The 54781-nt window shown below is 71.0% G+C and carries 58 protein-coding genes (1 of these 58 cut by a window edge); 31 read left to right on the top strand and 27 right to left on the bottom strand.

Going from position 1 to position 54781, the window contains the following annotated elements; genetic code table 11:
• Together VA596_RS49090 and VA596_RS49085 are read right to left on the bottom strand one after the other, a co-directional pair.
• Nucleotides 1–256 carry the beginning of a YhjD/YihY/BrkB family envelope integrity protein gene (locus VA596_RS49090; RefSeq protein ID WP_323337660.1) on the bottom strand. Its footprint begins 764 nt before the window's first position, so the window shows 256 of its 1020 coding nt (coding positions 1–256); the start codon lies at nt 254–256; its stop codon lies beyond the left edge, outside the window.
• A gap of 79 nt (nt 257–335) precedes the next feature.
• Complete coding sequence (locus VA596_RS49085; RefSeq protein WP_323337658.1) at nt 336–1127, bottom strand: transglutaminase-like domain-containing protein; 792 nt, start codon at nt 1125–1127, stop codon at nt 336–338.
• A 41-nt stretch (nt 1128–1168) separates the two neighbouring features.
• Between VA596_RS49085 and VA596_RS49080 the strand changes: the two genes are divergently transcribed.
• Entirely contained in the window at nt 1169–1732 is a 564-nt protein-coding gene (locus tag VA596_RS49080) for a dienelactone hydrolase family protein (protein WP_323337657.1), read from the top strand.
• Nucleotides 1733–1744: 12 nt separating this feature from the next.
• Nucleotides 1745–2245, top strand: a complete 501-nt coding sequence (locus VA596_RS49075) for a hypothetical protein (RefSeq protein WP_323337655.1) — start codon at nt 1745–1747, stop codon at nt 2243–2245.
• 17 nt (nt 2246–2262) lie between these two features.
• Here the strand turns inward: VA596_RS49075 and VA596_RS49070 are convergent, their stop codons facing one another.
• On the bottom strand, nt 2263–3489 hold the full coding sequence (locus VA596_RS49070) for a cytochrome P450 (protein ID WP_323337653.1): 1227 nt from the start codon (nt 3487–3489) through the stop codon (nt 2263–2265).
• A gap of 230 nt (nt 3490–3719) precedes the next feature.
• Between VA596_RS49070 and VA596_RS49065 the strand changes: the two genes are divergently transcribed.
• On the top strand, nt 3720–4877 hold the full coding sequence (locus tag VA596_RS49065; protein WP_323337651.1) for a steroid 3-ketoacyl-CoA thiolase: 1158 nt from the start codon (nt 3720–3722) through the stop codon (nt 4875–4877).
• 276 nt (nt 4878–5153) lie between these two features.
• On the opposite strand, the gene VA596_RS49060 is transcribed toward VA596_RS49065, so the two are convergent.
• Complete coding sequence (locus tag VA596_RS49060; protein WP_323337649.1) at nt 5154–5630, bottom strand: pyridoxamine 5'-phosphate oxidase family protein; 477 nt, start codon at nt 5628–5630, stop codon at nt 5154–5156.
• 44 nt (nt 5631–5674) lie between these two features.
• Nucleotides 5675–6058, bottom strand: coding sequence for a RidA family protein (locus VA596_RS49055; RefSeq protein ID WP_323337647.1), 384 nt, complete (start codon nt 6056–6058; stop codon nt 5675–5677).
• 690 nt (nt 6059–6748) lie between these two features.
• On the opposite strand from VA596_RS49055, the gene VA596_RS49050 reads away from it, so the two are divergent.
• Nucleotides 6749–6919 carry a hypothetical protein gene (locus tag VA596_RS49050; protein ID WP_323337645.1) on the top strand — a complete coding sequence of 57 codons (171 nt, stop codon included), beginning with the start codon at nt 6749–6751 and terminating at the stop codon, nt 6917–6919.
• A 2-nt stretch (nt 6920–6921) separates the two neighbouring features.
• The gene (locus VA596_RS49045) at nt 6922–7656 is read left to right on the top strand and encodes a Crp/Fnr family transcriptional regulator (protein WP_323337643.1); all 735 of its coding nucleotides are present in this window, start codon (nt 6922–6924) and stop codon (nt 7654–7656) included.
• Between the two features lie 165 nt (nt 7657–7821).
• Here the strand turns inward: VA596_RS49045 and VA596_RS49040 are convergent, their stop codons facing one another.
• Entirely contained in the window at nt 7822–8721 is a 900-nt protein-coding gene (locus tag VA596_RS49040) for an SDR family oxidoreductase (protein ID WP_323337641.1), read from the bottom strand.
• On the bottom strand, nt 8718–9461 hold the full coding sequence (locus tag VA596_RS49035; RefSeq protein WP_323337640.1) for an SDR family oxidoreductase: 744 nt from the start codon (nt 9459–9461) through the stop codon (nt 8718–8720). Before VA596_RS49035 ends, VA596_RS49040 begins: the two co-directional genes overlap by 4 nt.
• Before the next feature lie 76 nt (nt 9462–9537).
• On the opposite strand from VA596_RS49035, the gene VA596_RS49030 reads away from it, so the two are divergent.
• The 5 genes from VA596_RS49030 to VA596_RS49010 are packed head-to-tail and all read left to right on the top strand — an operon-like array spanning nt 9538 to nt 13716.
• On the top strand, nt 9538–10287 hold the full coding sequence (locus tag VA596_RS49030; protein ID WP_323337638.1) for an enoyl-CoA hydratase family protein: 750 nt from the start codon (nt 9538–9540) through the stop codon (nt 10285–10287).
• Nucleotides 10284–11147 carry a CoA transferase subunit A gene (locus VA596_RS49025; RefSeq protein ID WP_323337636.1) on the top strand — a complete coding sequence of 288 codons (864 nt, stop codon included), beginning with the start codon at nt 10284–10286 and terminating at the stop codon, nt 11145–11147. Before VA596_RS49030 ends, VA596_RS49025 begins: the two co-directional genes overlap by 4 nt.
• Nucleotides 11144–11866, top strand: coding sequence for a CoA-transferase subunit beta (locus VA596_RS49020; protein ID WP_323337634.1), 723 nt, complete (start codon nt 11144–11146; stop codon nt 11864–11866). The genes VA596_RS49025 and VA596_RS49020 overlap by 4 nt, the downstream gene beginning before the upstream one ends.
• On the top strand, nt 11863–12906 hold the full coding sequence (locus VA596_RS49015; RefSeq protein ID WP_323337632.1) for an NAD(P)H-dependent flavin oxidoreductase: 1044 nt from the start codon (nt 11863–11865) through the stop codon (nt 12904–12906). The genes VA596_RS49020 and VA596_RS49015 overlap by 4 nt, the downstream gene beginning before the upstream one ends.
• 9 nt (nt 12907–12915) lie before the next feature.
• A complete protein-coding gene (locus VA596_RS49010; RefSeq protein WP_323337630.1) occupies nt 12916–13716 on the top strand; it encodes an alpha/beta fold hydrolase in 801 nt (266 codons plus the stop codon).
• Between the two features lie 263 nt (nt 13717–13979).
• Here VA596_RS49010 and VA596_RS49005 read toward each other — a convergent pair whose 3' ends face one another.
• Genes VA596_RS49005 through VA596_RS48990 form a run of 4 tightly spaced genes read right to left on the bottom strand, consistent with a single transcriptional unit; the run spans nt 13980 to nt 17989 of the window.
• Nucleotides 13980–15182: a metal-dependent hydrolase family protein gene (locus VA596_RS49005; protein ID WP_323337628.1), complete on the bottom strand. Its 1203-nt coding sequence runs from the start codon at nt 15180–15182 to the stop codon at nt 13980–13982.
• A complete protein-coding gene (locus VA596_RS49000; protein ID WP_323337626.1) occupies nt 15179–16591 on the bottom strand; it encodes a sodium:solute symporter family protein in 1413 nt (470 codons plus the stop codon). The genes VA596_RS49005 and VA596_RS49000 overlap by 4 nt, the downstream gene beginning before the upstream one ends.
• A complete protein-coding gene (locus VA596_RS48995) occupies nt 16588–16791 on the bottom strand; it encodes a hypothetical protein (RefSeq protein ID WP_323337624.1) in 204 nt (67 codons plus the stop codon). Before VA596_RS48995 ends, VA596_RS49000 begins: the two co-directional genes overlap by 4 nt.
• Before the next feature lie 4 nt (nt 16792–16795).
• A complete protein-coding gene (locus tag VA596_RS48990; RefSeq protein WP_323337622.1) occupies nt 16796–17989 on the bottom strand; it encodes a M20 metallopeptidase family protein in 1194 nt (397 codons plus the stop codon).
• An 86-nt stretch (nt 17990–18075) separates the two neighbouring features.
• On the opposite strand from VA596_RS48990, the gene VA596_RS48985 reads away from it, so the two are divergent.
• On the top strand, nt 18076–19104 hold the full coding sequence (locus tag VA596_RS48985) for an Lrp/AsnC family transcriptional regulator (protein ID WP_323337620.1): 1029 nt from the start codon (nt 18076–18078) through the stop codon (nt 19102–19104).
• Nucleotides 19105–19782: 678 nt separating this feature from the next.
• Here the strand turns inward: VA596_RS48985 and VA596_RS48980 are convergent.
• The 4 genes from VA596_RS48980 to VA596_RS48965 all read right to left on the bottom strand — a co-directional run bounded on the left by VA596_RS48980 (nt 19783) and on the right by VA596_RS48965 (nt 24002).
• Nucleotides 19783–20751: an SCO0930 family lipoprotein gene (locus VA596_RS48980; RefSeq protein ID WP_323337618.1), complete on the bottom strand. Its 969-nt coding sequence runs from the start codon at nt 20749–20751 to the stop codon at nt 19783–19785.
• A gap of 49 nt (nt 20752–20800) precedes the next feature.
• Nucleotides 20801–22315, bottom strand: coding sequence for a DUF1996 domain-containing protein (locus VA596_RS48975; RefSeq protein ID WP_323337616.1), 1515 nt, complete (start codon nt 22313–22315; stop codon nt 20801–20803).
• Between the two features lie 342 nt (nt 22316–22657).
• A complete protein-coding gene (locus tag VA596_RS48970; protein WP_323337614.1) occupies nt 22658–23455 on the bottom strand; it encodes a zf-HC2 domain-containing protein in 798 nt (265 codons plus the stop codon).
• On the bottom strand, nt 23442–24002 hold the full coding sequence (locus VA596_RS48965) for a sigma-70 family RNA polymerase sigma factor (protein ID WP_323337612.1): 561 nt from the start codon (nt 24000–24002) through the stop codon (nt 23442–23444). The genes VA596_RS48970 and VA596_RS48965 overlap by 14 nt, the downstream gene beginning before the upstream one ends.
• Nucleotides 24003–24242: 240 nt before the next feature.
• On the opposite strand from VA596_RS48965, the gene VA596_RS48960 reads away from it, so the two are divergent.
• Genes VA596_RS48960 through VA596_RS48940 form a run of 5 tightly spaced genes read left to right on the top strand, consistent with a single transcriptional unit; the run spans nt 24243 to nt 27903 of the window.
• A complete protein-coding gene (locus tag VA596_RS48960) occupies nt 24243–24839 on the top strand; it encodes a COG4315 family predicted lipoprotein (protein WP_323337610.1) in 597 nt (198 codons plus the stop codon).
• Nucleotides 24823–25620: a DUF4142 domain-containing protein gene (locus VA596_RS48955; protein ID WP_323337608.1), complete on the top strand. Its 798-nt coding sequence runs from the start codon at nt 24823–24825 to the stop codon at nt 25618–25620. Before VA596_RS48960 ends, VA596_RS48955 begins: the two co-directional genes overlap by 17 nt.
• Nucleotides 25613–26230 (top strand): ferric reductase-like transmembrane domain-containing protein, encoded by a 618-nt coding sequence (locus tag VA596_RS48950; protein WP_323337606.1) that lies wholly within the window; start codon nt 25613–25615, stop codon nt 26228–26230. The genes VA596_RS48955 and VA596_RS48950 overlap by 8 nt, the downstream gene beginning before the upstream one ends.
• A 1-nt stretch (nt 26231) precedes the next feature.
• Entirely contained in the window at nt 26232–26462 is a 231-nt protein-coding gene (locus VA596_RS48945) for a ferredoxin (RefSeq protein WP_093953060.1), read from the top strand.
• Nucleotides 26455–27903, top strand: a complete 1449-nt coding sequence (locus tag VA596_RS48940) for an NAD(P)/FAD-dependent oxidoreductase (protein WP_323337603.1) — start codon at nt 26455–26457, stop codon at nt 27901–27903. The genes VA596_RS48945 and VA596_RS48940 overlap by 8 nt, the downstream gene beginning before the upstream one ends.
• 395 nt (nt 27904–28298) lie before the next feature.
• Here VA596_RS48940 and VA596_RS48935 read toward each other — a convergent pair whose 3' ends face one another.
• The 4 genes from VA596_RS48935 to VA596_RS48920 are packed head-to-tail and all read right to left on the bottom strand — an operon-like array spanning nt 28299 to nt 31973.
• On the bottom strand, nt 28299–29453 hold the full coding sequence (locus tag VA596_RS48935) for an acetyl-CoA C-acetyltransferase (RefSeq protein WP_323337601.1): 1155 nt from the start codon (nt 29451–29453) through the stop codon (nt 28299–28301).
• The gene (locus VA596_RS48930) at nt 29446–30048 is read right to left on the bottom strand and encodes a TetR/AcrR family transcriptional regulator (RefSeq protein ID WP_323337599.1); all 603 of its coding nucleotides are present in this window, start codon (nt 30046–30048) and stop codon (nt 29446–29448) included. Before VA596_RS48930 ends, VA596_RS48935 begins: the two co-directional genes overlap by 8 nt.
• 9 nt (nt 30049–30057) lie before the next feature.
• Entirely contained in the window at nt 30058–30834 is a 777-nt protein-coding gene (locus VA596_RS48925; RefSeq protein WP_323337597.1) for an SDR family oxidoreductase, read from the bottom strand.
• Entirely contained in the window at nt 30831–31973 is a 1143-nt protein-coding gene (locus VA596_RS48920; RefSeq protein WP_323337595.1) for an acyl-CoA dehydrogenase family protein, read from the bottom strand. The genes VA596_RS48925 and VA596_RS48920 overlap by 4 nt, the downstream gene beginning before the upstream one ends.
• Before the next feature lie 72 nt (nt 31974–32045).
• Here VA596_RS48920 and VA596_RS48915 point away from each other — a divergent pair, with 72 nt between their 5' ends.
• From VA596_RS48915 to VA596_RS48880, 8 genes are all read left to right on the top strand, one after another.
• Nucleotides 32046–33542: a FadD3 family acyl-CoA ligase gene (locus tag VA596_RS48915; RefSeq protein WP_323337593.1), complete on the top strand. Its 1497-nt coding sequence runs from the start codon at nt 32046–32048 to the stop codon at nt 33540–33542.
• Nucleotides 33539–34378, top strand: coding sequence for an enoyl-CoA hydratase (locus VA596_RS48910; RefSeq protein ID WP_323337591.1), 840 nt, complete (start codon nt 33539–33541; stop codon nt 34376–34378). Before VA596_RS48915 ends, VA596_RS48910 begins: the two co-directional genes overlap by 4 nt.
• Nucleotides 34378–35511, top strand: coding sequence for an acyl-CoA dehydrogenase family protein (locus tag VA596_RS48905; RefSeq protein ID WP_323337589.1), 1134 nt, complete (start codon nt 34378–34380; stop codon nt 35509–35511). The genes VA596_RS48910 and VA596_RS48905 overlap by 1 nt, the downstream gene beginning before the upstream one ends.
• Nucleotides 35508–36392: an acyl-CoA dehydrogenase family protein gene (locus tag VA596_RS48900; protein WP_323337587.1), complete on the top strand. Its 885-nt coding sequence runs from the start codon at nt 35508–35510 to the stop codon at nt 36390–36392. The genes VA596_RS48905 and VA596_RS48900 overlap by 4 nt, the downstream gene beginning before the upstream one ends.
• Entirely contained in the window at nt 36389–37321 is a 933-nt protein-coding gene (locus VA596_RS48895) for an acyl-CoA dehydrogenase family protein (RefSeq protein WP_323337585.1), read from the top strand. Before VA596_RS48900 ends, VA596_RS48895 begins: the two co-directional genes overlap by 4 nt.
• A gap of 677 nt (nt 37322–37998) precedes the next feature.
• The gene (locus VA596_RS48890) at nt 37999–39018 is read left to right on the top strand and encodes a fatty acid desaturase family protein (protein WP_323337583.1); all 1020 of its coding nucleotides are present in this window, start codon (nt 37999–38001) and stop codon (nt 39016–39018) included.
• A gap of 9 nt (nt 39019–39027) precedes the next feature.
• Nucleotides 39028–40089, top strand: coding sequence for an MBL fold metallo-hydrolase (locus VA596_RS48885; RefSeq protein WP_323337581.1), 1062 nt, complete (start codon nt 39028–39030; stop codon nt 40087–40089).
• Nucleotides 40086–40340, top strand: coding sequence for a Smr/MutS family protein (locus VA596_RS48880; protein ID WP_247063355.1), 255 nt, complete (start codon nt 40086–40088; stop codon nt 40338–40340). The genes VA596_RS48885 and VA596_RS48880 overlap by 4 nt, the downstream gene beginning before the upstream one ends.
• Before the next feature lie 3 nt (nt 40341–40343).
• Here VA596_RS48880 and VA596_RS48875 read toward each other — a convergent pair whose 3' ends face one another.
• The 3 genes from VA596_RS48875 to VA596_RS48865 all read right to left on the bottom strand — a co-directional run bounded on the left by VA596_RS48875 (nt 40344) and on the right by VA596_RS48865 (nt 42942).
• Nucleotides 40344–40934 (bottom strand): Rv1733c family protein, encoded by a 591-nt coding sequence (locus VA596_RS48875; RefSeq protein WP_323337578.1) that lies wholly within the window; start codon nt 40932–40934, stop codon nt 40344–40346.
• 122 nt (nt 40935–41056) lie between these two features.
• Nucleotides 41057–42139: a hypothetical protein gene (locus VA596_RS48870; protein ID WP_323337576.1), complete on the bottom strand. Its 1083-nt coding sequence runs from the start codon at nt 42137–42139 to the stop codon at nt 41057–41059.
• 62 nt (nt 42140–42201) lie between these two features.
• Nucleotides 42202–42942, bottom strand: a complete 741-nt coding sequence (locus VA596_RS48865; RefSeq protein ID WP_323337574.1) for an SDR family oxidoreductase — start codon at nt 42940–42942, stop codon at nt 42202–42204.
• Between the two features lie 92 nt (nt 42943–43034).
• Here VA596_RS48865 and VA596_RS48860 point away from each other — a divergent pair, with 92 nt between their 5' ends.
• The gene (locus VA596_RS48860) at nt 43035–43595 is read left to right on the top strand and encodes a TetR/AcrR family transcriptional regulator (protein WP_323337572.1); all 561 of its coding nucleotides are present in this window, start codon (nt 43035–43037) and stop codon (nt 43593–43595) included.
• 3 nt (nt 43596–43598) lie between these two features.
• On the opposite strand, the gene hsaB is transcribed toward VA596_RS48860, so the two are convergent.
• From hsaB to VA596_RS48835, 5 genes are read right to left on the bottom strand one after another with little or no spacing between them, the layout of a single operon-like run.
• The gene (gene hsaB / locus VA596_RS48855; RefSeq protein WP_323337571.1) at nt 43599–44129 is read right to left on the bottom strand and encodes a 3-hydroxy-9,10-secoandrosta-1,3,5(10)-triene-9,17-dione monooxygenase reductase subunit; all 531 of its coding nucleotides are present in this window, start codon (nt 44127–44129) and stop codon (nt 43599–43601) included.
• A gap of 5 nt (nt 44130–44134) precedes the next feature.
• A complete protein-coding gene (gene hsaC, locus VA596_RS48850; RefSeq protein ID WP_323337569.1) occupies nt 44135–45049 on the bottom strand; it encodes an iron-dependent extradiol dioxygenase HsaC in 915 nt (304 codons plus the stop codon).
• Nucleotides 45049–45894, bottom strand: coding sequence for a 4,5:9,10-diseco-3-hydroxy-5,9,17-trioxoandrosta-1(10),2-diene-4-oate hydrolase (hsaD, locus tag VA596_RS48845; RefSeq protein WP_323337567.1), 846 nt, complete (start codon nt 45892–45894; stop codon nt 45049–45051). The genes hsaC and hsaD overlap by 1 nt, the downstream gene beginning before the upstream one ends.
• Nucleotides 45894–47057 carry a 3-hydroxy-9,10-secoandrosta-1,3,5(10)-triene-9,17-dione monooxygenase oxygenase subunit gene (gene hsaA / locus VA596_RS48840; protein ID WP_323337565.1) on the bottom strand — a complete coding sequence of 388 codons (1164 nt, stop codon included), beginning with the start codon at nt 47055–47057 and terminating at the stop codon, nt 45894–45896. Before hsaA ends, hsaD begins: the two co-directional genes overlap by 1 nt.
• A gap of 33 nt (nt 47058–47090) precedes the next feature.
• Nucleotides 47091–48689 carry an FAD-binding protein gene (locus VA596_RS48835; RefSeq protein WP_323337563.1) on the bottom strand — a complete coding sequence of 533 codons (1599 nt, stop codon included), beginning with the start codon at nt 48687–48689 and terminating at the stop codon, nt 47091–47093.
• A 101-nt stretch (nt 48690–48790) separates the two neighbouring features.
• Here VA596_RS48835 and kstD point away from each other — a divergent pair, with 101 nt between their 5' ends.
• The 6 genes from kstD to VA596_RS48805 all read left to right on the top strand — a co-directional run bounded on the left by kstD (nt 48791) and on the right by VA596_RS48805 (nt 54780).
• Nucleotides 48791–50455, top strand: a complete 1665-nt coding sequence (kstD, locus tag VA596_RS48830) for a 3-oxosteroid 1-dehydrogenase (protein ID WP_323337561.1) — start codon at nt 48791–48793, stop codon at nt 50453–50455.
• Complete coding sequence (locus VA596_RS48825) at nt 50452–51594, top strand: Rieske 2Fe-2S domain-containing protein (RefSeq protein WP_323337560.1); 1143 nt, start codon at nt 50452–50454, stop codon at nt 51592–51594. The genes kstD and VA596_RS48825 overlap by 4 nt, the downstream gene beginning before the upstream one ends.
• A complete protein-coding gene (locus VA596_RS48820; protein ID WP_323337559.1) occupies nt 51591–51848 on the top strand; it encodes a hypothetical protein in 258 nt (85 codons plus the stop codon). Before VA596_RS48825 ends, VA596_RS48820 begins: the two co-directional genes overlap by 4 nt.
• On the top strand, nt 51841–52872 hold the full coding sequence (locus tag VA596_RS48815; RefSeq protein ID WP_323337557.1) for a ferredoxin--NADP reductase: 1032 nt from the start codon (nt 51841–51843) through the stop codon (nt 52870–52872). The genes VA596_RS48820 and VA596_RS48815 overlap by 8 nt, the downstream gene beginning before the upstream one ends.
• Before the next feature lie 9 nt (nt 52873–52881).
• On the top strand, nt 52882–53727 hold the full coding sequence (locus VA596_RS48810; protein WP_323337555.1) for a MaoC/PaaZ C-terminal domain-containing protein: 846 nt from the start codon (nt 52882–52884) through the stop codon (nt 53725–53727).
• A 600-nt stretch (nt 53728–54327) separates the two neighbouring features.
• The gene (locus tag VA596_RS48805; RefSeq protein WP_323337553.1) at nt 54328–54780 is read left to right on the top strand and encodes a riboflavin kinase; all 453 of its coding nucleotides are present in this window, start codon (nt 54328–54330) and stop codon (nt 54778–54780) included.
• The last annotated feature ends 1 nt before the right edge of the window (nt 54781 follow it).

The raw sequence follows: 54781 nt of genomic DNA, 5'->3' as shown, positions 1-54781 counted from the left end.
CGGGCAGCGTGCTGACGACCGCCTCGACCATCGTCTGGCGCAGGCCCGGCTGGCTGGCCAGCACGAACCCGGCCGCCGACGACACCACCATCAGCAGCGGCACCAGCGACAGCAGGCTGAAGTAGGTGATCGACGCGACGTAGTGGTAGCCGCCGCGGTCGATGTAGCGGTTGGTCGCGCGGGCGATGTGGTCCAGCCACCGGTACCGGGCACGGGCCCGCGCCCAGGGGCTCGGGGCCTTGGGGGAACTCTTCACGGACACTGTCTACCCAGCCGAGGGCCTCTTCGCGCACCCAACACGCACTCCGGCCGGCCGATCACCCGCTCGCCGGGCCTCAGCTGAGCACGACCAGCTCGGACCAGTCGTCCTGGGGCAGCTCGGTGTCGGTCGTCGCGAACACCGAGCTGCCCAGGAAGTCCAGCTTGGCGCCGAGGGTGGCCAGGAACGACGTGTCCGCGGCGTCGCGGCCGGTGGAGATCCGGAGCATGCTCTGGCGCGGCGCGAGGTGCGTGGCGTCGAAGACGTACCAGTGGCCGTCGACCGCGGCCTCGAACACGGCGTGGAAGTCCATCGGCGACAGCCCGGGCGCGTAGACGCCGACGTAGCGGGCCGGGATGTCGAAGAACCGGCAGAGCGTGACGCACACGTGCGCGAAGTCGCGGCAGACGCCTTCGCCGGCCAGGAGGGTGTCGATCGCGTCGTCGGTGGGGCGGGTGGCGCCGACGGTGTAGAGGAGGCGGCCGTTGACGTGCCGGACGATGGCGTCCACAGTGGACCGGACGTCGGGCAGGCCGTAGAGCTCCGGCGCCACCAGGCCGCCGATCCGGTCGGACGGGCAGTACCGGCTCGGCCGGGTGAACACGGCGACGTCGGAGAGCGTGACCGGCTCGGGTTCGGCGTCGGTCAGGTCGCGCTCGGCGTGGTAGGTGACGCGGTGTTCGCCCTCGGGCAGGTCGAAGACGTCGGCGCGGGTGCCGTGCTCGAACAGGACGGCTTCGCTGCCGCCTTGCCACGAGACGTCCAGGTCCTCGGTGTCGGCGTTGGCCGCGGCGACCGAGATCGCCGCGCGGCCGGGATCGGTGACGCGGATGGTGAACTCGACGTCGACGGTCGCTCGCTGGGCCATCGCGTCATCATGGCAGCCGGCCGCTCTGGGACCATCACGTCATGGTGAACATCGTGGTCTTCCACTCGGTGCTGGGGCTCCGGCCGGTCGAGCTCGGCGCGGCCGGACGGCTGCGGGCGGCCGGGCACGACGTCGTCACGCCGGACCTCTACGCCGGTTCGACCGCGCCGACGCTCGAGGAGGGCTTCGCGCTGATGGACCACGTCGGCTGGACGACCATCAGCGCCCGCGCGTCCGAGGCGGTGCGCAGCGTGCCGCCGTCCTCGGTGCTGATGGGGGTGTCGATGGGGTGCGGCGTGGTGCAGAGCGTCCTCCCGGAGCGTCCCGACGCGGCGGGAGTCGTGCTGCTGCACGCGCTGGGGGCCATTCCGTCGTCGGCGCGTCCCGGCTTACCGGTGCAGGTGCACGTCGCCGACCCGGACCCGATCGCCCCACCGGCCGAGGTCGCCGCCTGGCGCGTGGTCAACCCCGCGGCCGAGGTGTTCACCTACCCCGGCGCCGGCCACTTCTACACCGACGCCGAGGGTCCCGACCACAACGAGACCGCGTCCGCCCGCACTTGGCAGCGGGTACTCGACTTCCTCCGGACGCTGCCTCAGGCGTAATAAGGTTCCGCGGTGGCGATCTACTTCCTGCTCGACATCGACTTCGGGACCAACGTGGCCGAGGCCGAAGCCGCGCGCCGACTGATCCGGGCCTGCCCGCCGCTGCGCGCCGGCGCGCGGCAGGCGAGCCTGCATGACAGCCTGGTCGGCGAGGGATCGCGCGTCACCGTCGTGCCACGAGGAGTCGGCTACGCGCTGCCGGTGGAACTGGCCGAGCGCACCCGGCGCCTGGACCTCACGGCCGAGGAGCTGAGCGCGCTCGGGTGGAGCCTCTACGACCTGCTCCGGCAGTGCACCGGTTACCGGCTCGCGGCGGTCGGCTGGGAGCTCGGCGAAATCTGGTTCGAGAACGGCGAACTGAGCCCCGAATACGCGGACGACCTCGCGGCGGGCGGCCTCCCCGGGCTGGTGGTGTCCGACGACGTCCACCGGGCGCTGCCCCGGTCGACGGGGTTCGAACCGTTCGAGCCCGGCTACCAGTGGATGCCTTACCGCGGCGAGACTTCCACGTAGCAGCCGGTGCTCCCGGCTCAGGCGTAGCGGACGGGGTAGTGCTTGATGCCGTTGAGCCAGCTGGACCGCAGGCGCACCGGGGGTTCCGCTTCGGCGATGTTCGGCATCACGTCGGCGATCGCGTTGAAGATCAGGTCGATCTCCAGGCGGGCGAGGTTGGCGCCGATGCAGTAGTGCGAACCGGTGCCGCCGAACCCGACGTGCGGGTTGTCCTCGCGCAGGATGTCGAACTTCTCCGCGTCGTCGAACACCTCGGGGTCGAAGTTCGCGGAGCTGTAGAACATCCCGACGCGGTCGCCCCGCTTGATCTGCGCGCCGCCCAGCTCGGTGTCGCGGGTGGCGGTGCGCTGGAAGGCGACCACCGGGGTGGCCCAGCGGACGATCTCGTCGGGCGCGGTCTTCGGGCGCTGCTCCTTGAACAGGTCCCACTGGGCCGGGTGATCCAGGAACGCCTTCATGCCGTGGGTGATCGCGTTGCGCGTGGTCTCGTTGCCGGCCACCGCGAGCAGGATGACGAAGAAGCCGAACTCGTCGGAGCCCAGTGCCTCGCCGTCGACGTCGGCCTGGATCAGCTTCGTGACGATGTCGTCCATCGGGCACTTCCGGCGGTCCTCGGCCATGTTCCAGGCGTAGCCGATGAGCTGGGCCGACGCCTCGAGGGGCTCGAGCTGGTACTCGGGATCGTCGTAGGCGACCATCTGGTTGGACCAGTCGAAGATCTTGAGCCGGTCCTCCTGCGGGACGCCGATCAGCTCGGCGATCGCCTGCAACGGCAGCTCGCAGGCGACGTCGGTGACGAAGTCGCCCGTGCCCTTCTTCTTGGCCTCGTAGACGATCTTCGCGGCGCGGTCCCGCAGCGTGTCCTCGAGCTTGGCGATCGACCGCGGGGTGAAGCCCTTCGACACGATGCGCCGCAGCTTGGTGTGCTGCGGGGCGTCCATGTTGAGCAGGACCAGGCGGTTCGCGTTGAGGCGATCCTCGGTCATGCTCTCGTCGAAGCGGATGATCGCGGTCTTCTCGCTCGAGGAGTAGAGCGTGCTGTCGCGGGAGACTTCCTTGACGTCGGCGTGCCGCGAGACGACCCAATAGCCGTCGTCGCCGAAGCCGGCGGTGTTGGTCTTCTGGGGGTTCCACCACACGGGAGCGGTCCGCCGGAGCTCGGCGAACTCGGCCAAGGGAAGCCGATGGGCATAGAGGTCCGGGTCCGTGAAGTCGAAACCTGCTGGGATGAGCGGAGCGGCCACGTTGCCTCCCACGGTTCGGCTTGAAACACGTTCTAACCGGATTGAAGCATACGGTGTTAACTAACGGAAGGGCGTTCAGTGAAACCCGTTAACTTTACCGATGAGGCCAGGTGAACGAGCGCTCACTCGGTCAAGATCGAGATCACGCCAGCGCTGCACCGCCTTGCATCGAACGATAACTTGTTCTAGTTTTTGGGTTACTGAACAGTCTTTCCGACGAAGGGGACCAGATGGGCGTGCCGGTTGTCGTCGAAGCCGTGCGGACCCCGATCGGCAAGCGGGGCGGGCTGCTGGCCGGCCTGCACGCGGCCGAGCTGCTGGGGGCCGCGCAGCTGGCCCTGCTCGACCGCGCCGGGATCGACCCGGCGCTGGTCGAGCAGCTGATCGGCGGCTGCGTCACGCAGGCCGGCGAGCAGTCGAACAACGTCACGCGCACCGCGTGGCTGCACGCGGGCCTGCCGGAGACGGCGGGCGCGACCACGATCGACGCCCAGTGCGGCTCGGCGCAGCAGGCCACGCACCTGATCGCCGGCCTGATCGCGGCGGACGCCATCGACGTCGGCGTCGCCTGCGGGGTCGAGGCGATGAGCCGCGTCCCCCTGGGCACCAATCGAGCGGACGGCTCACCGCGGCCCGCGTCGTGGTCGATCGACCTCCCGAACCAGTACGGCGCGGCCGAGCGCATCGCCGTGCGCCGAGGCTTGACGCGTCTCGACGTCGACGCTTTCGGCGCCGCGTCCCAGCAGAAGGCGGCGGCCGCGTGGGAGGCCGGGCACTTCGACCGCGAGGTGGCGCCGGTGAAGGCCCCGGTGCTCGACGCGTCGGGCGCCCCGACCGGCGAAACCCGGCTGGTCGGCCGCGACCAGGGCCTGCGCGAGACGACAGCCGAAGGCCTCGCCCGCCTGAAGCCGGTGGTCGAGGACGGCATCCACACGGCAGGAACGTCCTCCCAGATCTCCGACGGCGCGGCAGCCCTGCTGCTGATGGACTCGTCGCGGGCTTCCGCCCTGGGACTACGTCCCCGAGCCCGGATCATCGCGCAGGCATTGGTCGGAGCGGAGCCGTACTACCACCTGGACGGCCCGATCCGCGCAACCGAGCGAGTGCTGTCGAGGGCAGGCATGACGATCGCCGACCCGGACCTGTTCGAGGTCAACGAAGCGTTCGCCTCGGTGGCCCTGTCTTGGCAGCGGACGCTTTCGCCGGACGAATCGCGAGTCAACGTCAACGGCGGCGCGATCGCACTGGGTCACCCGGTGGGCAGCACGGGAGCCCGCTTGCTGACAACGGCGCTGCACGAGCTGGAGCGCCGGGACGCGTCGACGGCTTTGGTGACGATGTGCGCCGGCGGGGCTTTGTCTACCGCGACAATCATCGAACGCCTCTGACGCATCGGGTCCGGTTGGACGCAGAGCCGATCAGTTCCGCCCAGGCCGACTCCACCTCGCCGGCCGGTCGATGCCGCGCAGGTGGATTAAGCCCCGCCAGGCCGTTCAGCGCATGCGGATTCCACCCCGCAGGCCCGCGTTTGGTGCACGCGGGTTGTGCGTGGCCGGGTCAGAGCCGGCAACGTTCCTCTCCGCGTGGCCGACAGATGCGGAGCGGGCAATTCGGCACCGAGCGCGCAGCTGTGTGATCGTCGGCTTGAACCCTGGGTCGTCTGGCTACTCCACCACCTCCGCGGGGCCGTTGCCCGGCCTGGCGAACTTCACCGTTCCCTTCCCCTCCCGCCAGCTTTCCGCGAAGAGCGTGTCGTCGGCTACCCAGGTCAGCACGACCTCCCTGAGGCCCAGGCGGAACAGGTGGCAGGGCTCGTCATTCCCCTGCAGCGCCGCGATTTCCGCCTTGTCCGTCAGCTCCGCCACCACTCCCGCCAGTTTTGCGTCGCCACCCTCTTCTATGCCTGGGTAGGCGTGGATGGCGAAGCGGTTGTCGCGCTGGAGGTCTTGGGCTTTCCGGGCGTCGAGCATCGAGCCGATGTAGGCCTCCTCGCCGTGGAAGTCCACCTCGGACCCGCTCACCCGCGGCGAACCGTCGCGCCGGAGGGTGGCCAGCACGTGGGACTTCTCAGCTGTGAACCGGGCGTGCACCCGTGAGGCCAGCGAAGGTGACTGCTCGCGGAACTCCTGCCAACTCGTCATGCCGGGAGCATCCCACCCACCACCGACAGTTTTGGAAGGCACAGTCAGGCGGGCAGGTGCGCGTCCACCTCGATCTCGATCTTCATGCGTGGGTCGGCCAAGCCGCACTCCAGCATCGTCGCGGCTGGGCGGACGTCCGCGAAGGCCTTGCGCAGCACCGGCCAGCACGGCTCGAAGTCCGCCCTCGACGGCAGCAGGTACCGCACCCGGACGACGTCGGCGAGGGTGCAGCCCGCCTCGGTCAGCGCCGCCTCGATGTTGCGGAGGCACTGCGCCGCCTGCTCGACGACGTCGTCGGAGATCGTCATCGTCGAGTAGTCGAAGCCGGTGGTGCCGGAGACGTACACGCGCCCGCCGTCGACCACCGCGCGGGCGTAGCCGATCTGCTCCTCGAAGGTGGAGCCGCTGAGAATGGTTCGTCGCGCCATGCCCGCACGCTAGCGGCCCGGCGCCGACGAGCACCCACGAACATCGGTTCACGATCCGAACATCCGTGAAAATTCAACCGCGAGATCACCCTGTGATGTAGGTCACACGGCAAACCCAAACCTACGGTTCCGTAGCTTTGCCGACCGAAATTTTCGCTTTGCGCTTGCGGAACGCAAGAAGCAAAACAGCGCACGGTCACGTTCCGCAACAAACGTGAGCCGAGCCGGGGAACCACCCCCGGACCACGGCTCACGTCTTTGCCGCAGCAAGCCGGACTCGACGAAGAGAACAGACCCTGCGCAGCACTTACGCTACCAACAGTCGGAGCCGAATGGTTCAGAATCAGGAATTTCGAGCCATTTGTTTGGCGAGACGGCATTCACTCGTTCGACTTTCGACGGGGCCGTCCCTATTGTCATCGGCTGTCACCCAGGGTAAACATTCGCCCGCGAGCGAGGGGACGTCAAGAGAGGTCAGCCTTACTTGACCACGGATGGGTTCACCTGCACGTAACGCCGTGTTACTTCTAGGCCGCCTGATGACCACCCTCTAAAGTCTGGTTAACCCCAACCGGTGACGGGCGCCCTGACCACGCGAGCTCCCCCGCCACCCCTGCACGGACTCGGCGAAGAAACAACCAGCAAAGAGGTACAACACCTATGGTACAGACCAGTCGTGATCATTTGTCCGTGATCACCTTTTCGCTCGTCGCGATCTTTTATCTGATGTTGATCGCGTATCTCGCGCGGCTGTTGCTGGCCCGCCCGACCCGGCACCCCGTCGTTTTCCTGGCGGCGGTGACGTCACTCGTCGCGACGCTTCCGGTGATCCTGTCCGCACTTTCGACGGCGGTGGCCTGACGATGCCCAGCACGCACAGCGGTGACGCCCAGTGGGACGTGATCCAGCAGCTTCCCGTGCAGGACTACAAGGCCCTGCGGGGTGCGGGACGGATGATCGAGTGCAGGTCCGGCACGAAGATCTGCAACCAGGGTGACCTGGCCGCGCCGGTGTACTTCCTCCGCTCCGGCATCGTGAAGGTCGGGCGCACGGCGCTGCCGGGGAGCCACGAGATGATCGTCGACGTGAGCGGCGCCGGCGACATCCTGGGCGCGGAAGCCTGCCTGCGGAACAAGCAGAGCCACGTGTCCCTCACGGTGACGAAGGCGGCCACCGCGCTCGAGGTTCCGCGGGTCGCGTTCCTCCGGTTCCTGGAGCGCCACCCCAAGGCGGCCCTGCTCCTGATGGCGGCGATCGCCGAACGCAGCCGCGTCCGCGACGCCACGCTCGCCTTCGCCGCGCACAAGGTCCACGACCGCCTCCTGGCCTTCCTCTACCGGCAGGCGCAGCGCCACGGCACCGAGGAGGACGCCTGCACGGTCACGATCGACATCGGGTTCAGGCTGGTGGACGTCGCGGCCGCGATCGGCGGCTCCGTCGCGTCCGTCAGTACGGAGTTGGAGAGGTTCAAGGACGGCCGCATCGAGAGGGGGTACCGGTCGCTGAAGGTGCACAAGCAGGTTTTCCGCGATCACCGCAAGCTGCTGAAGGCGGAACCGTACTTCGTCGACGACGCCGGCGAAGGGCAGCTGAGATGAACGCGCGCGACGGGCTACGCCACGATGTCCACCTCGATGCGGCATGCCACCCTCCGGCCGATGGAGTAACGCAGGGTACGTCGCGGGCCGTCCGTGAGCCGTTACAAGATCGCCGAGCCCGGACCGGGTAGCGGCACACCGTGGATCCGGAGCCGGTCGAGCGCCTCAGGCGCCGTAGACCGGCTCCGGGTCCACGGACTCCGCCAGCAGCTCCGCCACCACCGGGCCCAGCTCGGCCGGCGCCCACCGGGCCCCCTTGTCGCGCTGGGGGCCGTGGCGCCAGCCGTCCGCCAGGCCGACCCGGCCGCCGTCCACCTCGAAGACCCGGCCGGTCACCGAGGACGACGCCTCGCTGCCCAGCCAGACCACCAGCGGGGACACGTTTTCCGGGGCCATCGCGTCGAAGCCGTCGTCCGGGGCGGCCATGTCGAACGTCTTCTCCGTCATCCGGGTGCGCGCGGCCGGGGCGATCGCGTTGACCGTGACGCCGTAGCGGCCGAACTCCGCGGCCGCGACCGTGGTCAGGCCGAGGATGCCCGCCTTCGCCGCCGAGTAGTTGCCCTGGCCGACGCTGCCCAGCAGGCCCGCGCCGGAGCTCGTGTTGACCACCCGCGCGGCCCGCGTACGGCCCGCCTTCGCCTCGCCACGCCAGTACTCCGCCGCGTGCCGCAGGGGCGCGAAGTGGCCTTTGAGGTGGACGCGCACGACCGCGTCCCACTCGTCCTCGGCCAGGTTGACCAGCATCCGGTCGCGCAGGAAACCCGCGTTGTTGACCAGGACGTCGAGGCCGCCGAAGGCGTCCAGAGCCGCACGGACCAGCGAAGCCGCGCCGTCCCAGGACGCGACGTCGTCGGTGTTCGCCACGGCTTCCCCGCCCGCCGCGCGGATCTCGTCGACGACTTGCTGCGCCGGACCCGCTTCGCCGCCGCGGCCGTCCAGGGCCGCGCCGAGGTCGTTGACGACCACCCGCGCGCCCTCCGCGGCGAACGCCAGCGCGTGCGCCCGGCCGATCCCGCGCCCGGCGCCGGTGACGACCACGACGCGCCCTTCGACCAAGCCGTTCATGACTTCTCCTCCATCGCGTCGAGATAGGCCGGACGCTCGCCGCCGCCGTGCACCACGAGCCGCGCGCCGCTGACGTAGGACGCCAGCGGTGAGGCCAGGAACACCGCGCACGCCCCGACTTCCGCCGGTTCGGCGAGCCGGCCGAGCGGCACGGTCGCGCCGAGCGCCGCGGGGTCGCCGTACCCGTTGCCGGTGCGCACCATGCCGACGTCGAGCGCGTTGACCCGCACCTTCGGCGCCCATTCGACGGCGAGCGTGGTGGTCAGGTTGTCGAGCCCCGCCTTCGCCGCGCCGTAGGACGCGGTCCCCGGCGACGGCCGCAGCGCGCTCACGCTGCTGATGTTGACGATCGAGCCGCCGCTGTCCTGCTGCTGCATGACCGCGTTCGCGGCGCGCGCGACGATCAGCGGCGCCAGCAGGTTCAGCCCGACGACCTTCTCGTGGAAGCGCGGTGACGCCGCCGACGTGTCCGCGAAGGGCGCACCACCCGCGTTGTTCACCAGGACGTCCAGTCGGCCGAAGCGCGCGGAGATCGCCTCGACCAGCGCGTCGACGGCGTCGGGATCCCGGACGTCACAAGGGAAGAACGCCTCCCCCGGCGACGACTCCGGCGTCCGGCGCGCGCAGGTCACGACCCGCGCGCCCGCCTGCTCGAAGGCCTGCGAGATCCCCAGGCCCACGCCGCGGACGCCACCGGTCACCAGGACGACCGTGCCTTCCAGGCCGAGTTCGAGTGTCACCGGCGACCTCCCGCTTTCGTCGTGCCGATGCTAACGTACCAAGCAAGTGCTAGGTTGTTAACCGCGAGAGGTGCCGATGACGGTTTCGACGCACACCCCGGAGCCCGGGATCGCCGTGGTCACCGTGGCCGCTCCCCCGGTGAACGCGCTGACCGTGCGCGGCTGGTTCGACCTCGCCGAGGCGATCGAAAAAGCCGGTCGCGACCCGGACGTGCACGTCGTCGTGCTGCGCGCGGAAGGCCGCGGGTTCAACGCGGGCGTCGACATCAAGGAGATCCAGCGCGATCCCGGTTACGACGCGCTGATCGGCGCGAACGAGGGTTGCGCGGCGGCGTTCTCGGCGGTGTACGACTGCCTCGTGCCGGTGATCGCGGCGGTGCAGGGCTTCTGCCTCGGCGGCGGGGTCGGGCTGGTCGGCAACGCGGACATCGTTGTGGCCAGCGAAGACGCGGAGTTCGGACTGCCCGAAGTGGACCGTGGCGCACTCGGCGCGGCTACGCACCTGGCGCGGCTGGTGCCGCAGCACCTCATGCGCGCCTTGTACTACACGGCGTCGAAGATCAGCGCGCAGCAGCTGCACCACCACGGTTCGGTGTACGCGGTGGTGCCCCGCGAGGACCTCGACGAAGCCGCACTCGCCGTCGCACGGCAGATCGCCGCGAAGGACACCCGCGTGATCCGCGCGGCCAAGCAGGCCATCAACGGCATCGACGTCCAGCCCGTGCACCGCAGCTACCGGTTCGAGCAGGGGTTCACGTTCCAGCTCAACCTCGCCGGCGTCTCGGACGGCGCGCGGCAGGAATTCTTGGAGAAGGGAAAGCCTTGAGCGACAAGCGGATGAGCGCCGACGACGTCGTCGGCGAACTGCGCGACGGCATGACGCTCGGCATCGGTGGCTGGGGTTCACGGCGCAAGCCGATGGCGCTGGTCCGGGCCATCCTGCGGTCGTCGTTGACGGACCTCACGGTCGTCTCGTACGGCGGCCCGGACGTCGGTCTCCTGGCTTCGGCGGGCAAACTGAAAAGGCTGGTCTTCGGGTTCGTGACGCTCGATTCGGTGCCGTTCGACCCGTGGTTCAACCGGGTCCGCGAAGCCGGGTCGATCGAGGTCACCGAGTACGACGAGGGCATCCTCGGCACCGGGCTTTCCGCGGCGGCGCAACGGCTTCCGTTCCTGCCGACCCGCGCCGGGCTCGGCTCCGACGTCATGACGATCTCGCCGTCACTGAAGACCGTCCGCTCCCCCTACGAGGACGGTGAGGAGCTGCTCGCCGTACCCGCGCTGCGCCTCGACGCCGCGATCGTGCACCTCAACCGCGCGGACGCCCGCGGCAACGCGCAGTACCTCGGCCCGGACCCGTACTTCGACGAGCTGTTCGCGCTCGCCGCCGACAAGTGTTACGTGTCCACGGAAAAAGTCGTTCCGACAGCCGAATTGACCGAACAGGCGCCGGTGCAGAGCCTGCTGCTCAACCGCGCGAGCGTCCACGGCGTCGTCGAAACCCCGCGTGGCGCCCATTTCACGTCCGCCGCGCCGGATTACGGCCGGGACGAACGGTTCCAGCGGCACTACGCCGCGGCGGCCAAGGACCCGGACGCCTGGCCGGCGTTCGCGGACCGGTTCCTGGCCGGCGACGAGACGGACTACCAGCGGGCCGTCACGCGGTTCGCGGAGGAGGCGGCATGACGCGCGCGGACGTCGCGGTCGTCGCGTGCGCGGAGCTGTTCCGCGGCGACGGCGAGATCCTGATCAGCCCGATGGGGTACGTCCCGGCGCTCGGCGCGCGGCTCGCGCGGCTGACGTTCGAGCCGGACCTGCTGCTGTCGGACGGCGAGGCGTACCTGCTCGAAAGTCCCGTCGGCAAGCCGGTGATCGAGGGCTGGCAGCCGTTCCGGAAGGTCCTGGACACCGTGGTGCCGCACGGGAAGCGGCACGTCGTGATGGGTGCCAACCAGGTCGACCGGCACGGCAACCAGAACATCTCCGCCATCGGCGACCACGAAAAGCCGAAGAAGCAGCTGCTCGGCGTGCGCGGCGGCCCGGGCAACACGGCCAACCACCGCACCAGCTACTGGGTGCCGCGGCACAGCACCCGGGTGTTCGTCGACCACGTCGACGTCGTCTCCGGCGTCGGTTACCCCCGGGCCCGCGAGGCCGGGCTGCGCTACCACGACGTCCACCGCGTGGTGACCAACCTCGGCGTGCTCGACTTCGGCGGGCCGGACCACGCGGCGCGGCTCGTGTCGACGCACCCCGGGGTCACGGTCGGGGAGGTCGTCGCGGCGACCGGGTTCCCGCTGGTCACCGAGGGCGTCACGGTGTCGAGGGAGCCGACCGCCGAGGAGCTGGAGCTGATCGCCGAGCTGGATCCGAAGTCGTTGCGGGAGAAGGAAGTCCCGGAATGAAGACGCGGCTGACCGAGCTGACCGGCGTCCGGCACCCGGTCGTCCAGACCGGGATGGGCTGGGTGGCCGGGCCGCGGCTGGTGTCGGCGACCGCGGAGGGCGGCGGGCTGGGCATCCTCGGCTCGGCGACGATGACGTTCGACGAGCTGGAAGCCGCTGTCAAGGAGGTCAAGAGCCGGACGTCCGCGCCGTTCGGGGTCAACCTGCGCGCGGACGCCGACGACGCCGGCCGCCGCGTCGACCTGCTGATCCGCGAGAACGTCCGGGTCGCGTCGTTCGCGTTGGCCCCCAAGAAGGACATGATCGCGAAGCTGAAGGACCACGGAGTCGTCGTGGTGCCGTCGGTCGGCGCGGCGCGGCACGCCGAGAAGGTGGCGGCGTGGGGCGCGGACGCGGTCGTCGTCCAGGGCGGCGAGGGCGGCGGGCACACCGGCGGGGTCGCCACGACGCTGCTGCTGCCGTCGGTGCTCGACGCCGTCGACATCCCGGTGGTCGCGGCGGGCGGGTTCTTCGACGGCCGCGGGCTGGCCGCCGCGCTGGCCTACGGCGCGGCCGGGATCGGTATGGGCACGCGGTTCCTGCTGACGCGGGAGAGCACCGTGCCGGACGCCGTCAAGCAGGCCTACCTCTCGCACGACTTGAACGGCACGGTCGTCACCCGGAAGGTGGATGGCTTACCTCACCGCGTGTTACGGACCGGGCTGGTTGACGGGCTGGAGGCGTCCGGGACGCTCGGCGGTCTCGCCCGGTCGGCGGCGAACGCGGGACGGTTCCGGCGGCTCACCGGCCTTTCCTGGGCTTCGCTGGCCCGCGAGGGCATCCGGATGAAGCGCGGCGGGCAGCGGACGTGGGCGCAAGTGCTGATGGCCGCCAACACGCCGATGCTGCTGCGCGCGGGACTCGTCGACGGCGACCTCGCGGCCGGGGTGCTGGCGTCCGGGCAGGTCGTCGGGCTGCTCGCGGATCTCCCCCGGGTGGGTGACCTGATCGAACGGATCGTGAGCGACGCCGAAGGAATCCTGCGCGGGCTGTGTGCTTGACTTTCCGGCATGATCTCGGAAAGCCGTTGCCCGGTGGAGGACGGTGAGCTCCAGGTCCGCCGCGGCGGCGAGGGGCCGGTGCTGCTGCTGATCTCGGGCGGCACCGGATCGGGTGACGCCTACCGTGCGCTGGCGAAACACCTGTACGAGCACTACACGGTCGTCACCTACGACCGGCGCGGCCACTTCGCCAGCACGGACACCACGACGGGCCCGGTCCCGGTGGCGCTGCAGGCGAACGACGCGCTGGCGGTGCTGAACCACGTGACGGACACCCCGGCGCTGGTGTTCGGCTCGAGCGCGGGCGCGCTGATCGGCCTCGAGCTGGTCGCCCGCCACGCGGACCGCGTGTCGACGCTGGTCGCGCACGAGCCGCCGGCCGTCCACCTGATGCCGGATGCGAGCGGCTGGCTCGAAGCGGCGGCCGAGCAGGTCCAGCTGGCCCGTTCGGGTGAGCTGATGACGGCGGTGACCCGCTTCGCGGACGCGATCGCAGGTGCCGCGCTGCCGAACCTGCCCAACCTCCGCCTCCCGCACGAGGCCGACTGGATCCGGCTGTTCGACCGCGAGCTGACGCCGTTCTTCGACTACCTGCCGGACCTGCGCGCGCTGCGCCGGGCGAGCACGGAGGTCCTCCCGGTGGCCGGCGAGGGAAGCCGCGGCCGCTACCACTACCAGCCGGCGAAGATCCTGGCGCTGGAGCTGGGCCTGCCGTTCACGGAAATGCCCGGCGCCCACCTGGCACCGCAACGGAACCCGGTCAAGTTCGCGGCCGCGTTGCGAGACCTGCTGTCCCCGGACGCTGCCTGACCCGCGCGCTGACCCCAGCGCCGTGTCGTCGCCGCAATCACGCGTGTCGACCCTTCGGACACACGAGTTCGCGCTCCGGCACGGAGTTCCGGAGGAATCCGCGGGCGCACCCGGCACCGAGCCGCCGGAGCGCCCCTGCCCTCAGCGACATCACCCGTGTTCAGACGGACGACACGGGTGATTGCACGGACGACACGTGTGTTTGAAGGGACGACACGCGTACCTGGCTGGACGACACGCGTACTCAGGCGGACGACACGACGTCAGACCACCCGGGTGCCGTCCTTCCAGACCTCGCGGATGTTCCCCGCCAAGCCCGGGAAGTCGTACGGGTCCCCCGCCACCACCACGAGGTCCGCGCGCAGGCCCGGCTCGAGGCGGCCCAGCTCGCCGTCCAGGCCCATCAAGCGGGCCGCGGACGACGTCGTGGCCTCCAGGACGTCGCCGGGCGTCATGCCGCACGCCGCCATCAGGGTCAGTTCCTCGAGGTTCGTGCCGTGCGGGCCGACGCCGCTGTCCGTGCCCATCGCGATGCGGACGCCGGCGGCGTACGCGCGGCGGACCGAGTCGCGGTGGGCTTCCACCACCTCGCGGGCCTTGGCGACGACGGCCGAAGGCAGGTCGACGCCCGCGTCGGCCGCGCGGACCACGTTCACCGGGGCGATCAGCGTCGGGACCAGCCACGTGCCGTGGCCGAGCATCAGCTCGATCGCCTCGTCGTCGAGGTAGATGCCGTGCTCGATCGAGCGGACGCCCGCGCGGACGGCGTTCTTGATGCCCGCCGAACCCTGCGCGTGCGCCATCACCGGACGGCCCTGCGCGGCCGCCTCGGCGACCAGGACCTCCAGCTCCTCCGGCGTGTACTGCGAGTGCCGCGGGTCGTCGCGCGGCGAGAGCACCCCGCCGGTCGTGCACACCTTCAGCACGTCCGCGCCCGCGCGCAGCAGCGTGCGGGCGACGCGGCGCATCTCGTCGGGGCCGTCGGCCGTCGCGTCCGGGCGGCCCGGGTGCGGCACGAGCAGCGGGACGCACATCCCGGACGGGCTCCACGCGTCGCCGTGGCCGCCGGTCTGGCTGATCAGGCCGATCGAGATCTGCAGCCGCGGCCCCGGGATCAGGCCGTCGTCCACCGCCTGCTTGATGCCGAGGTCGGCGCCGGAGGCGTCGCGGACGGTCGTGATGCCCAGCCCGAGCGTCGCCCACAGGTTCCGGGCGGCCTCGTAGAACTGGTACGAGAACGGCTTCTGCACGCGCGCGAGCAGCCCGATGTCGGACACCGTGACGTGCACGTGGCAGTCGAACAGGCCCGGCAGCAGCACCGCGCCGGTGCAGTCGACGCCCTCGTCGCCGTCCAGGTCCGTGCCGACGTCGACGATCCGCCCGTGTTCGACGGCGACGTCGGCCGCCGCCGGGTCCGCGCCGGTGCCGTCGAACACCGAACCGCCGGTGAAGACCGTGCGAGTCACGCCGCCTCCTGGGGAGAAGCCTGTCGTTGGACCAGAGCAGCCAGTGCGAGCACGACGACGTTCGCGCCGAGCCCCACCAGGCCCACGTTGACCGTGCCGACCAGGTGAGTGTCCACAAAGGTCAGCCAGATGACCACGAGCTCGCCGGCCACCAGCCCGGCCAGCACCGGGCCCTTGCCGACCGGCACGCGCCGGAGGAAGCCGAGCAGGTTGGCCGGCGCCAGCTGGACCGAGCCCGAATACGTGAGCAGCAGCAGGTTGGCCAGCAGGTCCGGCCGGAAGATGCCGAGCACGAGGGCAAGGGTACTCGCGACCACAACCGTGCCGTGGTTGATCCAGAACTGCTTGCGGCCACTGCGGACACGGACTATGTTGCGCGCCACCAGCGACGAGATGCCGATCAGGATCCCGGCCGCCGGAACCATCGCGGTGGCCGTCGCGGCGACCACGACGACGCCGGTCACCCAGCCGGGCAGGGCGTCCTTCGACAGCGTCAGCAGTACGCCGTTCGGGTCACTGCCTTTGGGCACCACGAGGATCGCGGCGAACCCGATGACCATCGGCAGCAGCAGGCACAGCTCGTACACCGGCATCCAGGCGTAGTTGCGCCGCAGCACCTTCGGGTCCCGCGCGGACATCAGCGCCGGCCACGAGTGCGGCAGCGTCATCAGGCCGACGCCGATGGCGCTGACCAGCATGCTCGTGATGAACCAGACGTGGTCGTTCGCTCCACTGTGGACGATCAGCTTCTCCGGGTGCAGCTGCTCGATCTTGTGGAACACCGCCGGGATGCCGCCCGCGAAGTGCGTCGGCACGGCGATGATGAGCACCACCAGCGCGACGAGCATGACGCCGTCCTTGAAGTAGGACGTCGCCGCGACACCGCGCAGCCCCGCCCACAGCACGAACGCGACGATCAGCACGCTGCCGGTCACCATGCTCAGCGTGCCGGACGCGTTGTCGCCGGTGACCAGCCGCACGATCAGGCCGAGCCCGGTGATCTGCAGCTGCAGGTACGGCAGCACGAAGATCACGCCGAGCACCGCGGACAGCGTGCCGAGCGTCCGGCTGGAGTAGCGGTCTTCGAGGAAGTCGCCCTGGGTGAGGTAACCGCGGTCCTTCCCCATCGTCCAAAGCCGTTTCGCGAGGAAGAACAGCACGACGTAGGCGATCGGCACGTACGGCAGCGCGTACATCGCGGCGACCCCGCCGGAGAACGCGAGCCCGGCCATGCCGAGGAAGGTGAAGGTGGTGAACACCTCCCCGGCCTGCAGGAACCACATCGTGAGCGCGCCGAAGCGGCGGCCGCCGACGGTCCACTCGGCCAGGTCGGCGACGGGCTTGCGGCGGCCGACGAAGCCGAGCACGCCGATCAGGACGATGCCGGCGAGGGTGAAGGTGAGGATCACGCGTCGTCCTCCTCCCCCGCCGCGCGCAGCAGGCGTTCGGACCACAGCAGCGCCGGGGTGAACATCAGGCACCAGAACGCGCCCCACACCACCATCCGCGGCAGCCCGAGCCACAGCCCGGTCGTGTTGACGAACGGCAGGAACGGCATCAGGACCAGCGCGAGCACCGGGAGCAACGGGGGCCAGTGGTAGCTGCGCACGGGGTCACCCCGCCAGGATCTCGAGCCGGCGGACGGCGAGCTCGGCCAGCAGCGCGGCGCCGTCGCCGAGCACGCTGTCGTCGAACCTCGCGCGGGGCGAGTGGTTGTCCGGCGCGGTCGCCGGGTCCGTCGGGCAGGCGCCGAGGAACAGGTACGCGCCGGGCACGCGCTCGAGCACGCGCGAGAAGTCCTCCGACCCGGTGATCGGTTCGGCCATCTCGGTGAACCGCTCCTCGCCGAAGACGTCGCGGATCGTGTCCGCGACGAAGTCGTACGCGCCGGCGTCGTTGACCGTCGCCGGGTACTCCGGCTCGAACGTGACGTCGACGTCGAGGCCGTGCGCGGCGGCGACGCCGCGGCAGACCTGGACGGCACGCTCGCCGACGCGGGCCGCCGTCTCCGGCGAGAACGAGCGCAGGGTCGCTTCGAAGCGCGCGTCGTCCGGGATGATGTTGCGCCGGGTGCCGGCGTGGAACATCCCGACCGTGACGACGACCGGGTCGAAGACGTCGAAGGTGCGCGTCACCATCGTCTGCAGCGCGGTCACCATCTCGCAGGCGGCCGGGATCGGATCGCGCGCGTCATGCGGGGACGAGCCGTGGCCGCCTTCGCCGAGAACCCGCACGGCCAGCGCGCCGGACGCCGCCATCAGCGTCCCGGGCCGGGCCGTGAACTGGCCCTTCACGTAGCTCGCGGCCGAGACGTGCAGGCCGTACGCGGCGTCGACGTGCTTGCCGGACGCCGTCAGGACGCCTTCCTCGATCATGTGCCCGGCGCCGTCCCAGCCCTCTTCGCCGGGCTGGAACATGAACACGACGTCGCCGGGCAGGTCGTCCTTCCGGGCGGCGAGCAGCCGGGCCGCGCCGACCAGGCCCGCGGTGTGCAGGTCGTGGCCGCACGCGTGCATGGCGCCGTCGAGGGTCGAGCTGAACTCCTCGCCGGTGGCCTCGGTGACCGGAAGTGCGTCCATGTCACCGCGCAGGAGGACCGTGCCGCCGGGCTTGCCGCCGCGGAGGACTCCGGTGATCGAGGAGAGGTTCTTGCCGAGGGTGAGTTCGAGACCGAGGCCGTCGAGCGCGGCGAGGACGCGGTCCTGCGTGCGCGGCAGGTGCAGGCCGATCTCGGGGATGCGGTGCAGGTCACGGCGCAGGGAGACCAGATCGTCGAGCAGGACGGCGGCGTCGGAGCGCAGAGTCATCCGCCGATCATGCGAGAGTCGAGCACAATGGCGGGGAAAAACCCACAGAACCACCGTTTCGAGGGCCGATGAGCGAAGAATCCGCCATGTTGGACGAGCAGGACCTCAAACTGGTCGACGCGCTGCAGGCGGCGCCGCGGGCGTCCTGGTCGACGCTCGGAAAGGCGCTCGGCCTGGGCGCGGTCACCGCCGCCCGGCGCTGGGACGGGCTCGTCGAACGCGGCGACGCGTGGCTCACCGCGTACGCGGGCGGCGAGCTCACCGCGCAGCTCGCCCTGGCGTTCGTCGAGATCGACTGTGCACCCGGCACGACCTTGCGCGTCGCCGATGAGCTGGCCTCGGACGTGCACGTGGTGACCGTCGAATGCGTGGCCGGGCCGGGTGACCTGCTCGTCCACGTCGTCGCGCCGACGGTGCGGGAGCTGGGGGCGCACGTGCTGGACCGGGTGGCGGCGACCCCCGGCGTCACGCGGGTGCGGACGGTCGTGTCGCCGCGGATGTTCACCGAAGGCAGCCGGTGGCGGGTGCGCGCGATCTCGCCCGGGCAACGGGAAGCGCTGACGCCGAAGCCGGTGCGCCACCGCGCCCCGCTGCGGTTCGACGAGGCCGACCGGGCGCTGATCCTGGCGCTCGGGGTGGACGCGCGGGTGTCGGCGGCGGCGCTGGCGGCCGAGCTCGGCGTCGGGGCGACGACCGTGCGGCGCCGGCTGGACGCGCTCCTGGCCCGGGGCGCGATCCGCGTGCGGTGCGAGATCGCGCGGTCGGCGTCCCCGGCGCCGATCACGGTGACGCTGTGGCTGCGGGTGCCGCCGGACAAGCTGGAGACCACGGCACGGTCGCTGGCCATGCTGCCGGACGTCCGGATGTGCGCGGCGGTGTCCGGGGCGGCGAACCTGATGCTGGTGGTGTGGCTGCCGTCGCAGCACGAAACGGTGGCGCTGGAAGGGGTCCTGGCCGCGAAGCTGCCGTGGCTGGAGATCACCGGCCGGGCCGTCACGCTGCGGAGCGTCAAGCTGATGGGCCGGCTGCTCGACTCGGCCGGGCGGGGCGTCGGCCGCGTCCCGCTGGACTTCTGGGCCACGGTCCCCGTGCCGGAGCACGGGGACCGCAGCTGAGCCGGTCCGGGGGATGAGGGGGGTGAGGTGGAGGGAAGCATCCACCGGACCGGGGATTGCGGAACGGCCCGCGACCGAGGGGGGCGGTCGCCGGGCCGGGATCCGGGGGGAGCGTGGAAGCTCGGAGACCGGATTTCGCGGGACCGTAAGCGGATCTCGCGTGACTGGGGACGTGACTCGCGTGATGGAGGACGGAAGTCGCGTGTCCAGCGGGGCATTTCGTGTGTCTGGAAGGGCATCTCGCGTGATTGGAGGGGCATCACGCGTGATTGGGGGGTCGACTCGGGTGGTTGGGGAGAGTTCCGGGCCGGCGGGCGAGGGGGGGTGAGGTGGAGGGAAGTGCCTGCCGGACCGGAACTCGGGGCGGGAGCTGCTCCCGCGACTGTCCTCCTTCGCCTGATCCGCAGTGGATCGTTGTGGGGGAAAGGAATCCCGGCCCGGTGGACGAGGGGGGTGAGGTGGAGGGAAGTCGTCCACCCGGCCGGGGCTCGGGGGCGGGACCGTGGTCCCGGTGGTGCTACCGGCCCGGTGGGCAAAGGGGGGTGAGGTGGAGGGGAAACACCCACCGGGCCGGTGACTCACGAACGGGACCGTGGTCCCGCGTACTGCTACCGTCCCGGCGAACGGGGGGGGTGAGGTGGAGGGAAGTGTTCGCCGGGCCGGGGATCGTGGGGCGGGTCAGTACCCGCCGGAGGAGGACGTGGCGACCGCCTGCTGGGCGTCGGGTCTGCGGGCCGGGTCGACCTTGCAGCCGCTGGGTTCCACGGCGTACCAGGTGTTCCCGGCTCCGTGCCCGTTGGCTTCGCCGGGCGCGGTGTCCTTGCTGTAGCTGTAGACCGGCCAGCCGCCGACGGTCACCTGCATGGTTCCGTCGGAGCGCCGGATCTGCCCGATGAGGGCGGTGTCGACGCTCTCGGCGACCGTGATCCGGCCGTCCACCACCACCGGCGGCCACGTCTTCGCGCACGCGCCGTCGCAAGTGGACGTTCCGGAGTCCTTGCCGTCCTTGGTGAACAGGTAGAGCGTGTTCCCGGCCTGGTCCGTCAGGACCGGACCGAGACCGCCGACCTCGGTGGTGCCGATCGTGGTCGGCTTCGCGGGTTCCGTGGCGGAGGAAGCCGAGCCTTGGCCCGCCTTCTCCCCCGTCGGCGCGATCGCCGCCCAGTCCGCGCTGACGTTCTGGCCGAGCGCGACGCCCCGGCCGGTGTCCTTGGCGTACCGGTAGACCGGCCAGCCGCCGACGGTCACCTGCTTCTGCCCGTCGGGTCTGGTGACCTGGCCGATGAGCTGCGCGTCCACACCGGCGGCGAGCGCCGGGGTGTCGGAGACCAGCGGGGGCCACATCTCGGCGCAAGCCCCGTCGCAGACGGCCTTCGGGGGCTTGGCGGTGTCCTTCGCGTACCGGTAGAGCGTGTGGCCCTCGGTGTCGGCCAGGACCGTGCCGAGACCCTCCACTGTGGACGTCACGAGCTGGACCTGGCCGGCACCCGCCGGAACCGTGCTCGCCGGTTGCTGCTGCTGGAGTCCGAGCGCGGCCGGCTGCACGGTGGTGCCGGACGTGGCGTACGGATTGGTCCCACAGGCCGTGACCAGCGCGAGGCCGGCGACGGCGAGCAGAGCGGCAGCGACCGGGCGAGCACGGTTCATGACGTTCACCCTTCTTGGAGCGATGGCCGGTTGCGGTCGGGCGGAGCCGTTATTCCTTGCAGGCCTTGCCGGAGTTGACGCAGTTGACCAGGCGGCCCATGATCCGGTTGCTCATCACGTTCGCGAAGTCGTCGTGGTCGGACCGCGGGTTGTGCTTCTCCTGGGCGAAGGCGTCCACTTTGTACTGACCGTTCTGCTGGACGTCCTGCGGGACGTTGTAGACCAGCGTCACCTGCAGCTGCGGGATGTTCTTGAACCCCTGCGGGCACTTGCCCTGCTGGTTGGCGAACACCACGTGAGTGCGGTGGTTGGCGCTGTCGGTGTTCTTGCCGTCCCAGCAGTTCGGGAAGGCGTGGATGCGCTCCACCTTGCTGCCCGCCGGGCAGATCGGGTAGAGGTCGGTCAGCCGGTCCTCGAAGCCGGTGCAGGTCCAGCTGGGCCGGGCGTTGGCCGGGCCGTTGGTGCTCTGCTTGGCGTCACCGTAGAGGATCTTCAGGCCGAGCGGCATCGCGACGACGTTCCTGGCGCCACCGCCGATGAACTTCAGGGTCGCGGACTCGGGCTCGACGATCTCGCCGTCGTTGTCGCCGACCTCTTCGTTCGCGCCTTCGGGGCCACCCAGCACGTCGGTCGGGGGCGCCGCGGCACTGCTGCTCTGGTTACCGTTCTGGCCACCCTGGTTCTTGCCGCCGTTGTTCTTGCCGCCCTGGTTCTGGCCGCCGTTCTGGCCACCACGACGACGGTCCTGCGCCTGCTGGTCCTGCTGCTGGGCGTTCTGGTCGTCCTGCTGCTGGGCGTTCTGGCCACCGCGCGTCCCGCCGCCGCCGTTGTTCTTCTTCTGCTGACCGTTCTGCTGCTGACCGTTCTGGTCCTGCGCGTTCTGGTCCTGCGCGTTGGGGTCGGCATTGGGATCGGCGGCGTTCGGGTCCGCGTTCGGGTCGGCGGCGTTGGGGTCCGCCGTCGCCTGGTCCTGGCCCTGTCCGGCCGCGTCCGCAGCCTGGGCGTCCGCGGCGCTCTGGTCCTGCTGGACGTCGCCGGTCTTGCCCTGCTGCTGTTGCTGCGCCTGCTGGTTCTCGCTCGCGTTCGCCGCGTTGTCCTCGCGGTCGATCCGGATGACGGGCCAGAAGTAGGCGGACTTGTCACCGTTCTTGCAGGTGGTGCCACCGGCGAGCAGGCTCTTGAGGCTCGAGTCGGCGTCGGTGGTCAGGTTGCCGACGTAGTCGTGCAGGTGCTGCGCACCGTTCTTGATCCCGGGCTGGGCGATGAAGTTGTCCGGGTTGTGGTGGCCGCCGTCGGCGTTCGTTCCGCAGTCGACGGTGAAGGAGCCCTGGGCACCCTTCTTCGCCAAAGCCGCGTTGACGTTGTTGCCGGCGGGAACCTTGTTGATGTCGATGAAGAACGACGGGTCAGCCGGGTCCGCGCTGGCCTCGCCCGTGCGGCCGGTCGAGACCGCGACGGCGAGTGCGCCGACGGCGATCGCCAGGCCGATCGCGCCCATCGCGATCTTGGTTCGACGGGCAACACGATGCTTGCCCGTCACGGGGGACCGAGAATTCCGGGGCATGGACTAGTTCACCTCGTTCGTTTTTCCGGGCGCGCCGAACAGCGCGGCAGCCCGGGCAAGAACTACCGATAATTGAGGTCGTGATGTGGTGCGGAACCCGGGGGAAGTGGTGTCCGGGGCCCTCCGCCGAATGGTCCGGCGTCGCTGCCCGGCGCCACTTGGTTCCGGCTCGGGTGTCTATCGGGGTGCATCAGGGGGATGCATTGGGGGATACGGACGCCAGTGGCGCGAGGTTCAAAAGCGACCGGCCCGTTATCTTTTCGTTATCTAGCTCGGCGCAACCGGACAGCATTCACCCAGGTCACGGCGATAAATGAGAAAAATTGATTCAGCGTCGCGCGGTCAGCGCTGCACCATGACGAGGACGGTGCCGTCCGCGCCACGGACCTCGAACCGGCCGATCTGGTCCATCGGCGTCGAGGTGGACCCCTGCAGCCGCAGCGGTTCGGGCGAGCCGGGAATGCCGAAGCCCTTGGGCGGCACGGACCAGCTGGCGACCACGCCCTCGCTGCCCGAAACGGAGACGGCGATCAGCTGGCACTTCAGCGGCCCGACGATGCCGCGCAGCTCGAGCTCGATGCGGCTGCCCCACTCCACCGGCAGGACGGTGACGAGGGCGCTGACGGCGGACCCGCCGCTGCCGCGGCCGTAGGTCTGGCCGTTGCCGGGCTGACCCGGCGGCGCAGTGGACGTCGCGGGGACGCTCGTCACGGGCGGCGGCTGCTTGCTGCTCGGCGCGGAGAGCGACGCGGGCGGGACGGCGTCGGCCGGCCGGACGGCGAGGGTCACGAGCGGGCCGGCCACGACGAGCGCGGCGGCCGCGGTCCCGGCGATGATGCCGAGCCGTTTGCGCCGGCGGCGCTTCACGGACGCCTCTTCCATCAGGCCGCGCAGCACGCGGGGCCCGGGGGCGAGGGTGCGCGGGCTGGGCGCCGGCATCGGCGGCTCCGGCCAGCTGCGTTTCACGAGGTCGAGGACGTCCGGCAGCTGGTACAGCTCGATCAGGTCGAGCTGGCAGTGCGGGCAGTTCATCAGGTGGGCTTCGAACTGCGTGCTCTCGGCCTCGGTGAGGACGCCGAGCACGTACGCGGCGACGTCGGTGTGCGCGGACCCGGCCACCCTCAGCTCACCCCCGCTCACGCAGGGCACGGCGCAGGGCGCGGACGGCGTGGTGGATGCGGGACTTGATGGTGCCCGGGGGCACCCCGAGCGTGGCCGCGACCTCGTTCACGGTGCGATCGCGCAGGTAGGTCTGCTGGATGGCCTCGCGCTGCTCGGGCGAAAGTCCCTGCAGCGCTTCGTAAACGATCATGGCGGCGAGCGTGCGGTCCGACTCGTCGGACACCGCGATCGCGTCGGATTCGATCTCTTCGAGCTCCTGGGGACGGACGCTGCGGCTGCGCCAGCCGTCGATGACGGTGCGGCGGGCGACGGTGAACAACCACGCGCGCAGCATCTCCGGCTGGCGGTCGAGCTTGTCGGCGTTCCGCCACGCCTTGATCAGGGTCTCCTGCACGACGTCTTCGGCCCACTGCCGGTCGTGGCCGGTCAGCCGGAGCGCGAACGCCATGAGGGACCCGCCGAACTCCTGGTAGAGCGCCTTCGCCAGATCGTCATGGGCGTCGTTGGGCTCAACAACGACTTCCTGATCTTCGACGGGTCTCAGCGCTCGAGTGTGCCGTCCCACGCCGGACATCTTGGTGCGCCGGACGGCCTACGTCTAGTGCCAAGTGCCGGGCAAGAGCGGCCGAAAGTTTTTTGAACCGTTTCCCTACCGTGTCCGTATCCCCTACCGAAGACCCCGACAAGGCGTTGTCCCCCGCAACGCTCCGCATCCACCCCGGACCAGTCGTCCACAGTGGATCTTTCGCGCGCTTTTCCGTTGCACCCCCGGCAACAGCGCGTAGTCATGCCCCACGGAGGAGCAGTGATCCGCATTCCCCGACCGGTGGTCCCCGCCGCCGTGTGCCTCACCGCACTCGCTCTGCTCACCGCCTGCACCGCCGGCGCCGCGACCACCTCGGGTGGTTACGCCGCAGGTGGGGGCGCCGGGATGCAGATGCCCGCCCAGCAACCGGGCCAGATGACCCTCGCCATGCCCCAGCCGATCACGGCCAACCCGAACGACCCGGCGAAGAGCCAGCTCCGCGCCGCGAAGACGTTCGACCTGGGGCTCATGCTGGTCGACGGAACCGGTTACACGATCTACCGCTACGACCGCGACACGACCGACCCCTCACGGTCCAACTGCAACGGTGCCTGCGCCACGAAGTGGATCCCGGTCAACGTCGGCGGCCCCGCGCCGATCGGCGTCGACACGTCCCTGATCGGCCAGATCACCCGCGAAGACGGCAGCCAGCAGCTCACCCTCGCCGGCTGGCCGCTGTACCACTTCACCGGCGACAGCGAACCCGCCGACACCTCCGGCCAAGGCGCCGACCAGGCGTGGTTCCCGATCGCGCCGGACGGCAAGAAGATCACGCTCACCCAGGACGAGTGGAGGCAAAATGCGTTCGGCATCTGAGCTCACCGCGCTGGAGCTCGACCCGCCGACCGCGCTCGAACGCTCCCGGCCGCTGGTCCGGATCTTGTTCGTGGTGGTCGCGGTGCTGGCGCTGCTCGCGCCGGGCTCGGCCTCCACCGCCCAGACCACGGCCGTCTCGCCCACCGACTCGGTGCTGCTGACCAAGGTCCGCCAGGCCGGGCTGTGGGAGATGCCCTCGGGCATGATGGCCATGCAGAAGGGCAGCCCGCTGGTCAAGGAAGTCGGCTTCGCGATCATGATGGATCACGGCCGGCTCGACGTCGCGACCCGCGCGCTGTCGGCGAAGCTCAACTCGCCGGTGCCCGACCAGCCCTCCGACGAACAGCGCGGCTGGCTGCTCGAAGAGATGAACGCGGCCCCCGGGCCGGCGTTCGACCGCGTCTTCGCCAACCGGCTGCGCGCGGCGCACGGTCAGGTGTTCGCCATCCTCGCGCAGCTGCGCGCCGGCACCCGCAACGACGACGTCCGCGCGTTCGCGACCGTCGGCAACCAGGCCGTGATGCGGCACATGACGATGCTCGAGAGCACCGGCATGGTCGACTACACCGCGCTCCCGGAGCCCGCGGTCTCCACGACCGCGGCGCCCGCCGGGGCCCCGCTCGGCCTCGACACGTCCCAGATCGCCGTGGTGGCGGCCCTGTTCCTGCTGGTCGGCGGTGGCCTGTTCTACGTGCTGCGCCAGATCAAGGGCAACCGCAGCCGCGCCCGGACCTCGTCCCGTCCCGCCACCGCCGTTCGTGCCGGGAGCAGTCATGGTTGAGACCTGGCACGACGCGACGATCCTGATCACCCAGCAGTTCCAGCCGAAGACCGACCCGGCGGCGCGGGGCCTCGCGGCCTTCGCCGCCCGGGCGTCGTACGCGGCGATGATGCTCACCCTCACCTGGGGTGTGCTCACCGCCACCGGCTGGGTGCGCTCGGTCACCGGGCGCAAGGCCCTGCGCAGCTCGCACATGGTGCTGGCGACCGGCACGCTGATCTTCGGCGGCATCCACGCGCTGGGCTTCTTCTACCTGACGATCCAGCCCTACTCCCTGCAGTACCTGTTCCTCCCGTTCCTGTCCGGCCAGGAGATCCGGCACAGCATCGGCATCGTCGGTTTCGAGGTCATGCTGGCCATCGCGCTCACCGCGGGCCTGCAGCGGTTCACCTCGTACCGCCGCTGGCTGTGGCTGCACCGCTGCGCCTACCCGGCCGTGGCGCTGACCGCGTTGCACGCCTGGTTCGGCTCGATCGCCAACGGCCACCTCGCCGTCGTCTGGCTGGGTGGCATCACGCTGCTCATCCCGGCGGCGACGGTGTCGCTGCTGCGGTTCCTGCCGGCCCGGACCCTCGAACGCATCGGACTCGTGGAAGAGCAGGTGGCCTGACATGCCCCTCCGTTTGCCCGGTAGCGGGCCCCGGATCAGCGTCGACAACGACCGTTGCGAGCTCTACGGCATCTGCGCCATGGAGGCGCCGGACGTGTTCGACCTCGGCCAGGACGGCCGCCTGCGCTTCCACACGCGGCTGCTGGACGAAACCACCATGGAACAGGCGAAGATGGCGGCCCGCTGCTGCCCGATGCAGGCGGTCGTGATGAGAGGGGACCTCGATGGCTGACGGCGACCGGATCGTCATCGTCGGTGCGGGCGTCGCCGGGCTGCGTGCCGCGGAACGCCTGCGGGAACAGAACTTCGACGGCGAGATCGTCCTGATCGGCGACGAAGCCCGTCGCCCGTACCACCGCCCGATGGTCTCCAAGGCGCTCGTGATGGGGACCGAACGGCCCAGCGACGTGGGCCTTTCGCACTACCTGCCGGACCTGGACGTGCACTGGCGCCTCGGCGCACGGGTCACGCACCTCGACACGACCGAGCGGGTCGTGCACCTGCCCGGCGGGGAATCCCTCTGGTACGACGGCCTGATCGCCGCGACCGGCGTCTACCCGCGGCACCTGCCCGGGTCGCCGCGGCACGACCCGCGCGTGCGGATCCTGCGCACGGTCGAGGACTCGATGGCGGTGCGGCGCTGCCTCAACGCCAGCAAGAAGCCGGCCGTCGTGATCGGCGCCGGCCTGATCGGCAACGAGTTCGCCGCGAGCATGCGGCACATCGGCCGGGACGTCACCCTGGTCGGTCACGCGAAGGCGCCACTGCACCGCTTCGGCGACCGCGTCTCCAGCGGCATCGTCGAGGCGCACCACGAGCACCGCGCGAAACTCGCGATGAAGAGCGAAGTGCGGCACTGGATCAGCACGAAGGACACCGTCGGGCTGCACCTGACGAACAACCAGCTGCTGGTCGCCAGCGTCGTCGTGCTCGCCATCGGCAGTGTCCCGTCGGTCGACTGGATGCGCGGCTCCGGCCTCGACATCAGCGACGGCGTGCTGTGCGACGCGAAGCTGTTCGCCGAGGGCGCGTCCGACGTCGTCATCGCCGGGGACATCGCGCGCTGGCCGAACCTGCGCTTCGACGAGACCCCGCGGCGGGTCGAGCACTGGATCAACGCCGTCGAGTCGGCCCGGCACGCGGCGGACAACCTGCTGATGGGCCAGTCCAGCGCCAAGCCGTTCACCCCGCTCCCCCGGGCGTGGTCGACGCTGTACGACACGCGGCTGCAGATGTGCGGCATGCCGTCGCTGGCCGAAGACACTGTGACGCTGGCCGACGGCATCACCGGCTTCATCCGCGACGGCCGGCTCGTCGGCATCTCGGCGTGGGACAAGCCGCGCGCGATGCTCGACTGGATGGCCGAGCTCGACCGCCGGCTGCCCGCCCCGGACTTCGTGCCCGAGCCGGAGCCCGCTCCCGCCCCGGTCTCCGAGGTTCCCGAGGTCCCGGTCGTCGAGCCGTCGCTCGCGGCGCTGGCGGCCGACGTGCCGACGGAGTTCGAGAGCGGTTTCGACGCCCAGGCCTTCGAGCGCGAGTTCGAGAGCGAGTTCGCCAACAACATCCCGACCACCGCGTTCGCCGCGCAGTCCCTGCCGGTCGTGCCGGCGGGGGTCACCACGGCGTTCCCCGCGCAGTCCCCGCCGACCATGGCCATCCCGATGGGGAGGTAACGAAGACCGGGGCGAGGCTGCGCGCGGCGGCCCTCGTCCCTTGGCCGGCCACCACGTCCCCTCCGCGGCTGGGCGGCGTGGTGGCCGGCCCCCAACGTCCCCACTGCCCGCCTCGCGCCCGGACTCGGGCCGAGCGTCCGGCGGGCCAGGAGAGGGCCATCCCGAGGGAACCCGACACCCCTCGAGGTGGCCTTCTTCCGGCTCGCCGGGCGGGGGCCCGGGGTCGAGCGTCCCGGCGGGTGACCGCCGTGACGGGTGAACCGTGGGGGCCTTCTCGCCGGAAGGGTATGCCGGTGGGAAGGCCGTCACGGAGATGGTGCGCTATCGGGGTTGCACCGGCCGAGGCCGGTTCGAGGGAACGGGAACCCTCGAACCGGCCTCAGCTGTGTCCGGCCTCAGGTGAGGTTTTCGACGATCGTCACGTTGGCCGTGCCGCCGCCTTCGCACATCGTCTGCAGCCCGTACCGGCCGCCGCGGCGCTTCAGCTCGTGGAGCAGGGTCGCGAACAGCTTGGTGCCGGACGCGCCGATCGGGTGACCGAGCGCGATCGCGCCGCCGTTGACGTTGACCCGCGACGGGTCGGCGCCCGTCTCGTCGAGCCACGCCAGTACCACGCTCGCGAACGCCTCGTTCACTTCGAAAAGATCGATGTCACCGACCGTCAACCCGGTGCGACGCAACGCGTGCGCGGTCGCCGGGATCGGGCCGGTGAGCATCCAGACCGGGTCCGCCGCGCGGACCGACAGGTGGTGGATGCGGGCCATCGGGGTCAGGCCGTGCTCGCGGACGAATTCCTCCGACGCGATCAGGGTCGCGCTCGCGCCGTCCGAAATCTGGCTCGCCACCGCCGCCGTGATGCGGGATTCCGGGGACAGCGGCTTCAATCCCGCCATGCGTTCCAGGGACGTGTCCCGGCGTGGTCCTTCGTCCTTGCCGAATTCTCCGTACGGCGCTATTTCGTCGTCGAACAATCCGCCGTCGGACGCCGCCGCGGCGAGCTGGTGACTCCGCAGCGCGAATTCCTCCATCGCGACGCGGGAAATGTCCCAGTGCCCGGCGATCATGTCCGCGCTGCGGAACTGCGACACCTCACTCGCGCCGAAGCGTTCCTGCCAGCCCTTCGACCCGGAGAACGGATCCTCGAAGCCGTATGCGCGCCCGGCGAGCATCGCCGCGCCGATCGGGACCGCGCTCATGTTCTGCACGCCGCCCGCCAGCACGAGGTCCGCCGTACCGCTCAGCACCGCCTGCGCGGCGAAGTGCACGGCCTGCTGGCTCGACCCGCACTGCCGGTCGACCGTCACCCCCGGCACGTGCTGCGGGTAGCCGGCCGCGAGCCACGACGTCCGCGCGACGTTGCCCGCCTGCGGCCCGAGCGTGTCGACGCAACCGAAGATGACGTCCTCCACCAGTTCCGGGTCGACGCCGGTCCGTTCGACGATCGCGCGGATCACGTGCGCGCCCAGGTCGGCCGGGTGGACCGTGCTCAAGGCTCCCCCGCGTTTGCCGACCGGCGTGCGGACCGCGTCCAGGACATACGCTTCAGCCACGTCGCCTTCCCTTCTGAGCGATGCCGTCCAGCAGGATCCCGAGGTACTGCTCCGCGACGTCCTGCGCGGTGAGCGCGCCCTCGGGGTTGTACCAGCGCACGGCCACCCACACCGTGTCGCGGATGAACCGGTAGGTCAGCTCGACGTCGAGGTCGGCGCGGAAGACACCGTCCGCGACGCCGTCGGTGAGGATGCCGTTCCACAGCTTGCGGAACTCGGCGTTGCGGTCGTTGAGGTAGGCGAACCGCGGCAGCTGCATGAGGTGCTTGGCCTCGTTCTGGTAGATCGCGACCTGCGCCGGGCGCCGGTGGATCGAGTCGAACGACGCCACGACGACCGCTTCGAGCGTCTCACGCGGACCGAGTCCCTGGGCGACGATCTCGGCGTACGAGCCGAACAGTTCGTCGAGGAAGCCGGTGAGGATCTCGTCGGCCATCGACTCCTTGGAGTCGAAGTGGTGGTAGAGGCTGCCGGACAGGATGCCGGCGGCGTCGGCGATGTCCCGCACGGTCGTGGAGACGTACCCGCGCTCGGCGAACAGCCGCGCGGCCAGGTCCAGCAGCTCCGCACGCCGGCTGTTCTTCTGGGGGCTCATCGGGGCACCTCACGCATGTTGCGAACTCACGGACACGACCTCGCCGGTGAGGTACGAGGAGTACTCACTGGCCAGGAACACGATCACATTCGCCACTTCCCACGGTTCCGCCGCCCTCCCCGAAACCTCACGAGCCGTCAGCTCTGCGAGCAGCTCGTCGCTGGTCACCTTGGCCAGGAACGCGTGCATCGCGATGCTGGGCGCGACGGCGTTGACCCGGACGCCGAGCGGCGCGGCGTCGACGGCCGCGCACCGCGTCAGGGCCATCACCCCGGCCTTGGCCGCCGCGTAGTGCGCCTGCCCGCCCTGGGCGCGCCAGCCGAGCACGGACGCGTTGTTGACGATCGCGCCGCCGTCACCCTGTTCGGCGAACCGGCGCAGGGCCGCGCGGGTGGCGCGGAAGGTGCCGTTGAGGGTGACGTCGAGGACCCGCGTCCACTCCTCGTCGGTCATGTCCACAAGGGACTTGGTGCCGCCGAGCCCGGCGTTGTTGACCACGACGTCGATCCGGCCGAACCGCTCGACGCTGCCGTCGATGAGCGCCTGGACCTGGTCCTCCTGCGTGACGTCGCACGGGATCGCGTGGACGTCACCGAGGTCCGCGAGTTCCGCGGCCTTCTCGCCGAGGCGGCGTTCGTGCCAGTCGCTGACGACGACCTTCGCGCCCTCCTCGAGGCAGCGTTTCGCCGTGGCGGATCCGATGCCGGTGCCGGCCGCGGCGGTCACGACGACCACCTTGTCCCGCACCAGGTTCGCGCCCGCCGGGTACTTCGGGACGGTGATCACGGACGGGCCTCCCGGGGCAGGCCGAGCACGCGCTCGGCGATGATGTTGCGCTGGATCTCGTTGGAGCCGCCGTAGATCGTGTCGGCGCGGGTGAACAGGTACAGCCGCTGCCAGTCGTCGAGGCCGTCCGGCGCGAGCATGCCCGCCGCACCGCGGATCGCCATGGCCAGCTCGCCGAGCGTGCGGTGCCAGTTCGCCCAGACGAGCTTCGCGACCGACGCCGTGCCGGGGCCGCGGTCGCCGAGCGTGCGGATGGCGTGCGCTCGCATGACTTCCAGGCCGAGCCAGGCGCGGTCGACGCGCTCGGCGAGCACCGGGTCGTCGAGCGCGCCCGTGGTGCGGGCGAGGTCGGTCAACGCCGTCAGCTCGCGCCGGAAGCCGACCTGCTGGCCGAGGGTGGCGACACCCCGTTCGAAGGCCAGGGTGCCCATCGCGACGCGCCAGCCGTCACCCGGCTCCCCCACGGCCAGGTCGCGGTGGGTGCGGGCGCCGTCGAAGAAGACCTCGTTGAACTCCGCCGTCCCGGTCAGCTGGACGATCGGGCGGGCGTCCACTCCGGACTGTCGCATTGGGACGAGCAGGTAGGACAGTCCCTTGTGACGCTTCGAACCCGGCTCGGTGCGGGCGACGGCAAAACACCAGTCCGCGTGCTGCGCCAGCGACGTCCAGACCTTCTGGCCGGTGACCACCCACTCGTCGCCGTCCAGGCGGGCCGACGTCGAGACGGCGGCGAGGTCGGAGCCGGCGCCGGGTTCGGAGTAGCCCTGACACCAGAGTTCTTCGGCGGCGACGATCGGGGGCAGGAACCGGCGTTGCTGCTCCGGGGTGCCGAACGCGATGAGCGTCGGGCCGAGCAGTTCCTGGCCGAAGTGCCCGACCTTGGCCGGGGCGTCGGAGAGGGCGTACTCCTCGTGGAAGATCACCTGCTGCTCGAGGGTCGCGCCGCGGCCGCCGTGCTCGACCGGCCAGCCGACGCAGTTCCAGCCGCCGGTCGCCAGCTCGCGCTCCCACGCCAGGCGCTCCTCGAACGCCTCGTGCTCGCGGCCGGGCCCGCCGCGCCCGCGCAGCTTCGCGAAGTCGCCGCGTAGGTGTTCAGCCAGCCAAGTCCGTACTTCGTCACGGAAATCCTGGTCGGGCACCGTCACCTCCTCTGGCCAAAACCGGGGGTCCTGCGTAGGCTACCCTACCAAGCACTTGCTAGGGAGGCCGTGATGACGGAGACCGTCCCGGCGGCGCTCGACGCCGCGGCGGAGCGGTTCCCCGCGCGTGAAGCACTGGTGGACGGCGACGTCCGGCTGACCTGGCCGGAGCTGCGGTCCCGGGTGCGGCGGTGCGCGAACTTCTACGCCGCCGCGGGGATCGGGCCGGGTGACCGTGTCGCGGTCTGCGCGCCCAACACGTGGCACTGGCCGGTCGCCGCGCTCGGCGCGCACTACGCCGGTGCGACGCTGGTGCCGATCAGCACCCGGTTCACCGCCCGGGAGACCACGGACATCCTGACCCGCGCCAAGGTCTCGGCCCTGGCCATCACCGGGACGTTCCTCGACACGGACCGGCTCGCTTCACTCGACGAGCGCCCGCCCACCGTCCTGCGGATGCCGGTCGAGGGCCGGGAAGACCCGGTCGACGGCGTCACCGAATGGGACGCGCTCGACGGCTTCGACGACACCTTCACCAGCCCCGCGCGGCCGGACGACGTCAGCGACATCCTCTTCACCTCGGGCACGACCGGCCGCAGCAAGGGCGCGATGTCCTCGCACCGCCAGGCCCTGGGGGTCGCCGCCGCGTGGGCCGCCTGCGGCGAACTGAGCGAGCAGGACCGCTACCTCGTGATCAACCCGTTCTTCCACAGTTTCGGGTACAAGGCCGGGATCCTGGCCGCGATACTGCACGGCACGACGCTCGTGCCGCAGCGCACCTTCGCCGTCGCCGAGACGCTCCGGCTGATCCAGGACGAGCGGATCTCCGTGCTGCCGGGCGCCCCGACGATCTTCCAGGTCCTGCTGGACGCGCCGGACCGGCCGTCGTACGACCTGTCGGCGCTCCGGCTGGCGGTCACCGGCGCCGCGACCGTGCCCGTGGCCCTCGTCGAGCGGATGCAGGCCGAACTGGGCTTCGACCTGGTGCTCACCGCGTACGGGCTGACCGAGGCCGTCGTGGCCACGATGTCCCTGCGCACCGACCCGCCCGACCTGGTCGCGCGGACCGTCGGCCGGCCCACGGCCGGGTTCGAGGTCCGCCTCGGCGAGCGTGACGAGGTCCTGCTGCGCGGCCCGAACGTGATGCTCGGGTACCTCGACGACCCGGCCGCCACCGCCGAGGCGATCGATTCCGGGGGCTGGCTGCACACCGGGGACGTCGGCGTGCTCACCGAGTCCGGGCACCTGCGGATCGTCGACCGGATCAAGGACATGTACATCTGCGGCGGGTTCAACGTCTACCCGGCCGAGGTCGAGCAGGCGCTGGGCTGGCTGGACGGCGTGGCCGAGGCCGTCGTCGTAGGCGTGCCGGATCCGGTGTACGGCGAGGTCGGCAAGGCCTACGTCCGGCTGCGACCGGGCGTCGTTCTGTCCACCGAGGACGTCCTGAACCACTGCAAGGCCAACCTGGCGAACTACAAGCGGCCCCGGCGCGTCGAGTTCCGGGACGAGCTGCCGCGCACGCCGTCGGGCAAGGTGCTGAAACGAGTTCTGCGGGAGGAAGCATGAGCGACATCGGCGAGGAGGTCACGTACGAGGTGCGCGGGCCGGTCGCGGTCGTCACCCTGAACCGGCCCGAGTACCGCAACGCGCAGAACTCGGCGATGACCTACGCGCTCGACGCCGCGTTCACCCGGGCCGTCGGCGACGCCGAGGTGAAGGTGATCGTGCTGGCCGGGGCGGGCAAGCACTTCTCGGCCGGGCACGACATCGGCTCGCCGGGCCGTGACGCGGACGTCTCGTTCGAGCGCAAGGCCGTGATGTGGTGGGACCACGTCGACGCCGCGGGCGGTGACCAGCGGTTCGCGCGAGAGTCCGAAGTGTACTTGGGGATGTGCCGCCGCTGGCGGGAGATCCCCAAGCCGACGATCGCGTCCGTGCAGGGCGCGTGCATCGCCGGCGCGCTGATGCTGGCCTGGGTGTGCGATCTGATCGTCGCGTCCGACGACGCGTTCTTCGCCGATCCCGTGGTGAAGATGGGGATTCCCGGCGTCGAGTACTTCGCGCACCCCTGGGTGCTCGGGCCACGCCGGGCCAAAGAGGTCCTGTTCACCGGCGAGCGCTTCACCGCCCAGCAGGCCCTCGACTGGGGCATGCTCAACCGGGTCGTCCCGCGCGCCGACCTCGAGACCGAGACTTTCCGGCTGGCGGAGAAGATCGCGGAGATGCCGCGGTTCGGGCTCGCGCTGGCCAAGAAGGCCGTGAACCAGGCCGAGGACCAGATGGGCCTGCGGTCCGGAATGGACAGTGTGTTCGGGCTGCACCACTTCGCGCACGCGCACAACGCCGAGGTGTCCGGCGACTCCCTGGCCGGGCTCGACGCCAAGTCCATGCGGGACCGGTGATGGACCTCGACCTCTCCCCCGCCGCCGAGGCGTTCCGCGACGAGGCCCGCGCGTGGCTGGCCGCGCACGTCCCCGCCGAGCCGCTCCCCTCGTTCGACACCCCCGAGGGGTTCGCCGCCCACCGCGAGTGGGAGGCCGGGCTGGCCGACGCGCGCTGGTCGGTCGTCTCCTGGCCGGCCGAGTACGGCGGCCGCGACGCGAGCCTCCTGGAGTGGGTGCTGTTCGAGGAGGAGTACTACGCGGCCGGCGCGCCGCTGCGGGTCAACCAGAACGGCATCTTCATGCTCGCGCCGACACTGTTCTCCCACGGCACGGACGAGCAGCTGGCCCGGATCCTGCCGAAGATGGCCCGCTCCGAAGAGGTGTGGGCGCAGGCCTGGTCCGAGCCGGAGGCGGGCAGCGACATCGCCGCGCTGCGGAGCACGGCGTCCCGAGTGGACGGTGGCTGGGTCCTCAACGGACAGAAGACCTGGAGTTCCCGGGCCGCCTACGCCGATCGCGCGTTCGGCCTGTTCCGCAGCGACCCCGAAGCCGAACGCCATCGCGGCCTGACCTACCTGATGGCCGACCTGCGCGCGGACGGCGTGACCGTGCGGCCGATCCCGCAGCTGGACGGCGAGCCGGGGTTCGCCGAGATCTTCTTCGACGACGTCTTCGTGCCGGACGCCGACGTCATCGGCGAGCCCGGTGCGGGCTGGAAGATCGCGATGACCACGGCCAACAACGAGCGCGGCCTGTCGCTGCGCAGCCCCGGCCGGTTCCTCGCGGCCGCCGACCGGCTGACGGCGTTGTGGTCCGGCGCGGGCCGTCCCGAAGCCACCGCGGACCGGGTCGCCGACGCGTGGATCGGCGCCCGCGCCTACCAGCTCTACACGTTCGGCACGGTCACCAAGCTCGCCGAGGGCGGGCAGCTCGGGCCGGAGTCGAGCGTCAACAAGCTGTTCTGGTCGCACCTGGACGTGGGGCTGCACGAGACGGCGCTCGACCTGCTGGGCCCGGACGCCGAGCTGCACGGCCGCTGGAGCGACGGCTGGCTGTTCTCGCTGGCCGGGCCGATCTACGGCGGGACCGACCAGATCCAGCGCACCATCGTCGCCGAACGCCTGCTCGGCCTGCCGCGGGAGGATCGATGAGGTTCGGGTTGACCGCCGAGCAGACGGCGTTCGCCGCGTCGCTGCACGACCTGCTGTCCACCACCGACGACTGGCCGAAGCTCGCCGAGCTGGGCGTCACGGCGCTCGGCATCCCGGAGAAGCACGACGGTCTCGGCGCGTCGCCGGTCGATCTCGTGGTCGCGTTCGAGGCACTCGGCCACCACGGTGTCCCCGGGCCGTGGACCGACACCGTGGCGGTGCTGCCCGCGCTGCTCGACGACCCGGTGCTCGCCTCGGTGGCCTCCGGCGAAACCCGGGCGTCGGTGGTCTTCGCCCCGCACGTGCCCTACGCCCTCGACGCGGACACCGCGGACCTGCGGGTCCTGGTGGACGGCAAACGTTTGCGCACCTTCACGCCCGGCGCGTCGCTGTCCTCTGTGGACCCGTCCCGGCGGCTGTTCGAAGTCGTTCCGGGCGAGGACCTCGGCCCGGCTTTGGACCCGGCACGCGCGTTCGACCTCGGTGTCCTGGCGACGGCGGCGCAGCTGCTCGGTGCCGGGAACTGGCTGCTCTCGACGTCGGTCGCCTACGCCGGGCAGCGGCGGCAGTACGGCCGCGAGATCGGGAAGTACCAGGCGGTCAAGCACCTTCTCGCGGACGTCGTCACGGCACTGGAGCTGGCGCGGCCGCTGCTCCACGGCGCGGCCGTGACCCTCGCGCCGGAGGACGTCTCGGCGGCGAAGGTGGCCTGCGGCGACGCGGCGCTGCTCGCGGCCCGCACCGGACTGCAGGTGCACGGCGCCATCGGCTACACCGCCGAGCACCCGCTCGGCCGCCGGCTGCTGCGAGTGCGCGCCCTGACCACGGCCTGGGGCACCGCCGCGGTGCACCGGCGCCGTGTCCTGGCGGCGGTCGGATGACGCCGGAACAGGACGAGCTCCGCGCCACCGTCCGGAAGCTCCTGGAGCGGGAGGCCACGCCGTGGCCGGCCCTCGTCGACATCGGCGTGCCCGCGCTCGCGATCCCCGAGGAGCACGGCGGCCTCGGCGCCGGGCTCACCGAACTCCGGATCGTCGCGGAGGAACTCGGCCGCGTGCTGTCGGACGTCCCGTTCCTCGGCTCGGCCGTCGCCACCCAAGCGGTGCTCGCGACCGGTGACGAGCAGCTGCTCCCCCGGCTCGCCGAGGGGGCCGTCGCGGCGCTGGCCTGGACCGGAGAGGACGGCCGCTGGGACGCCGCCGCGTGCCGAGGCGATTTGTCGACTGTGGACGGACGCGCGCACTACGTCCTGGACGGCGACACCGCTTCGATCCTCCTGGTGGCCGCGGGAGACGGACTGTACGAAGTGGACCCGTCCGACGCCGTCCGCGAGCACGTGCCTTCGCTCGACGAGACCCGGCGGTTCGCCACGGTGACGTTCGACCACACCCCCGCCCGGCGGCTCGGCCCCCTGGACCTGGGGCCGTTGCGGGACTTCGCCTGCCTCCTCCTCGCCGCCGAGCAGACCGGCGCGGCGGCCCGGGCCCTCGAACTGACCGTCGAATACACGAAACAGCGCCACCAGTTCGGCCGGCCGATCGGGAGTTTCCAGGCGCTCAAGCACCGCATGGCCGACCTGCACGTCCTGGTCGAGACGGCCCGCTCGGCGGCCTACGCGGACCTGCCCGCGGTCGCCAAGGTGCACTGCTCCGAGGTGCTCTCGGAGGTGGCGGCGGAGATGATCCAGCTGCACGGCGGCATCGCAATCACCTGGGAGCACCCGGCACACCGCTACTTCAAGCGCGCCCACTCGGCATCCCTGCTGTTCGGCCCCCCACACCACCACCTGCCACACATACGCCCAAGCTAAATTCCGCGCGCCTTTCCGCGCGCGGCTGCTGCTCCCGAGGCGGACCGCGCCCCCTCCCGCGCGGTCGCGGCGAACAGGACATCGAACCGGGCCGAGCCGCTGGACACCTGCCCCCGACCAGCCCGGAACGCAGACCAACCTGCTCGCCCGACACGCCCGGGCGGCGTACGCCACCCGGGCGTGTCGTCCACCCAGACACGCGTGTCGTCCACCCAGATACGCGTGTCGTCCGCCCAGGTACGCGTGTCGTCCACCCAAGCACACGTGTCGTCCCCTCAGACACGCGTGTCGTCCCCTCAGACACGCGTGTCGTCCCTCCAGACACACGTGTCGTCCCTCCAATCACATGTGATGCCCCTTCAGACACGTGTGATGCCCTTCCAATCACGCGGGATGCCTCTCCAATCACGCGAGATGCGCCCCAATCACGCGAGATGCCCCTCCAGACACGTGCGATGCCTCTCCAATCACGCGAGACACCCCTCCAGACACGCGAGATCCGCCCCCGAGCACGCGAGATCCGGTTCGAGCACGTGAGATCCGGTTCGAGCACGTGAGATCCGGTTTCGAGTACGCGAGATCCGCGTATACCAGGCCGTCCGGTAGGGCTGGCCCCCCGAAGCACCCACCGGCGCGCTGGATTCCGGGCGGTAGCGTGCGCGCGAAGACTCGAGCACGTGACCACAGACAACCTCGTGCACACCGGCAGCGACTTCGCCCGGCTGAGCCACCGCATCTCCGCCGCCGGCCTGATGCGGCGCCGTCCCGGGTACTACACCGCCCGGATCGCCGTCGTGACCACGCTGTTCGCCGCCGGCTGGGTCGCCTTCGCCTTCCTCGGGAACTCCTGGTGGCAGCTGGCGATCGCCGCGTTCCAGGCCGTGATGTTCGGCCAGATCGCGCTGCTCTCCCACGACCTCGCGCACAAGCAGGTGTTCCGGCGACGGCGGCCGACCGAGATCGCCGGGATGGTCGCGGGCAACCTCGGTGTCGGGATGAGCTACGGCTGGTGGATGGACAAGCACACCCGCCACCACGCCAACCCGAACCACGAGGAGCTGGACCCGGACGTCGACCCGGACATCCTCGTCTGGTCGAAGGACCAGGCCCGCGCGGCCCGCGGCGTGCCCGCGTTCATCGGGCGGTACCAGGCGTTCCTGTTCTTCCCGCTGCTCACCCTCGAAGGGCTGAACCTGCACTGGTCCGGCATCCGCGCGGTGCGCAAGCCGGGCCTGCGACGCCGCGGTGTCGAAGCCGCACTGCTCGCCACGCACTTCGCCGTCTACTTCAGCGCCTTGCTCACGGTGCTTTCGCCGGGCATGGCTTTGCTGTTCTTCGCCGTCCACCAAGGACTGTGGGGTGTCTACATGGGATCGATCTTCGCGCCCAACCACAAGGGCATGCCGACGCTGACCGGGCGCCCGGAGCTCGACTTCCTTCGCAAGCAGGTGCTGACCTCCCGCAACGTCCGCGGCGGCGCGGTCGTCGACGTCGCCCTCGGCGGCCTCAACTACCAGATCGAGCACCACCTGTTCCCGAGCATGCCGTCGCGGCACCTGCGCCGGGCCCAGCCGATCGTCCAGGCGTACTGCGCCGAGCTGGGCATCCCGTACCGGCAGACGAGCCTGGTCGAGTCCTACCGGCAGGCGCTCACCCACCTGCATGAAGCTGGGGCGCCTCTCAGGAACCGTTCGTAGACTCGAGACATGAGGAAGACGATCGCGGCTCTGCGAGACCTGCCGGCAGCCTTCGGCGCGAAGGCCGCCGGCGCCCGTGCCGAGCGGGTCCGCCGGTCGCCGCAGTTCGACGGCAAGGTGTTCCGCAACGTGGCGCCGCGGCACCCGATGACCGCGGCGTCGATGAGCACCATCTTCCGCGAGATGTTCTTCGGCACCGACCGTGAGCTGCGCAAACCCGCCGGCGCGATCCCGCTGGTCCAGGACGAGCCGGTCGAGACGAGCACCGGCCTGCACCTCACCTGGTACGGCCACGCGTCGACGCTGGTCGAGCTGGACGGCGCCCGCGTGCTGCTCGACCCGGTCTGGAGCGACCGGGTCTCCCCCGCGACGTTCGCCGGCCCGCGGCGGCTGCACGAGCCGCCGGTGCCGCTGTCCGGCGTCGGCCGGGTCGACGCCGTCGTCATCTCCCACGACCACTACGACCACCTGGACCTGGCGACGATCCGCTCACTGGTGACGTCGACCGAGGCCCCGTTCCTGGTGCCGCTCGGCGTCGGCGCGCACCTGGAGCGCTGGCACGTCCCGGCCGACCGGATCATCGAGCTGGACTGGCACGAGGACGCGACGGTGGCCGGCATCCGGTTCGTCTCGACGCCGGCCCAGCACTTCTCCGGCCGCGGCATCACGAACGACGACACGCTCTGGACGTCCTGGGCCCTGATCGGCCCGGAGCACCGGGTCTTCTACACCGGCGACACGGGCTACTTCGACGGCTTCGCGAGCATCGGCGCCGAACACGGCCCCTTCGACGTCGCGCTGGTCCAGATCGGCGCGTACGCCCCGCAGTGGCCGGACATCCACATGACGCCGGAGGAAGGGGTCGCGGCGGGCCTCGACGTCCGGGCGAAACTGCTGGTCCCGGTCCACTGGGCGACGTTCTCCCTGGCGATGCACCCGTGGGGCGAGCCGGCCGACCGGGTCTGGCGCGAGGCGAAGGCGGCGGACATCCCGCTGTCGGTCCCCCGTCCGGGCGAGCGGATCGACGTCACCGAGCCCCCGCCGGTCGACGGCTGGTGGCAGGCCCTGTGAAGCTGAAGCTGGACCTCCACGACATCTACAACCGCGGCGGCGAGATCGACAAGGCCCTGCAGGGGATCATCGACGAGGCCGTCGCCAAGAAGGCGCCGCTCGTCGAGATCATCCCCGGCAAGGGGTCCGGGCAGCTGAAGAAGCACGTGCTGCGGTTCCTCGAGCGCAAGGACATCAAGGCGCTCTACCACCGGATCGAGAAGGACAAGGACAACTTCGGCCGGGTGTTCGTGCACTTCCGCTGGAAGTGAGCCTCAGAACCGGCTGTCGTGCCGGGCTTCGGCCCAGGCGCGGTCCCACGCCGCCGAGCGGAGGCGGTCCAGGACGAACCGGCCGAGGCCGTAGAGCCCGGCCAGGCCACCGGTGACGCCGACCCAGAGCAGGATCGCCGCGAACACGCCGTCGGCGGCGGAGGTCGACGCCGACAGCGGCTCGGTCGTCAGCTCGCCGCGCTGGTCCAGCCAGACCGGGACGTGGGTGCCCTTCGGGCTGCCGGAGTCGGCGAGGACGTCGCCGGTGTGCCGGGTGCCGCGGGAGTCGAACCAGGCCGCGGGGACGGTGGTCTGGTCCGCCGGGGCGCCGGCCCCGTCGGTGCTGTAGGTCTGGGTGGGGGCCGCGGCGAGCGCGATCGCCGTCGCCGGGTGCCGGGTGCTGCTCTCCTGCGCGGCGCGGGCGGTCTGCGCGGCGTAGGTGTCGGAGCCGAACGCGGCGGCGAACGGGAGGGCCAGCAGCGCCCCCGCGACCATCAGCCCCAGCAGCGCGGCTTCGACGCGGTCGCCGAAACGGGCGAGCGGGTTGCGGCCGGGGAACAACCGGCGCCGGAACCGGGCGATCCGACCTCGCATGCGCGGCACACTCCTCCCCGGAAACCGGACTCTGCGTTTCCAGTGTGCGCGCGACGTGTCGGCTTTCTCTCGTGAATGGGACGCGGCCCACCTGTGAACCGGTGCACAACCACCCGGTCGAGCTAACTGGCCGCGATCGCCGACAACAATGCGTGAGCGATTTCCGGGCCGCAGACGTCGGTGTGCCCGTGCACGAACCGGTCGGCCAGCAGGTCGTGCGGCACGCCCGGACGCCACGTATAACTCCCGCCCGCCGGCAGCAGCTCGGCTGTGACGGCTTCGGCCGTCTCCCGCGTTCCGTCACGCCCGAGGCACCCGTGGTCCAGACCCGTGATGCGCGACGCGATCTCGAAGGCGACCCCGGCGACCAGGTCGTACGCGGTGTGCGTGACGAGGATCGGGCCGGTCACGACGTGCCGGTCGAGGATCTCGCGCAACGTCCCGTCCGCGGCGAAGACATGGTGCGAGAGGGCCGCCTGCAGCAGGGTGAGCGTGCCCAGCGAGGCGGTCGGGCGGGCCTTCGCGGCCTCGGTGACCAGCCGGGCGCCGAAGCCGTGCCCGGCGAGGTGGACGCGCAGGCCGGGCCGGGCGATCGCGCCGAGCAGCGGCGCCAGGCCCCGCTCCCCCACGTCGCCCGCGCGCGTCTTCAGCTCGTAGTAGGTCAGGTAGTCGAGCAGCTGACGCGCGGCCTCGACGAACCCGGACGCCGGTTTCGCGAGCCGGTCCATCACCGTGCCGCCGGGCAGGGTCAGCAACTGCGCCGACGCGTCCTCGACGTCCTGCGAGCCGGGCGCGGCGACCGACAGCACGGCGGCCGCGAACGCGGTGCGCGCGGTCGCCCGGGCCGGCAGCGCCGGGACGAGGTCGGCGGCCGCGTCGATGGTGGGCGCGTGCTCGGGCCGCAGCGTCCGCAGCAGGTCCAGCCGCGCCTCCAGGCCGGTGGACGCGGCGTACCGGCGCGACGGCCACAGCACGCAGGCGAGCGCGATCGGCCGGCCGTCGGACACCTCGCGCAGCGAAGACGCGAGCGCGGCGTACAGCTCCCGGGCGGTGGCCGGGCCGTCGTCCCAGCCGTGACACAGGACCACGAGATCCGTGGTCGCGCGGTCCGCGGCCAGCGCCCGCACGGCCGCGCCCCCGTCGCCGGCCGGCCGGCCCGCGCGGTCGAATTCGACCTCCGCGGCCGGGAAACCGGACAGCTGCACAGGCTCCTCCTCGAGCGGCGGGGACCGTGTTAAGTCGCCTTCACGACGGCCGCTGTTACCGCTCAGCCCTGCCGGGCGGGCCGGATGGTGATGTCACCGATTTCGACGTCGTCGGGCTGCTCGATGGCGAACGCGATGGCACGCGCCACGGCGTCCGGGCCGATCCCGAGCGTGGCCATCGCCTCCTGCGCCTGCGCCCGCTGCCCGGGATCGTCGAGGTGGTCGACGAGTTCGGTGCGCACGAACCCCGGCGAGATCGACGTCGTGCGCAGGACCCCGTCGGTGGACTCCTGGCGCAACGCCTCCAGCAGCGTGCGCACCGCGTTCTTCGTCCCCGCGTAGACCGCCTGCGTCGGCACGACCTTCAGCCCCGACGTCGACACCGTGGTGACGAAGTGCCCGCGGCCCTGACGCCGGAACACCGGCAGCGCCGCGGCGATGCCGTGCAGGACACCGCGCAGGTTGACGTCGATCATCGCGTTCCAGTCGTCGACGTCGAGGTCCGCCACGGGCGCCGTCCGGGCGACCCCGGCGTTGCCCACCAGGACGTCGAGGCGCCCGAACCGGTCCACCGCCCGTGCCACCAGGGCCTCGACGTCGGCGCGCCGGGTGACGTCGGCCGCCAGCACCTCCGCGCGGCCGCCCTCGTCCCGGATGCGCGCCGCGAGCGCGTCGAGCCGGTCGGTGCGCCGGGCCCCCAGCACGACCGCCGCGCCGCGAGCGGCCAGCTCCAGCGCCGTCGCCGCGCCGATCCCGCTGCTGGCCCCGGTGATCGCGACGACCTTGCTGCCCAAAGTGCTCATCCCAGCTCTCCCACGTTAAGCTGACAACTGTCCGGTTACCCTGCGACCGTACCGGACAGTTGTCCACTTTGCTACGAGGAAGAGGTGGCGCCGTGGCCACTCGGGAGCGCCGGTCGGACGCGGTCGCGAACCGCGACCGGATCGTCGAGGCCGCGCGGGCCGAGCTGAGCGAGTCCAACGGCGCGGCCGCCGACCTGAAGCTGCACCGGGTCGCCAAGGCCGCGGACGTCGGGCAGGGCACGCTCTACCGGCACTTCCCGACTCGCGAGCACCTGCTGGCGGAGGTGTACCGGTTCGAGCTGACGCAGCTCGTCGACGCCGTCGCCCCGCTGCTGGCCGAGCACCCGCCGCTCGAGGCGCTGACCGGCTGGCTGGCGCGGCTGGTCGAGTACGCCCGCGTCAAACGCGGTGTCATGGCGGCGATCGAGGCCTCGGCGTGGCAGGACCTCTACGCGGACCACCACCACCGGCTCGACCAGGCCCTCGAGCTGCTGCTCGACCGCGGGAAGGCCGCCGGCGAGATCCGCGCCGAGGTCGACGCGGCGGACGTCATCCTGCTCCTGGGCGCGTTGTCGCGGGTGCCCGAGGCGGAGTGGGACACGCGGGTGCCCAAGATCGTGACGGTGATCGTCGACGGTCTCCGCCGGCGGTGAGACTCAGAGCCAGTCGTCCGGGCGGGGCCACGGCATCAGCGCCGCCAGTGCGTCCCTCGCCGGTTCGGTGACCGAGTAGCGGCCCCGGTGAAACAGCAGCGGCCGCGCGTCCGACGGTGCGCCCAGCGCCGTGACCCGCCCGATCACGACGTAGTGGTCGCCGGCCTCGTGCACGGCTTCCAGCTCACAGTCGATCCAGGTCAGGGCGCCGTCGAGCAGCGGCGCCCCGGACGGCGCGGGCGTCCAGCCGAAGCGGGCGAACTTGTCCTCGCCGCGGGCGCCGAACACCGCGCTGACCTCCTGCTGGTCCTCGGCCAGCACGTTCACCGCGAACCGGCCCGCCGCGGCGAGCACCGGCCAGGTGCGCGACGTCCGCGACGGGCAGAACAGCACCAGCGGCGGGTCGAGCGACAGCGCCGCGAACGACTGGCAGGCGAACCCGGCGAGCGTGTCGCCGTCGCGGCCGGTGACCACGGTGACGCCCGTGCAGAAGTGGCCGAGCACACCGCGGAACGCCGTCTGGTCGACGGCCATCGCCGTCACGGCGCGCCGGGCGGCCGGGCGCCGACCGAGAAGTCGTGGCCCCACAGGGAAACCGCGGTGCTTTCGCGGGCGATCCAGTTCTCGTCGTCGACCTGACGGCCCTCGCAGCCGAACTCGACGTCGAAACCGCCGGGGGTCTTCATGTAGAACGACAGCATCAGGTCGTTGACGTGCCGGCCGAGGGTCGCCGACAGCGGCACCTTCCGCCGGATCGCGCGGTCGAGGCACAGGCCGACGTCGTCGGTCTGCTCGACCTCGACCATCAGGTGCACGATCCCGCTCGGCGTCGGCATCGGCAGGAACGCCAGGCTGTGGTGGCGCGGGTTGCAGCCGAAGAACCGCAGCCACGCGGGCGCACCGTCGGCGGGCCGGCCGACCATCTGCGGCGGCAGGCGCATCGAGTCGCGCAGCCGGAACCCGAGGACGTCACGGTAGAACCGCAGCGACGCCTCGTCGTCCTTTGTAGACAAAACGACGTGGCCCAGGCCCTGCTCGCCGGTGACGAACCGGTGCCCGTACGGGCTGACCACGCGCCGGTGCTGCAGCGCGACGCCGTGGAACACCTCCTGGGTGTTGCCGGACGGGTCGTCGAAGCTGATCAGCTCGTCGACGCGCCGGTCGGCCAGCTCTTCGGGCGTGCCCTCCTTGTAGGGCACCGACGCACTGTCCAACCGCGACCGGATCTCGGCCAGCTCGGCGGCGTTCGCGGCCTCCCAGCCCGTGGTCGCCAGGCGGTCGGCCGCGCCGGGCGAGATGACCAGGCGCGCCGGGAAGTCGTCCATGCGCAGGTAGAGCGCGTCGGGGTTCTCGCCCGCGCCCTCGACCATGCCGAGCACCTTGAGCCCGTATTCGCGCCACGCGGCCATGTCGGTGGCTTCGATGCGGAGGTAGCCCAGTGACCTGATGCCCATCAGGAACTCCCGAGGAAGTCGAGGGCCAGCCGGTTGAATTCGTCGAATTTCTCCAGCTGGGCCCAGTGTCCGCAGCCGCCGAACACGTGCAGCTGCGCACGCGGGATGGTCTTCAGCGCGACCAGCGCGCCGTCGAGCGGGTTGACACGATCTTCGCGGCCCCAGATTAGCAGCACCCGCTGGCGCAGCCGGTGGGCGTCGCGCCAGAGCATGCCCTCTTCGTAGGTTTCGGGCTGGGCGAACGACATCCCCATGGCCCGCATCGCGGCGAGCGACTCGGGGGTGTTCGCCGCGGCGAACCGGTCGTCGATCAGCTCGTCGGTGATCAGCGCCTGGTCGTGGACCATGATGCGCAGGAACGCTTCCATGCGCTCACGGCTGGGTTTCGCGCCGAACCTCCCGAGGTTCTTGACGCCCTCGGTGGGATCGGGCGCGAACATGTTGACGCTCAGCCCGCCCGGCCCCATCAGCACCAGCCGCCCGGCGCGCTTGCCGTGGTTCAGCGCCAGCCGGACCGCGGCCCCGCCCCCGAGCGAGTTGCCGATGAAGTGCGCGGTTTCGACGCCGAGCGCGTCCATCAGGCCGACGACGGCGTCCGCGCTGTGGCGGAAGTACTGCGGGTGCTCGGTCGGCTTGTCCGACCGGCCGAACCCGGGCTGGTCGACGGCGATCGTCCGGTAGTGCTTGGCGAGCACCGGCAGGTTGCGCCCGAAGTTGCTCCACGCGGACGCGCCGGGCCCGCCGCCGTGCAGCAAGATCACCGTCTCGGCGTGCTCGGCGCCGGCCTCGTGGTAGTGCAGCTTCAAGCTGCCCGCCTGGACGTACTTCCCTTCCGGAGAAGCCATCAGTACATCGCGTTCTCGACGGGGAGCCCGAAGACCCCGGTGCCGTACATGACGTAGGCGCGCTCGGCGTCGTTGGCCGCGTGCACCCGGCCCGCGTGGGCGTCGCGCCAGAAGCGCTGGATCGGCGTGCCGCGCTGGATGGCCCGGCCGCCGGAGTTCTCGAAGAGCCGGTCGATCGCGCTGATCGCCCGTTCCGTGCCGCGCACCTGGTCCCGCCGGACGCGCAGCCGCAGGTCGCTGGGCAGCCGTTCCTCGCGCTTGGCCATTTCGTACAGCTCGTCGATGTTGCGGGTCAGCTGCAGCCACGCGGCGTCGATCTCGCTGGCGGCTTCGGCGATCCGCACCTTGGCGAACGGGTCCTCTTTGGACTGTTCACCGGCGTACGCGGCGCGCACCCGCTTGCGCTGGTGCTCGACGTGCGCGTCGTAGGCGCCCTGGGCCATGCCGATGATCGGCGCGGTGATGGTGCTCGGGTGCACCGACCCGTACGGCAGCCGGTACAGCGGCCCGGGGTTCACGGCCTGGCCCGGCACCTTGCACTTCGACGTCGCGATGAAGCTCAGCGCCCGGTGCTGCGGGATGAAGACGTCCTCGACGACGATGTCGTTGGACCCGGTGCCCCGCAGGCCGACCGTGTCCCAGACGTCCACAATGGAGTAGTCCGCGATGGGCAGCAGGTACGTGCAGAAGTCGACCGGCTTGCCGTCCTTGAAGGCCGGGCCGCCGAGCAGCACCCACGTGCAGTGGTCGCAGCCGGAGGAGAAGCTCCAGCGACCGGACAGCCGGTAGCCGCCTTCGACGACCTCCGCCTTGCCCATCGGGGCGTACGACGAGGAGATCCGCACGTCCTCGTCGGCGCCCCACACCTCTTCCTGCGCCTGAGCGTCGAACAACGCCACGTGCCACGGGTGGACGCCGAGGATGGAGGCGACCCAGCCGGTGGACCCGCACGCGCTCGCGATCAGCTTCACCGCGGTGTAGAAGCTCACCGGGTCGGCTTCGAAACCGCCGTACGGCTTCGGTTGCAGCAACTTGAAGAACCCGGTCTCCTGCAGGGCCTTGACGGACTCCTCGGGCACGCGGCGCGCGTCCTCGGTGTCCTGGGCCCGTTCCCGCAGGACCGGCAGGAGGTCCCGGACCCCGGCGATCACCTGCTCGCTCATGCGCAGTCCTCTCTCGCGTTCACTCCCGCAAGACTAGAACACGTTCTCGTTTTTGTCGAGAACACCCTGCGCCAGGGCCGAGTTGATCCCCGCCCTGCGGCCGGAAAACACGCAGTCGGCCAGCGAAAGGCCGCTGACGTAGGACCTGGAACAGATTCCCACCGCGGTGCGGCCGGCCGCGTAGAGGCCCTTGATCGGCGCACCCTCGGCGTCCCGGACCGCGCCGGTGTCCTCGTCGACGACCAGGCCGCCGAGGGTGAGCATCGGGGTCGGGTAGCCGAGGTTGGGCCGCACCGAGACGTCGATGAGCGAGAACGGCGGGTTGTCCAGGCGCCGGGCGAACTCGGCGGGCTTGCCCATCGGGTCCTCGGCGCCGTGGTAGGCCTCGACGCTGGCGCGCAGCCCCGCCGCGTCGACCCCGGCCTTGCGCGCGACCTCGTCGAGCGTGGACCCGACGACCCGCCCGCGGCGCAACAGGTACCGCAGCTGCAGGCCCTGGAACCACTGGCTCTGCTTGCTCCCGTCACGCCGGGCTTCGGCGACGATCGGCGCGTCGACCAGCAGCCAGCCCTTGCCGTCGTGCCGTTCGATCAGCCGCTCGCCGACGGCGGCGCCGTACCGGGACTCGTCGATGATCCGCTGCCCAGCGGCGTCGACGATGATCCCGCCGAGGAACGCGCTCGGCGGTGTCACGAACCGCCACGCCGAGATCCGGCCCAGCTCCGCGGTCGCTCCCCCGGCCTCGACGCCCATCCGGATGCCCGAACCGTCGTCGGCGGCCGTCCCCAGCGGCAGGCCGCCGCGGTAGGCAGGCGCGTGTTCGCGGGCCATCTCACGGTTGGCGATGAACCCGCCGGCGGCGAGGACGACCCCGCGGCGCGCGGTGATCCGCAGCTCGCGGGCGTGCGCGCGTTCGAGCCGTTCGACGCGCCGGTGCAGGGGTTTCCGCACCGCCGGGACGTAGATGCCGGGCTTGGCGGAGTACTGCGCGAGCCGCCGGTGGCGGGCCTTCACCGAGGCGGACGCGTCGCGCAGGGTGTCCACGACGACCCCGGTGACCACGCCCTGCTCGGTGACCAGCGAGCGCACCCGCGTCTGCGTCAGCACGCGGATGCCGCGCCGGCGCACGGCTTCGGCGAGCCGGGTCATCAGCGTCTTCCCGGACGTGCCGGGGCCTTTGACGCGGTGGCCGCGCGGCGCCGGTTTCGCCGCGTCGCGGAAGCCGCCCGCGGCCTCGCTGCCGGAGTAGTAGAGGTAGTACTTGTCGCTCGGGTACGACGTCTTGTACGGGCAGAGGCTGCCTTCGAACGGGACGCCGTTGCCCTCCAGCCAGGTGATCATCTCGCGGCTGCCCTCGCAGAAGCGCCGCAGTGTTTTCTCGGAGACGACGTCCCCGGCTTCGAGGCGCAGGTAGTCGTACATCGCGTCGACGGAATCGCCGACGCCGGCGTCCTGCTGCTGGCTGGTGCCGCCGCCCGCGTAGACCACGCCACCGCTCACCGCGCTGGCGCCACCACCGGCGAAGCGCTCGACGATGACGACGTCCGCACCGGCGTCGGCGGCTTCGAGGGCGGCGCACGCGCCGGCCGCCCCGAACCCCACGATGACCACGTCCGCGACGAGTTCGTCCATGGTTCGTTACCCTAGAACTGAAACACGTTCTCGTCTATGGTGGCCGAAAGCGACTCCCAACTGGATACTCATGTAGTGGAACACGTTACAGGTGAGGTGGCATGACGGAGCAGTTCGACGTCGTCGTGGTCGGCAGCGGCGCTGCCGGGATGACCGCCGCGCTGGCCGCGGCCCACCGCGGCCTGAGTGTCGTCGTCCTCGAGAAGGCCGCGCACTTCGGCGGGTCCACCGCGCGCTCCGGCGGCGGGGTCTGGCTGCCGGGCAACCACGCGCTGCGCGCCGCCGGGATCGACGAGCCGCCCGAGCGGGCGCGCGAGTACCTCGCCTCGATCGTCGGGGACGTCGTCCCGGCCGTCCGGCGCGACACGTTCCTCGCCCACGGCCCCGAGGTGCTGCGGTTCGTCTGCGACCACACCCCGCTGAAGTTCCGCTGGGTCCGCGACTACAGCGACTACCACCCCGAGGCGCCCGGCGGGCGGCCCGGCGGCCGGTCGGTCGAGCCCGTCGCGCTCGACGGCCACCTGCTCGGCGACGACCTGGCGCACCTCGAACCGCCCTACAGCGCTCCCCCGCTCGGCGTCCCGATCACCCAGGCGGACTACCGCTGGCTGAGCCTGCTGGCCCGGCACCCCCGCGGGGCCGTCCGGCTACTGTCGCTGGGCACGCAGTGGCTGGCCGGGAAGGTCCGCCGCCAGCGGTTGCTGGCCATGGGGCAAGCGCTTGCGGCCGGGCTGCGGATCGGCCTGACCCGGGCGGACGTCGACGTCCGGCTCGACACGGCGCTGGTCGACCTGCAGGTCGAAGGCGACCGGGTCACCGGGGTGGTCACGGCGCAGGGAACGATCGGAGCCCGGCGCGGCGTGATCCTCGCCAGCGGCGGCTTCGAGCAGAACCTCGAGATGCGCGAGAAGTACCAGCGCGCGCCGATCGGCACCGAGTGGACCGTCGGCGCCGCGGCCAACACCGGTGACGGCATCACCGCCGGCCTCAAGCTCGGCGCCGCCCTCGACCTGATGGACGACGCCTGGTGGGGCCCGACCCTGCCGCTCACCGGCGGCCCGTGGTTCGCGCTGGCCGAGCGCTCCCGGCCGCGGTGCGTGATGGTCGACGCGCGCGGCGAGCGGTTCGTCAACGAGTCGGCGCCGTACGTCGAGGCCGTGCACGCGATGTACGGCGAGGGGGACGGCCCGGGCGAGCACATCCCGACCTGGCTGGTGTTCGACCAGCGCTACAAGGACCGGTACATGTTCACCGGCATCGGGCCGCGCCAGCCGCTGCCCGGCCGCTGGTTCAAGGCCGGGATCGCGGCGAAGTCGTCTTCGCTGGCCGGGCTGGCCGAGAAGATCGGCGTCCCGGCGGAGTCCCTCGAAGCGACCATCGAGCGCTTCAACGGCTTCGCGCGCAACGGCGTCGACGAGGACTTCCAGCGCGGGCTCAGCAAGTACGACCACTACTACGGCGACCCTCGCAACAAACCCAACCCCAGCCTCGGGCCGCTCGACAAGGCGCCGTACTACGCGGTGAAGATCGTGCCGGGCGACCTCGGCACCAAGGGCGGCCTGCGCACCGACGAACACGCGCAGGTCCTGCGCGAGGACGGCTCGGCCGTCCCGGGCCTGTACGCCGCGGGCAACGCCAGCGCGGCCGTGATGGGCCGGACGTACGCCGGGCCGGGCGCGACCATCGGCCCGGCCATGGTGTTCGGCTACCTTGCGGCGACGCGGCTGGCCCGCGAAGATCAAGAGACCACGGGAGGCGAGCGATGACGCAAGCTGACAACTCGGTCAGGACCATCTACGCCGGCGAGCCACCGACCCGGTTCGCCCGCGGCTGGCACTGCCTCGGCCTGGCCGAGCGCTTCCGCGACGGGAAACCGCACGCCATCACCGCGTTCGGCACGAAGCTGGTGGTTTTCGCGGACAGCCACGACGAGCTGCACGTGCTCGACGGCTACTGCCGGCACATGGGCGGCGACCTGACCCAGGGCACGGTCAAGGGGGACGAGGTGGCCTGCCCGTTCCACGACTGGCGCTGGAACGGCAAGGGCAAGTGCGTCGCGATCCCCTACGCCAAGCGGGTTCCGCTGCGCGCGCGGACGCGCTCGTGGCAGACGCTGGAGCAGAACGGCCAGCTGCTCGTGTGGCACGACCCCGAGGGCAACCCGCCGGCGGAAGAACTGGCGATCCCGCGGATCGAGGCGGCCTACAGCTCCGAGTGGAGCAACTGGACGTGGGACTCGATCCTCATCGAGGGCTCGAACTGCCGCGAGATCATCGACAACGTCGTGGACATGGCCCACTTCTTCTACATCCACTACGCCTACCCGACGTACTTCAAGAACGTCTTCGAGGGCCACATCGCGACGCAGTACCTCAACACCAAGGGCCGCCCGGACATGGGCATGGCGTCCAACTACGGCGGCGAGGACAACCTGCTGCGGTCGGAGGCGTCGTACTTCGGGCCGTCGTACATGATCAACGACCTGGTGAACTCCTTCCAGGGGTACGAGATCCAGAGCGTGCTGATCAACTGCCACTACCCCGTGACGCCGACGTCGTTCGTGCTGCAGTACGGGATGAAGGTCAAGAAGCAGGACGGGCTTTCCGACGAGCACGCCGACAAGATCGCGGCGAAGCTGGCCAAGGGCATCGGCGCCGGCTTCCTGCAGGACGTCGAGATCTGGAAGCACAAGACGCAGATCGAGAACCCGCTGCTGTGCGAAGAGGATGGTCCGGTCTACCAGCTTCGCCGCTGGTACCAGCAGTTCTACGTCGACGCCGCCGACGTCACCGAGGACATGACCCGGCGCTTCGAGTTCGAAGTGGACACTTCCAAGGCGAACGAGGCGTGGGCGGCCGAGGTGGCGGAGAACCTGGCCAGGCAGAAGGCGGAGGCCGAGGTGTGACCACGCCGGAGACCGTCGAGTTCCTCACCGGCGGCCTGCGGCCGCACGAGTGCCGCAGCTGCGGGACCTGCGTGCTGGTGAAGAAGAACAGCATCAACCACACCAGCATCCAGTGGACGACGAACGCGGCCGAGAGCTGCCCGGTGTTCGCCGACGCCGACCGGCCGACCGCGTTGCTCGACACCTGCCCGAAGCTCTCGGACAGCATCGACGACGCGGTGCGCGAAGGCACGCTGGTGGTCGCGGATGGCTGAGCGGGTCTACACCCTGACGGTCGCCGACGTCGTCGTCGAGACGCCGGACGCGCGCTCGGTGGTGTTCGAGATCCCCGGCGAGCACGCCTCGGCGTTCCAGTACGCGGCCGGCCAGTTCCTGACCCTGCGGATCCCGAGCGAGCGGACCGGCTCGGTGGCGCGGTGTTATTCGCTGTCGAGTGCGCCGCACGAGAACCGCGTGCAGGTGACGGTCAAGCGCACCGACGGCGGCTACGGGTCGAGCTGGATCTGCGACGAGCTGCGGGCCGGGATGAGCCTGGACGTGCTGGCGCCGGCCGGGGTGTTCACACCGTCCTCAGTGGACGAAGACTTCCTGCTCTTCGCCGCGGGCAGCGGGATCACGCCGGTGATGGCGATCCTGAAGACCGCGCTGGAGCAGGGATCCGGGCGTGTGGTGCTGGTCTACGCGAACCGCGACGAGGCGTCGGTGATCTTCGGCGGCGAGCTGCGGTCGCTGGCCAAGAGGTACGGCGACCGGCTCGTCGTGGTGCACTGGCTGGAGAGCGTCCAGGGCCTGCCGGACGTCGCGCAGCTGCGCGGGCTGGCGTCCGCGTTCACGGCGTACGAAGCGTTCCTCTGCGGTCCGGCGCCGTTCATGGCCGCCGTGAAGGAGGCGCTCGGGCAGCTCGGCGTGCCGCGGGAGCGGGTGCACATCGAGAAGTTCACGTCGCTGTCAGGGAATCCCTTCGAATCCGCGGCGCCCGAGCCTGTCGAAGAATCGGACGAGGCGCCCGCGTCGCTGACCGTGACCCTGGACGGCGAGACGCGGTCGATGCCGTGGCCGCGCCGGCGCAAGCTGCTGGACCACCTGCTGGAGGCGGGTCTCGACGCGCCGTATTCGTGCCGCGAGGGACAATGCAGTGCGTGCGCGTGCCGGATCGAGTCGGGTGAGGTGAAGATGCTGCACAACGAGGTCCTCGACGCCGAGGACATCGCGGACGGCATCGTGCTCGCCTGCCAGTCGCTGCCGGTCACCGACGACGTCTCGATCAGCTACGAATAGGAGCACCGCGTGCCCATCGATCCCGCCGTCGCCATCGGCGCGCACATCGGGGAAGTGAGCTTCGCCTGGACGCCGTCGGACGTGCTGCTCTACCACCTGGCGCTGGGCGCGGGCCCGGACGAGCAGCGCTACACCTACGAGCGTGACCTGGTGGTCGTCCCGACGTTCGCGACGGTCGCGGCCAACCTGCGGGTGTTCGAACCGCCGGCCCTGTCGTTCCCCGGGGTGGAGATCGACCTGGCGAAGGTGCTGCACGGCAAGCAGGAGATCACGCTGCACGGGCCGATCCCGGTCGAGGGCAAGGCGGTCGCGCGCTCGCGCATCGCGGACGTCTTCGACAAGGGCAAGGCGGCGGTGATCGTCCAGGAGGTCGACGTCACCTCGGCCGACGGCAGTCCTCTGTGGACGGCCCGGTCGAGCATCTTCGCCCGCGGCGAGGGCGGTTTCGGCGGCTCACGCGGACCGTCGGACCGCATCGAGTGGCCTTCGCGAGACCCGGACTTCGTCCTCGAGACGCCGACGTTGCCGCAGCAGGCGCTGCTCTACCGCCTGTGCGGGGACCGCAACCCGCTGCACGCGGACCCGGCGTTCGCTTCGGCCGCGGGCTTTCCGAGCCCGATCCTGCACGGGCTGTGCACGTACGGCGTGGTGGCGCGCGTGCTGATCAACGAGTTCCTCGACGGCGACCCGTCGCGGGTCGGCTCGTTCGCCACGAAGTTCGCCGGCGTGGTGTTCCCGGGCGAGACGCTGCGCACCCGCGTGTGGCGCGGCGACGACCGCCTGCTGGTCAGCACGTCGGCCGTCGAGCGCGAGGACGCGCCGGTGCTGGCGGACACGGTCCTGACGTTCACCTGAGGTGCGCCGCCTCTACGTCGTCACCCACCCCGAGGCCACCCACCATGTGGAAGGCCTCGTCGGCGGCTGGTACGACTCGGCCCTCACCGTCGGCCCCTGCGTGAGCCGGCACCGCACGACAGCGAGGCCGAGCGGCACAGCTCCGGTCTGCGGCAGACCATCGAGACCGCCGAGCCGATTGCGACCGTCTTCACGGTGCGGGCGAACCTGCGGTCCGACCTGCGACAGCAGTCCTGCGGCATCGCGGGCGGGCGGCCGCATTCATGGCTCGACGAGCGTTCGTCCTGCCATCGGTGAACGGCTCGACCACGACGAAGGCATCGAGACCGCCGAATACCAAGCTCGCCTGGTCACCCCCATACCGCGTCGTGGACCCATCCGGCGAGCAACCGCCCGCACAAGATCGTCGTCACCCGCGGCGGTTCGCTAAGCCGGGTCGTGGCCGCGCGGCTCGGTCTGCCCGTCGTGGGCCGCGCCCCCGTGCGCCTCGACACCGGGCACCTCTGAGAAGTGGCCCGCGTCACCCCCGTCCACGGGCTGATCGCCCGGTCGCCGGCGCGCTACCGTGGACGGGGAGCGACCTCGGGAGGACGGGACACGATGCCGGAATACTTCGTGGTGCGGGGCACGGTCGAGCACGGTGACGAGCGTGGCCGGGAGCTGGGCTTCCCCACCGCCAACATCGCGCTCCGCGACCAGGACGGCTCCGTCGGGGACGGGGTGTGGGCCGGCTGGGTGCAGCGCGGGGACGGCACCCGCGTCGCGGCGGCCGTGTCCGTCGGGCGGCGGCCGACCTACTACGGCGCCGACGGCTACCGGCTGCTCGAAGCGCACCTGCTGGAGTTCACCGGTGACCTCTACGACGAGACGCTCGTCGTCTGGCTCGGCGCCCACCTGCGCGACCAGCAGGCCTACTCCTCCGCCGAGGACCTCATCACCGCGCTGAAGAACGACATCGCCGTCGCGACGCAGTGGACGGCCGAGCACCCCGCCGCGTCGCTGCCGGAACCCGGGGACAGCCCGCTCGGCGAGGTCCGGCGCGTCCAGGGCTAGC

The sequence above is a fragment of the Amycolatopsis heterodermiae genome (genome assembly GCF_034929455.1).
In the GTDB taxonomy this organism is placed as follows: Bacteria; Actinomycetota; Actinomycetes; order Mycobacteriales; family Pseudonocardiaceae; genus Amycolatopsis; species Amycolatopsis heterodermiae.
The sequence above is the reverse complement of the archived record's forward strand: the minus strand, read 5'-3'. Positions and strand labels throughout refer to the sequence as shown.

Bases quoted from the DNA above. Each gene is read 5' to 3' on its own strand.
- VA596_RS49085 (WP_323337658.1), bottom strand. From the start codon at position 1,127: ATGGCCCAGCGAGCGACCGTCGACGTCGAGTTCACCATCCGCGTCACC.
- VA596_RS49080 (WP_323337657.1), top strand. From the start codon at position 1,169: ATGGTGAACATCGTGGTCTTCCACTCGGTGCTGGGGCTCCGGCCGGTC.
- VA596_RS49065 (WP_323337651.1), top strand. From the start codon at position 3,720: ATGGGCGTGCCGGTTGTCGTCGAAGCCGTGCGGACCCCGATCGGCAAG.
- VA596_RS49060 (WP_323337649.1), bottom strand. From the start codon at position 5,630: ATGACGAGTTGGCAGGAGTTCCGCGAGCAGTCACCTTCGCTGGCCTCA.
- VA596_RS49055 (WP_323337647.1), bottom strand. From the start codon at position 6,058: ATGGCGCGACGAACCATTCTCAGCGGCTCCACCTTCGAGGAGCAGATC.
- VA596_RS49045 (WP_323337643.1), top strand. From the start codon at position 6,922: ATGCCCAGCACGCACAGCGGTGACGCCCAGTGGGACGTGATCCAGCAG.
- VA596_RS49040 (WP_323337641.1), bottom strand. From the start codon at position 8,721: ATGAACGGCTTGGTCGAAGGGCGCGTCGTGGTCGTCACCGGCGCCGGG.
- VA596_RS49030 (WP_323337638.1), top strand. From the start codon at position 9,538: ATGACGGTTTCGACGCACACCCCGGAGCCCGGGATCGCCGTGGTCACC.
- VA596_RS49020 (WP_323337634.1), top strand. From the start codon at position 11,144: ATGACGCGCGCGGACGTCGCGGTCGTCGCGTGCGCGGAGCTGTTCCGC.
- VA596_RS49015 (WP_323337632.1), top strand. From the start codon at position 11,863: ATGAAGACGCGGCTGACCGAGCTGACCGGCGTCCGGCACCCGGTCGTC.
- VA596_RS49010 (WP_323337630.1), top strand. From the start codon at position 12,916: ATGATCTCGGAAAGCCGTTGCCCGGTGGAGGACGGTGAGCTCCAGGTC.
- VA596_RS48990 (WP_323337622.1), bottom strand. From the start codon at position 17,989: ATGACTCTGCGCTCCGACGCCGCCGTCCTGCTCGACGATCTGGTCTCC.
- VA596_RS48985 (WP_323337620.1), top strand. From the start codon at position 18,076: ATGTTGGACGAGCAGGACCTCAAACTGGTCGACGCGCTGCAGGCGGCG.
- VA596_RS48980 (WP_323337618.1), bottom strand. From the start codon at position 20,751: ATGAACCGTGCTCGCCCGGTCGCTGCCGCTCTGCTCGCCGTCGCCGGC.
- VA596_RS48975 (WP_323337616.1), bottom strand. From the start codon at position 22,315: ATGCCCCGGAATTCTCGGTCCCCCGTGACGGGCAAGCATCGTGTTGCC.
- VA596_RS48955 (WP_323337608.1), top strand. From the start codon at position 24,823: ATGCGTTCGGCATCTGAGCTCACCGCGCTGGAGCTCGACCCGCCGACC.
- VA596_RS48950 (WP_323337606.1), top strand. From the start codon at position 25,613: ATGGTTGAGACCTGGCACGACGCGACGATCCTGATCACCCAGCAGTTC.
- VA596_RS48945 (WP_093953060.1), top strand. From the start codon at position 26,232: ATGCCCCTCCGTTTGCCCGGTAGCGGGCCCCGGATCAGCGTCGACAAC.
- VA596_RS48940 (WP_323337603.1), top strand. From the start codon at position 26,455: ATGGCTGACGGCGACCGGATCGTCATCGTCGGTGCGGGCGTCGCCGGG.
- VA596_RS48930 (WP_323337599.1), bottom strand. From the start codon at position 30,048: ATGAGCCCCCAGAAGAACAGCCGGCGTGCGGAGCTGCTGGACCTGGCC.
- VA596_RS48915 (WP_323337593.1), top strand. From the start codon at position 32,046: ATGACGGAGACCGTCCCGGCGGCGCTCGACGCCGCGGCGGAGCGGTTC.
- VA596_RS48910 (WP_323337591.1), top strand. From the start codon at position 33,539: ATGAGCGACATCGGCGAGGAGGTCACGTACGAGGTGCGCGGGCCGGTC.
- VA596_RS48905 (WP_323337589.1), top strand. From the start codon at position 34,378: ATGGACCTCGACCTCTCCCCCGCCGCCGAGGCGTTCCGCGACGAGGCC.
- VA596_RS48900 (WP_323337587.1), top strand. From the start codon at position 35,508: ATGAGGTTCGGGTTGACCGCCGAGCAGACGGCGTTCGCCGCGTCGCTG.
- VA596_RS48895 (WP_323337585.1), top strand. From the start codon at position 36,389: ATGACGCCGGAACAGGACGAGCTCCGCGCCACCGTCCGGAAGCTCCTG.
- VA596_RS48885 (WP_323337581.1), top strand. From the start codon at position 39,028: ATGAGGAAGACGATCGCGGCTCTGCGAGACCTGCCGGCAGCCTTCGGC.
- VA596_RS48875 (WP_323337578.1), bottom strand. From the start codon at position 40,934: ATGCGAGGTCGGATCGCCCGGTTCCGGCGCCGGTTGTTCCCCGGCCGC.
- VA596_RS48865 (WP_323337574.1), bottom strand. From the start codon at position 42,942: ATGAGCACTTTGGGCAGCAAGGTCGTCGCGATCACCGGGGCCAGCAGC.
- hsaB (WP_323337571.1), bottom strand. From the start codon at position 44,129: ATGGCCGTCGACCAGACGGCGTTCCGCGGTGTGCTCGGCCACTTCTGC.
- hsaC (WP_323337569.1), bottom strand. From the start codon at position 45,049: ATGGGCATCAGGTCACTGGGCTACCTCCGCATCGAAGCCACCGACATG.
- hsaD (WP_323337567.1), bottom strand. From the start codon at position 45,894: ATGGCTTCTCCGGAAGGGAAGTACGTCCAGGCGGGCAGCTTGAAGCTG.
- hsaA (WP_323337565.1), bottom strand. From the start codon at position 47,057: ATGAGCGAGCAGGTGATCGCCGGGGTCCGGGACCTCCTGCCGGTCCTG.
- VA596_RS48835 (WP_323337563.1), bottom strand. From the start codon at position 48,689: ATGGACGAACTCGTCGCGGACGTGGTCATCGTGGGGTTCGGGGCGGCC.
- kstD (WP_323337561.1), top strand. From the start codon at position 48,791: ATGACGGAGCAGTTCGACGTCGTCGTGGTCGGCAGCGGCGCTGCCGGG.
- VA596_RS48825 (WP_323337560.1), top strand. From the start codon at position 50,452: ATGACGCAAGCTGACAACTCGGTCAGGACCATCTACGCCGGCGAGCCA.
- VA596_RS48815 (WP_323337557.1), top strand. From the start codon at position 51,841: ATGGCTGAGCGGGTCTACACCCTGACGGTCGCCGACGTCGTCGTCGAG.
- VA596_RS48805 (WP_323337553.1), top strand. From the start codon at position 54,328: ATGCCGGAATACTTCGTGGTGCGGGGCACGGTCGAGCACGGTGACGAG.